Consider the following 45,325-nt stretch of genomic DNA (forward strand, 5'->3'; position numbering starts at 1 on the left):
GTCCACGTCCGGGCAGGACAGGTCGCCCTCGTAGTGGATGGGCCTGGACGGGTCGCGCTCGCGGGTCCAGGCGGCCATGACGGCGAGGTTGCGGCCGGTGCCCGCCTCGTTGCCGAGCGACCACATGACGACACTGGGGTGGTTCTTGTCGCGTTCCACCGTGCGGCGCATGCGGTCGAGCAGGGCTTCTTCCCAGCGCGGGTCGTCGATGGGGTTGGCGCGCCAGCCGACCTGGCCGAAGCCGTGGGTCTCCAGGTCGCACTCGTCGATCACCCACAGCCCGAGCTCGTCGCACAGGTCGAGGAAGTCGGGGTGGGGCGGGTAGTGGCTGGTGCGGACGGCGTTGACGTTGTGCCGCTTCATCAGCAGCACGTCCTCGCGCATGGTCTCGTACGGGACGGCGCGGCCGTGGTCGGGGTGGAACTCGTGCCGGTTGACGCCCTTGAACAGCAGCGGCCGCCCGTTGGCCAGCAGCACGCCGTCGACGATGGAGATCGTCCGGAAGCCGATGCGCAGCCGCACGGTCTCGTCGTCGAGCCGCACCTCGGCGTCGTACAGGCGGGGCGTCTCGGCGGTCCACGGCTCGACGTCGAGCGTGACGGGGGTGCCGGGGGCCAGGCCGGTGACGCCGAGCTCGGCGACGGTGAGCAGGCCGGGCCCGTCGAAGCTGAGCGTGCCGCGCCCGTCGTCGTAGGAGGCGTGCACGAACACGTCGGCGGCCGAGCGGGTAAGCGTCACGTCGCGGAAGATGCCGGGCAGCCACCACATGTCCTGGTCCTCCAGGTAGCTGGCGGCCGACCACTGGTGGACCCGGACGGCGAGCACGTTGCGCCCGGGCCGCAGCCAGGGCCCGGCGTCGAACTCGGCGGGCAGGCGGCTGCCGGTGGTAAAGCCGAGCTCGTGCCCGTTGAGCCACACCTTGGCGTACGACTCGACGCCGTCGAACCGCAGCCGCCCGCCGGTCCAGCCCTCGGGCAGGTCGAAGACGCGGCGGTAGTCGCCGGTGGGGTTCTCCGACGGCACGTGCGGCGGATCGATCGGGAACGGATAGGACACGTTGGTGTAGGCGGGCGCGCCGTGGCCGTGCAGCGGCCAGTGCGACGGCACGGGCAGCTCGTCCCAGCCGGAGTCGTCGTAGCCGGGGGCGACGAAGTCGTCGGCGACGCGGGCGTGCGGCGAGAGCCGGAAGCGCCAGGGGCCGTTGAGGTCGAGGGAGGGTGCGTCGGAGCGGAGAGCCGCCCTGGGAGCCAGGCGGCCGGAACCGGGGGTGAATGTCTCGATGTCCATCGCCGCCGAGCCTAGAGGCTGGCGGTGCTTTCGTCAGCGGCGAGGTAGCCGGCCAGCATGCTCTCCGCGACGGCGCCCACGCTGGCGTCGTCCGGCAGGAACCCGGGCGTGTGCAGGCCGGTCTCGGTGTCGACGCCGACGAACATCATCAGCGACGGCACCAGCGCCCCGTACTGGGCGAAGTCGTCCGCGCCGCACGAGCGCAGCTCGGCGGTGACCGTACGGCCCTGCGCGCGCAGCAGCTCGCCGGTCCGCACGGCCAGGGAGGCGTCGTTGACCAGGACGGGCTCGCCGGGCAGGACCGTCACCTCGGCTTCGCAGCCGTGCGCCCTGGCCACGTCGGCGGCCATCTGGGCGAAGCGCTCGTGCAGGGTCTCGCGCCAGGGCTGCGACAGCGACCGGAGCGTGCCCCGGGCGACGGCCTCGCCGGGGATGGCGTTGGGCGCGGTGCCGGCGTGCACGGTGCCGAAGGTGACCACGGTCGGCGTCATCGGGTCGGCGGCCCGGCTGACGAGCTGCTGGGCGGCCACGATGACCTGCGCCATCGCCACGACGGGGTCGCGGGCCAGGTGCGGGTAGGCGGCGTGCCCCTCCTTGCCCCTGACCGTCACCCGGAACTCGTCGGAGGAGGCGTTGACCGCGCCGGGCGTGCAGGCGATGACGCCGTCGTCCAGCACCGGCTGCACGTGCGCGCCGATCATGGCGGTGATCCGGTGGCGGCCGAGCGCCCCGGAGCGGACGATGTCGGCGGCCCCGGACGGGTAGCTCTCCTCGCGCGGCTGGAGCACGACGACGAGCGGCGTGACGCCGCCGTCGCGGGGGCCGAGCACGTCCGTCACCCGGTCGACGGCGCGGGCGAGCGCGACCACGGCGGCCAGGTGCACGTCGTGGCCGCAGGCGTGCATGGCGCCGTTGACCGACGCCCACGGCACGCCGGTCCGCTCGACGATCGGCAGCCCGTCCAGCTCGCCGCGCACGCCGACGGCCGGTCCGGCGCCGCCCACGCGCAGCAGCGCGCCGGTGCCCGCGACGTGCTCCACCTGGCCGCCGGGCAGCGCGTCGAGCACCCGTTTGAGCGTCGGGCCCTCCTTGCCGGACAGCCGGGGCTCGGCATGCAGCTCGCGCCGCAGCTCCACGGCCGTGTGCAGCTCGCGCCGGAGCACCTCGCGCAGCAGGACGTCGCGGCGGCTGGTCACGGCGCCCCCAGGCCGTAGACGCGGCGGGCGTTGTCCGCGCCCACCATCGCCGCCACCCGCGCCGCCTGCGCCGCCGACCACTCCCCCTCGGCGACGAAGCCGCCCAGCACCCGGGCCATCGCCCGGCGCCACAGCTCGGCGCCGAGGAAGTGCAGCTCGGCCGGCCCCCACGCGTCGGAGGAGAACAGCAGCTTGGCGAACGGCGCCACCTCCAGGCTCTCGGCCACCAGCGCGGCGCAGGCGGCGCCGCTGTAGTGCAGGCCCAGGCCGACGTCGAAGTAGACGTTCGGGTACGCGTGCGCGAGGTAGCCGGCCTGGCGGTGGTACGGGTAGCAGTGCAGGAGCAGCAGCGGCACCCCGGACGGCTCGGCCCGCTCGATCAGCCCGCGCAGCAGCAGCGGGTCGGAACGCCGCAGGTCCAGATCGGGGTCGCCGAGCCCGGTGTGGATCTGCAACGGCAGGCCGCGCTCGATCCCGGCCCAGACGGCGTGGCGCAGCAGCACCGGGTCGTCCAGCCGGGCGCCGCCCCCGGCCAGCCAGCGGCCGGCCGCCTCGGTCACCTCGGCGGCCGCCGGCGGCTCGGGGTCGGCGTCGAGGCCGTGCCGGTAGGCCAGGACGGTCTTGACCGCCCGGGCGGTGCGGGTGCGCTCGGCCAGCGTCTCGGCGAAGCGCCCTGCGTAACCGGCGGCGTCGACGCCGGTGGCCGCGACCTGTTCGGCGACGGCCTCCAGCCGGACCACCTCGTCCACCGGGGCGCCGGTGGCCTCGGCCATGCCGGACGGGCCGAGGATCTCGCCGGGCCGGTAGCCGGTCTCCACCAGGTAGTGGCCGACGCCGGAGGCGCCGAGCAGGCGGCGGTTGACCTCGTCCGCGCCGAGCCGGGCGCGCCTGGCCAGGTACGCCTCGGGCGCGGTGTGCGGATCCAGCCCGAGCAGCGGCGCGCAGTGGCGCAGGATCGCGTGACCGAGCTGGGAGTCGAACTGCGTCATCCAGGAGGGCACGGGCCGGTCGGACTCGGTGATGAGCTCCTCGAACGCGGTGCGCGACAGGTCGTGCCCGGTGGCGCCGTGCACGTGGTGGTCGACCAGCGGCAGGTCGCGCAGCGCGGTGATCAGGTCGGTCACTGGGAGGGTCCTACCCGGTTGTCGGACTTCGGCATCCTCCCCCCGTTCCCGCGAGATCGCCTCCCGAACGCCCCGCCCGGGAAGGGGCGGGGCGTTCGGGGGCGATCAGGCCGCGGCCTTGGCGGTCAGGGCCGCGGCCTTGGCGGTCAGAGCCGCGGCCTTGGCGGTCAGGCGGCGGCCTTGGCGGTCAGGGCGACGCCTGCCTGCCGGGTGACGCCGTTGACCGTCACGGCGACCGTGACGTTCCCGGGCCGCAGCGCGGTGAGCGTGCCCGCCTCGGGGTCGAGGACGGCCACGTGCCACGGCTTGGCCGTCTGCCGGGGCCCGACGTGCAGGTTCGGCGAGCCCGACCAGCGCGCCGACACCGGGTAGGCGGCCGGGACCGCGCGCTCGTCCTGCTTGACCGTCGCCGACACCGGGGCCGGCGCGCCGACCGCGACGGTGGCCGGAGCGCTCAGCGTGAGCTCGTCGACGTGCGGCCTGACCTGGGCGCCGATCCACGTGGGCGCGTCGGCGAACCAGTTGCGCCTGACGTGCTCGGCCTCCTTGCCCGTCACCGGGTCGACGCCCCACAGGGACCAGCCGGTGAAGCCGCCGTCGCCGGGCGCGGTGGCCGGGTTCTTGCCGGAGTTGCCGTTGATGAAGTACGGCACCGCGTCCACGCGGGAGGCGTGGAAGGTCCCGACGTGCGCACCGATGAACGCGGCGCCCTTGCCGGTGTCACGCTGGAAGCCGGCCAGCCAGCCTTCGACCAGCGCGGCCTCCTTGCGGTCGCCGAGCTGGCTGCCCTTGCCGGGCGTCGGGTCGCGCGGCGGCACGTGGAACAGCACCGCCACCGAGCCGACCGAGGAGTCGCGGGCGGCCTCGTCGAGCTCCGAGCGCAGCAGCGCGACCTGCTCGAAGCCACCGCCGCGCAGGTTGAGGCGGGAGGTGTCGAGCGTGATGAACCGGGTGCCCTTGTGGTCGAAGGTCCGGTACGTGTCGCCGAAGACGGCCCGGAAGTTGTCGATCTTGCCGCCCATCACCTCATGGTTGCCCGGGATGTAGTGATATTTCAGCTCACCGCCGAGTTCCTCATCGAGGATGCGCTTGGCCAGCGCGAAGTCCTCCGGCGACGCCTCGTCCACCAGGTCACCGTTGATCACCAGGAAGTCGGGCTTGGCCGCCTTGATCTCGCGCAGCGTGCGCCGGGCGTTGCGGACGATGTCGCTGTCCGGATCACGCGCGACGAACTGGGCGTCCGACATGACCGCGAACCGCCACGGCATGTCGCCGACCTCCGGCCGCACCACCGGATCGGCCACGGCCGGGACCTCGGGCGCCTCGACCGACGGCGGCACCTTCGCCACCAGCCCGTCGATCAGGATCTCGTTGGTGTACGAGGCCGCGGCCTTGGTCTCGGCCACGTAGAAGCGCCGCAGCTTGAGCGGGTAGTTGACGCCCGGCGGCACCGCGAACTCGACGAACCTCCAGCCCGTCCACGTCAGGTACGGGCCGCGCAGGATCTGCGACTGCCCGGCCGCGTCGTAGAACTCCAGGCTGGGCCACTCGCCCTTGCCGGTGGAGTGGATCCACAGGCCGAACGCCTGCGGCTGGCCGTTCACCACGATCTGCTCGGGCGGGCTGGCGTACGCGGCGCGGGTGGCGGTGGACTGGGTGAAGTCGTAGGCGAGCTTGAGCCCGCCGCCGCTCTGGCCGGGCGCGGCCGACAGCGAGCCGGTGGCGCGCGCGGTGGCGAACTTCCACGAGGCGGCGTTCTCGAAGTCGGCCACCGACTGGTCCTCGAAGCCGACCGTCACCGGCACCGCGGTGCTGATCTTGCCGACCTTGGCGGTGATGAGCCCCGACCCGGTGGGCCGCTTGGCCTTGACCGTGAAGTAGCCCTGCTCGGCCGCGGTGACCTCGAACAGGCCGCGGTCGTAGTCGAGCGTGAGGTCGGCCGGCTCGATGGGCGCGCTGTTGCCGTTGCGGTCGTAGCCGACGACGCCGAACGCGGCGGTGCCGTCCTGGCCGGGCAGGCCGACCCGGTCGGCGGTGGCGCCGAGCCGCCGCAGCGGCTGCAGCACGGTCAGCTCCAGGGTGCCCTTGGCCTTGCCGCGCGAGGCGGTGACCTTCGCCTGGCCGGGCACCAGGGCGTGGAACCTGCCGTCGCGTACGACGCCGTGCACGGCCGGGGTGGAGCGCCACAGGGGCGTGCCGGACGCGGGCCCGTACGTCTCGTCGTAGCCGGCGGCGGTCAGCCGCCGGGTGAGCCCGGGGAAGACGCGGTCGGGGCGGCCACCGGCGACGGGGGCCGCGCCGGGCGCCCTGGCCGGGTCGGTGGCGGTCTCCAGCCAGAAGCCCTTGAGCTTGCCGCTGCCCTCGGGCGCATAGAGGGCCAGGCCGTTGGGCACGTGGCGCTCGCCGCCGTCGGAGGGGCTGTTCTCCACCTGGACGTCGGCCTGGCCGGGCTCGCGGGCGAGCAGCGTGGAGGAGCCGCCGCCGTCGAGGTTGAGCGCGTCGGCGGCGCCGAGGTCGGCCATCATGGCGGCCAGCTCGTCCAGCGTGACGCCGCGGCTGTCGGCCTGGCGGCCGTCCACCGTGAGCAGGTACATCTTCCTGCCGTCGGCGGAGAAGCCGACCGCGGTGCGCGGGTGGGCCGACTGGTCGGACGAGTGCTGCACGGCGCCGTCCTTGACCAGGACGTAGTTGCCGCCGACCGCGGACTCGACGGCGCCGCCGTCGGAGGCCTTCGGCTGGTAGCGCACGTCGACCCGGTCGCCCGGCTTGAGCGCGGCCAGGGCGCTCGCGCCGGCGTCGCGGCCGAGCAGGATCGTGGTGCCGGCCGTGACGGGGCCGCTGCCGGCCTCCTGCCGCACCGCCGCGACCACGCCGTCCTTGAGCTCGACCTCGGTGACCGAGGCGGCGCCCTCGACGGCGCGGGCCCGGGTGTAGGAGCCCCACAGCGGGGTGAACAGGCCGACGCCGTTGTTCTGCACGATCTGGTTGAACTGGGTGAGCGTGACCGGCGCGCCGCCCTCGGGGGTGGCGGTGCCCTCGAAGTACATCTTGAGCACCCGGCCGACGCCGTCGGCGCTGACGGCGACCGCGTTCTCGTGGCCGGCGCGCGGCGACTGGACGAGCTCGCCGTTCTGGACGCCGATGCCCTGGGCGGCGCCGGAGTTGTTGATGTCGAAGAAGTCGCCGTTGACGGCGGCGACGGCGCGCGAGCGCTTGGCCGGTCCGGACAGCGGCTCGGTCTTGGACACCTCGCCGGAGTACACGTACCCGGCCTTCGCGCCGCCGCCGAGGTCGGCGGTGAGCGCGTCGGCGCGCAGCCAGCCGAGCGCGTCGTAGGTGTCGAAGGAGGTCAGGGTGATGCCGGGCGCGACGGGCCGGGTCTTCTTGTCCGTCTCCAGCCTGCCGCCCGGGGCGTCCGAGGTGGCGATCAGCGTGGAGGGCGGCGGATAGGACGACGCGGTGAGCGCGTCCTCTGCGGGGGGTGTGGGCTCGGCGTGAGCGGGGGACGCCGCGGTTAACACCAGAGCCGCGGCGGCCAGATAACGGAGGGTCTGCACGACCGAACTCAATCGCCCATGGATATAACTTTCAAGACTTGGGGGTGAACTAAAAGAAAATTTCAGATCTTGCCGGCGACGACCCGCTCATCGGGCGCCCCGTCACCGGCTCCGGCCTCCTGCGGGGCGGACCTGATGCCCGCGTAGAGCACCAGCGGCACCGCCGTGGCCACCGCCATCGACAGCACGGCCGTGCCCGAGTCGTTGACCAGCATGCCGACGACCCCGCTGACCAGGGCGCCGATGAGCCCCGCCCGCAGCATCGGGGTGCGCGCGAACGCCCTCGGCACGATGCCCGCGCTGATCTTCTCCGGCCGCAGGATCGCGAAGACCAGGAACGCCAGCCCGGCGATGACGATCGGCATGAGGTTGGGCGAGAGCATGGTGTTGAGCATGGCGCCGAGCTTGCGCATGATCATCGGCCAGAACGTGCCGTCGATCACCTGTCCGACGAACCTGCCCAGGTGCGTCTGCGCGGCCGGGGGCCGCAGGTGGTCGAGCACCGCGATGATCGACACGGCCACGCCGCCCAGCACGCAGAACGCGCCGAGCTTCACCACCGACACCTTCCGGCCCGCCACGAGCAGCGCGGTCACCGCGATGCCCGGCACGAACGCGATCACGCCGCCGAAGTCGCTGCCCACGCCCGGCCAGCCCGCCAGCAGCATCGCGACCACGCCGAGCCCGGCCACCACCCACACCGCGGCCCGCCTGTGCCCGCGCCGCACCAGCCGGTCGGCGGCCATCGCCGTGGTCATCAGCACACCCGTCGCCAGCAGCGCGAACGGGATGTTGGCCAGCCCGTAGTAGCGCCCGCCGACCACGGCGGTGTAGCCCATGAGGCTGTTGAACTGCAGGTAGGTGCCGGTCAGCAGGTCGGCGACGAGCACCAGGCCGGTGAACGTCGCCACCACCGCCGGCGGCCCCAGCGGGTCGCGCCGCCACGGCCCGCCCACCGCCAGCCCCACGATCGCCAGGTCGATCGCCACGACCGCGCAGACCAGCGGGACGATCGGGTACGTGCCCTGCACCCAGGGCACCAGGTTGACCAGGTACGTCGAGACGGGGACCGCCGCCAGGCCGAGCGCCACCGGGCCGATCGCCCCCGGCCGCCTGCGCCGCGACAGCACGAAGTAGGCGATCGCATAGAAGAACACCGTGATCGTGGCGAAGACGGTGAAGAACACGCCGGTCGCGCTCCGTACGGTGGTGGCCTTGAGATCGGCCTCCCGCAGCCGCTCCACGCCCGCGTCCCGCCCGGCGACGTCGCCGGGGGTCCAGGCGATGCCGATGACCGTGGGCGGCACCGGGATGCCGGCGGCGGTCAGCACCGTCGTCGTGATGTCGGTGAGGATCACGATGTCCTCGCGCCGGGTGGAGCTGGTGCCGAGGATCGCCCCGCGCGCCTGGTCGTGCTTCCACATGGCCACGCGCAGGTGCGGCACCGAGCCGTGGTCGCCGTTGCCGGCCAGCACCACCTGGGTCCCGGCGGGCAGCTTGGCCAGCGCCGCGCCGACCTCCGCGTCCGCCGCCCGCACCGCCGCGCGCCGCGCCTCCGGCGTGATCGCCTCCGGCTCCCTCGACAGCTTGCCGTCGGCGCCGAGATAGGGCCTGATCAGCTCGTCCACGTCCACGGCGACGACCTTGCAGCGCGACCAGTCGGCCAGCGAGGCCGGGTCGGGCGCGTACACGTCGACGCGGCCCTCACGGTCGCCCAGCGCCAGCGCCGCGCCCCGGCCGACCGCCGTCGTGCACTCCCCCGCCGCCTGCACGGCCGCGCCGAGCGTGCCCACGTAGCCGCCGTCACGCTTGGCCAGGATGCCGGCGAACCCCGGCACCACCGCGCCCTCACCCCGCCGCTCCGGCTCCGGCGGCAGGCCGCAGCGCTGCCCGAACGCCGACCGCACGCCCGCCGAGACGGTCAGCCAGCCGTCGTACGGGCACGCCACGGTGCCCAGGGTCTTGACCGACACCGAGCCGAGATCGCTCTGCCCGGCCAGCCGCCACAGGTTCGGGGCCGACTCGGGGGTGACGTCGTCCCAGTGCAGGCCCGGCACCCCGATGAAGGCCACCCGGCCGGGAGCGGCGTCGTCGGTCGCCGCCACGGCGGGCGCCGCCCACCACAACGTCGAAGCGACCAGCAGGAAAAGCGCCCACCTCACCGTTGGCCCCCATGCGGAGAAGGAAGGGAGTGCGGCGGGGCCGCCCCGCGCCACTCATGTCATGGAACGCAGGCAACCTAGCACGGGAGCAGCCGCGGAGGTGATCCTTTTCACGCCCCGGGACTGGGTGCGGCACAGGCTCCCGGGGCGCGGCTCACAGGAAGGCGGCCACGACGATCCCGGCGACGATCAGGGCCGCCGCGGTGAGCACGGCGGCCCGGGCGATCGTCACGGCGAGGCGTCCGGGGTGAGGCCCGCCCGCTCCTCCAGGCGCTCCAGCCGCCGGATCACGGGCTGCAACTGGTCCCGCATCACGGCGGCCAGCATCTGCGCCGGGTCCTGCGTTCCGCTGGCGGGCGCACCCGCCACGGGGGCGCCTGCCGCAGGCCCGCCTGCCGTGGGGGCCTGCTGGGCCTGGGCGCGCAGGTGGACGTAGCCCGCCAGCGCGGCGACCACCGCCCGGCGGGTCAGCCTCGGCTCCGCGCCCAGGCCGCGCAGCACCTGCCCGGCCGTCCCGTCGGGCTCGTTCACCAGGCCGAGCAGGAGGTGCTCGCAGCCGATGTAGTTGTGCCCGAGCGAGGCGGCCTCGTTCACGGCGAACTCCAGCGCGTTGGCCGCCGCCCCACTGAACCGCCCCCCACCCTGCTCCCCAGAGGAAGCCACCCCGGAGGCAGCGCCTTCCGGGGCGGCGCCTTCCGGGGCGGCGCCTTCGGGAGACGGCGCATCGGCGGACCGGGAGGCCGCACCCCCGGCGGCCGGCCCCTCGGAGGCCCGGGGACCGGCCCCCTCGGCGGCCGACCCGCCGGAGGCGAGCGCGCCGGCGCCCTCGGGGTCCGTCCCGCCGGGCCGTCGGTCGGCGCCCTCCGAGGCCGAAGCCGTAGGGAGTCCGTGGGCGCCCCCCGTGGTCGGGGCGGCGGCCCTGGCGGCGCCCTCCGGGGGCGGAACCCCCGGGAGGCGGGAGGCGCCTTCCGTGGTTGGGGCGGCCGGGAGGTGGGGGCGGGCGTGGGCGGGGTCGATGTCCATGGCGCGCAGGACGTGCAGGGCGAGGTTGGTGCCCTCGTCGAGCATGGCGGCGAGCAGGTGCTCGGTGCCCACGGCGGGGGCGCGGCCGGCGGCGGCGAGGTCGGCGGCGCGTTTGAGGACCGTGCGGGTGCGGGCCGTGAGGTGGCTGAGCGCCCCGGACGGCCGGTCCGGGTCGAGGTCCGCGGGGACGCTGGCGCGGATCGCCGTCACCCGGCGCACCGCCTGCTCCAGCGCCCGCTGGCAGATGGCCGACACGGGCACCCCCGCCTCCTTGACGGCCTCCGCGAGCTCGTCGGGCAGATAAACGTTGATCTTCGGCACGCGGCCTCCTCCTTCGACTATGCCCCCACTATAACCCCACACGGGTTATATGCTCCCCGAGCTCGAGAAGACTGGCTTTGCCGCGGCCGGGAGCGCAGACTGAAAGGACGGCGATCCCGCGAAACAGTGGAGCACCCGTGGACAACCACCTTGATCACATGCCGGTTCTGTCCCGAGGCAGGCATCGCAACCCCAAGCGGGGCGCCTGCTTCATGGAGCTGGCCTCCTACCTGGCCGGAGAGCGGTGGAGCGACCATCCCGCCTGCACCCATCCGCTGCTGGCGGCCCTCGCCCGGCTGGTCAACGACAACATCGGCGACGCGCAACGCGGCCAGCTCGTGGAGCTCGTCCCGTCGATCATCGGCCTGACCTCCGACGACCTGCGGGTGGACGCCCACATCGCGCTGCGCTGCGCCACGACGGCGCTGCCCGTAGCGGCGGCCGAGCGGCAGCTCGCGCTGGCGGTGTCGGTGCTGGCGGCCGAGGAGATGCTGGCCAGGCTCGACGGCCGGCCGCCGGGGCGGCTGAGCGAGCGGAGCCGGGCGGCGATGGAGCAGGTGCCGCAGGCCGCCGCGCAGGCGCGCAGGTTCAGCCGGGCGGCGCGGATCACCGAGAAGGGCTTCCGCCGCTACGCCGCGCCCAACGCGGTCCAGCTCGCCGTGGTGGGCATCGTCCAGGCGTGCGTCCCGGACCCGGACCCGCTGCTGCGTGACCTGCTGGCGGGGGCGATCGCCGACTGCGCCGCCCTCATCCAGGAAAAGGAAGCCCGGCAGGCCGTCACGAACCCTCTCCCGGTCCCCCTGTCCTGAGCGGACCGGGCCGTACCCTTGACCCTCTGGATGGGGGTGGGGATGGACGACGAGGACGTGCGGGTGGCCGTCTACGCCGGGTTCGCCCGTACGGGGCGGGCCCCCGGAGTCGAGGAGCTGGCCGCGACCACCGGCGCCGGGCCCGGCGAGGTGCGGCGGGCGTTGCGGCGGCTGCACGGGGCCCGGGCACTGGTACTGGGCGACAACGGCGACAGCGACGAGGGCGAAGGCCAGGGCCAGGGCGGCGCGATCGTCATGGCGCACCCGTTCTCGTCGGTGCCGCTGGGGTTCTCGGTCATGGGCCGGGAGACGCTGTGGTGGGGCGGCTGCGCGTGGGACGCGTTCGCCGTGCCGCACCTGCTCAAGGACGAGCCCGAGGTGCTGGTCGCCACCCGGTGCCCCGGATGCGGGACGCCGCACGCCTGGTCGGTGGGGCGCGCCGCGCCTCCCCCGGGTGAGCAGGTGGCGCACTTCCTGGTCCCGGTGGCCCGCATGTGGGACGACGTCGTGCGGACGTGCTCGAACCAGCGGCTGTTCTGCTCGGCGGGCTGCGTGGACGGATGGCTGGCGCGTACGGGGCTGCCGCGCGGTTACGTGATGGACGTGCCGGCGCTGTGGCGGCTGGCCCGGGGCTGGTACGACGGCCGCCTGGAGCGCGGCTACACCCGCCGGGAGCCGTCCGAGGCCGCCGCGCACTTCGCCGCCGCCGGGCTGGACGGCCCGTTCTGGGGCCTCTGAGACCCCTGCCCCGACGTGCGCCTTTTCTCGTCAACACGTTCGGGAAGCGGTTCCGCCCAAGGGTGGAACCGCAGGTCAGGCAAGCCTCCCCTTCGTTGCGGATCATGCCGACATATGTCTAAATGTCGGACGAGTTGGTCTTATGGGAGGGAATGTCATGACTATTGAGCTGGAGCGGACGTACTCGCCCGAGAAGCACCACAGCCACCGTGACGTGACCGGCGGCTGGCTGCGGCCGGCGGTGTTCGGCGCCATGGACGGCCTGGTGTCCAACTTCGCGTTGATCGCCGGAGTGGTGGGCGCCGCCGGGGCCGGGCGGGGGGCCGTGCTGGCGGGGTTCGCCGGGCTGGTGGCCGGGGCGTGCTCGATGGCGGCGGGCGAGTACACGTCGGTGAAGTCGCAGACCGAGCTGATGCGCGCCGAGATCGCCGTGGAGCGCCAGGAGCTGGCCAGGAACCCGGAGGGCGAGCGGGCCGAGCTGGCCGCGCTCTACCGTTCGCGGGGCCTGGACGCCGAGCTGGCCGACCGGGTGGCGGCGGGCCTGTCGGCCGACCCGGAGCAGGCGCTGCGCGTGCACGTGCGGGAGGAGCTGGGCGTGGACCCGGACGACCTGCCGTCGCCGCGCCTGGCCGCCGCCGCGTCGTTCGGCGCGTTCGCGCTGGGCGCGCTGGTGCCGCTGGCGCCGTTCCTGTTCGGGGCGTCGGGGCTGACGCTGGCCGTGGTGCTGAGCGTGCTGGGGCTGTTCGGGTTCGGGGCGGTGGTGGCGGTGATGACGGCCCGCCCGTGGTGGCTGGGCGGCCTGCGCCAGCTCGCGCTCGGCGTGGGCGCGGCCACGGTCACGTTCGGGCTGGGCCACCTGCTGGGCGTGACCATCGCCTGACCGGCCCACGCCCGAGCCGGTACGCGCCCCGCCCCCGTTCCCGGTACGCGCCCCGTACCGGGAAGGGGGTCAGGGGCGGGCGGCGGTGGCGAGGTTGACGCCGAGGGCGACGAGCGCGGCGCCCGTGAGGCCGTCGAGCGTGCGGCGGACGGCGGGCTGGGCGAACGCGCGGCGCAGCGCGCTGACGACGTTGGCCACGGTGAGGAACCACAGCACGGTCCCGGCGAGCGCGATCAGCGACAGCAGCAGCGTGTCGGCGAGCGAGGCCCCCGCGGAGAGGAACTGCGGCACCAACGCGACGAAGAACAGCGCCGCCTTGGGGTTGAGCACGTTGGTGAGCAGCCCTTCGGCGAAGGCCGCCCACGGCCCCCTGCCGCCCGTGGCGGGCGTGTCGAGGGCGAGCCCGCCGCCGCCCTTGACCGCCGCGCGCAGCGCCTTGGCGCCCAGGTAGAGCAGGTAGGCGGCGCCGACGACCTTGACCACGGTGAACGCCACCGCCGAGGCGGCCAGCAGCGCGGCGACGCCGGTCGCGGCGGCGACGACCCACACGAACACGCCGAGGGAGATGCCCGCGGCGGCGGCCATGCCGTGGCCGCGCCCCGACAGCGCCGAGCGGCGCACCACGACCGCGAAGTCCGGGCCGGGCGACATCGCGCCGAGCATCACCACGCCGCCGAAGGCCACGATCTGCGTCAGAGAGGTCATGGCCCCCAGCGTAGAGGCGATCACCGCTTGCGGCGGCCCCGGCGTTTGAGGATCGCGCGCAGCGTCAGCAGCAGCACGACGGCGACGGCCTGGCCGCCGAGCACGATGCGGTTGACGTCGACGGCGGGCTGCCAGCGGACGTCGCCGTCCTTGACGACGAAGACGCCGGCCGGGGCGGCGGCGACGCCGTAGCCGGAGCCGCTGCCCTGCTCACCCTGCCCGCCGGTGCCCTGGCCGCCCCCGCCGCCGTGGGCGACCCGGGCGACCGGGATGATCGTCACGCCGTCGCGCTCGACGGGTTCGCCGAACACGCGCCCGACCGTCGCGGCGTCCTTGGCCTGATCCACCAGTCGCATGATGTCCATGCGGCCATGCTCTCCCCGCGACGGCCCGGGCGCCAGCGCCCTCGGGGTCAGACGCGCCGTCCGCGCAGCTCGCGGTAGCGGCGCACGAGCAGCTCGGTCGACGGGTCGGGGAACTCGGCGGGCGGCTCGGCGGAGGTGAGCGCGGGCGCCAGGTCGAGCGCCATCTTCTTGCCCAGCTCGACGCCCCACTGATCGAAGGAGTCGACGCCCCAGATCGTGCCCTCGACGAACACGACGTGCTCGTAGAGGGCGACGAGCTGGCCGAGCGTGGAGGGCGTCAGCTTGGGCGCCAGGATGGTGGAGGTGGGCCGGTTGCCCGGCATCACCTTGTGCGGCACGACCTCGGGCGCGGTGCCCTCGGCGGCGATCTCCTCGGCGGTCTTGCCGAACGCCAGCGCCGAGGTCTGCGCCAGCAGGTTGGCGGTGAGCAGGTCGTGCATGCCCTCGTGGTCCTCGTACGGCTCGGCGAAGCCGATGAAGTCGGCCGGGACGAGCCGGGTGCCCTGGTGCAGGAGCTGGTAGAAGGCGTGCTGGCCGTTGGTGCCGGGCTCGCCCCAGAAGATCTCGCCGGTGTCGACGGTGACGGGGGTGCCGTCGGCGCGCACCGACTTGCCGTTGGACTCCATCGTGAGCTGCTGCAGGTAGGCGGGGAAGCGGTGCAGCCGCTGGCTGTAGGGCAGCACGGCGCGCGTCTGGGCGCCGAAGAAGTCGGTGTACCACACCCCGAGGAGGCCGAGCAGCACCGGCATGTTGGCCTCGAACGGGGCGGTGCGGAAGTGGCGGTCGATGGCGTGGAAGCCGGCCAGCATCTCGCGGAACCGGTCGGCCCCGATCGCGATCATGAGGGACAGGCCGATGGCGCCGTCGTAGGAGTAGCGTCCGCCGACCCAGTCCCAGAAGCCGAACATGTTGCCGGTGTCGATGCCGAACTCGGCGACCTTGGCGGCGTTGGTGGAGACGGCGACGAAGTGGCGGGAGACGGCGTCCTCGCCGAGCGCGCCCACCAGCCAGTCGCGGGCCACCTTGGCGTTGGTGAGCGTCTCCAGGGTGGTGAAGGTCTTGGAGCTGACCACGAACAGCGTCGTGGCCGGGTCGAGGCCGCGCAGGTTGCCCGAGATGTCGGCCGGGTCGACGTTGGAGACGAACCGGGCCTCGATGCCGGCGTCGGCGTAGTCGCGCAGCGCCTCGTAGGCCATCGCCGGGCCCAGGTCGGAGCCGCCGATGCCGATGTTGACCACGGTGGTGATGGGCCGCCCGGTGGCGCCGCGCCACTCCTGGGACCGGACCCGGCCGGCGAACTCGCTCATCCGGTCGAGCACCGCGTGCACGTCGCCCGTCACGTCCTGGCCGTCCACGACCAGCTTGTCCCCGGCGGGGGCGCGCAGCGCGGTGTGCAGCACGGCGCGGTCCTCGCTGACGTTGATGTGCTCACCGGTGAACATCGCCTCGACGCGCTCACGCAGCCCGGCCCGCTCGGCCAGGCGCACCAGCAGGCCGATGGTCTCCTCGGTGGCACGGTGCTTGGCGTAGTCGAGGTAGAGGTCGCCGGCGGTCACCGTCATGCGGGCGGCCCGGCCGGGATCGTCCGCGAACAGCTCGCGCAGATGCCTGCCCGCCAGCTCCTCATGATGCTTCTCCAGGGCCGCCCACTCCTGGCTCCGGGTGATGTCGCCGCTCACGTTTCCTCCTGGCACCGTCAATCCGATCTCATCCGGCCGATCACCGCCGGCCGGTCACATCGTCCCGCAACCCCGTACCCCCCGGTCCTCATTCCGCGCATGGCGGAGCGGACTCTTTGCCGGCCGGTTTGCCGGTCAGTGGGAATCGCGGCCCACGGCGTCGCCGCTCGACCCGCGCAGGAAGTCCAGGTCGGCGCCCTGGTGGGCCTGGTTCACGTGGTCGATGTAGAGGCGTTCCCAGCCGCGGGCGGGCCTGGCGTGGCCGTCGGCGACGGGCGGCCTGGAGTTCAGCTCGGCGTCGGGGATGTCGACGTCGAGCCGCCGGGCGGCCACGTCGAGCACGATCGGGTCGCCGGTGCGGACCCTGGCCAGCGGCCCGCCGGCGGCGGCCTCGGGCGAGGCGTGCAGCACGACGGTGCCGTAGGCGGTGCCGCTCATCCGGGCGTCGCTGACGCGGACCATGTCGCGCACGCCCTTGGCCAGCAGCTTGGCGGGCAGCGGCAGGTTGCCGACCTCGGGCATGCCGGGGTAACCCTTGGGGCCGCAGCCGCGCAGCACCAGCACGGAGGTCTCGTCCACGTCCAGGTCGGGCGAGTCGAGCCGGGCGTGGACGTCCTCGACGCTGTCGAAGACGACGGCGCGGCCGCGGTGGCGCAGCAGCTCGGGCGAGGCGGCGGCGGGCTTGATGACGGCGCCCGACGGCGCCAGGTTGCCGCGCAGCACGGCGATGCCGGCGTCGGGCAGGAGCGGGTCGGCGCGCCGCCTGATGACGGTCTCGTCCCAGATGCGGGCGTCGTCCAGGCAGGCGGACAGCGGCGCGCCGGTGACGGTGGGCTCGTCGTGGAGCAGGTCGGCGACCTCCTTGAGCAGGGCGCGCAGCCCGCCCGCCCGGTGAAGGTCGTCCATGAGGTGGCGTCCGGCGGGCTGCAGGTCCGCCAGCAGCGGCACGCCCGACCCGGTGCGGTCGAAGTCGTCGAGGTCGAGCTCGACGCCGAGGCGGCCGGCGATGGCCAGCAGGTGGATGACGGCGTTGGTGGAGCCGCCGATGGCGGCGAGCGTGACGATCGCGTTGAGGAACGCGCCGCGCGTCATGACGTCGCTCGGCCGGCGTCCCTCGCGGACCAGGCCGACGGCCAGGCGGCCGGTCTCGTGGGAGCGTTCGAGCAGGCGGCTGTCGGCGGCGGGGATGCCGGCGGTGCCGGGGATCGTCATGCCGAGCGCCTCGGCCATGCAGGCCATGGTGGAGGCGGTGCCCATCGTGTTGCAGTGGCCCCGGCTGCGGATCATGGAGGATTCGGAGTCGAGGAACGCCTCGCGCGACAGCGTGCCGGCGCGCACCTCCTCGCTGAGCCGCCACACGTCGGTGCCGCAGCCGAGCGGGACGCCGCGGAAGTGGCCGGTGAGCATCGGCCCGCCGGGCATGACGACGGCCGGCAGGTCGACCGAGGAGGCGGCCATGAGCAGCGACGGGATCGTCTTGTCGCAGCCGCCGAGGAGCACGACGCCGTCGATCGGGTTGGCGCGCAGCATCTCCTCGACGGACATGGCGGCCAGGTTGCGCCAGAGCATGGCGGTGGGGCGGACGTTCGTCTCGCCGAGCGACATCACGGGCAGGTTGAGCGGGACGCCGCCGGCGGCCCAGACGCCGTCGGAGACGCTGCGGGCCACCTCGCCGAGGTGGGAGTTGCAGGGGGTCAGGTCGGAGGCGGTGTTGGCGATGGCGATGTGCGGCCGCTCGCCGTCGAAGGCCTCGCGCGGTAAGCCTCTGCGCATCCAGGCCCGGTGGATGTAGGAGTTCCTGTCGTCGCCCGAATACCACCGTGAGCTTCTCAGCGCCATGCCGGCACTGTAGCCGAGCGTCCGGCTCCGGTCCCGTACCCGCTCACGGCCCGCCGCTTACGCCCCGGCCCGCCGGGGCAGGGGGCACGGCATGGACCATGTCGACGCATACTGGCGCGCGGCCAACTACCTGTCGGTCGGCCAGATCTACCTGCTGGACAACCCGCTGCTGAGCGAGCCGCTGCGGCCCGAGCACATCAAGCCGCGCCTGCTCGGCCACTGGGGCACCACACCGGGCCTGAACTTCTGCTTCGCCCACCTGAACCGGGTGATCCGGGAGCGGGACCAGGACATGATCTACATCGCCGGCCCCGGCCACGGCGGCCCGGCGGCGGTGGCGCACGCGTGGCTGGAGGGCTCCTACACCGAGCGCTACCCGGACGTCACGAGGGACGCGGAGGGGATGCGGCGGCTGTTCCGGCAGTTCTCCTTCCCCGGCGGGGTGCCCAGCCACGTGGCGCCGGAGACGCCGGGGTCCATCCACGAGGGCGGCGAGCTCGGCTACGCGCTGGCGCACGCCTACGGGGCCGCGTTCGACAACCCGGACCTGGTGGTGGCGTGCGTCATCGGCGACGGCGAGGCCGAGACGGGCCCCCTCGCCGCGAGCTGGCACTCCAACAAGCTGCTGGACCACGAGCGTGACGGCGTCGTGCTGCCGATCCTCCACCTGAACGGCTACAAGATCGCCAACCCGACGCTGCTGGCCCGCATCCCGGAGGCCGACCTGCTCAAACTCCTGGAGGGGTACGGGTACCGCCCGCACGTCGTGGGCCCGGACCACGGCGAAATGGCGGCCACCCTGGACGAGGCGTTCGAGGAGATCGCCGCCTACCGGGAGGGCGCGGACCGCAGGCTCCCGATGATCGTGCTGCGCACGCCGAAGGGCTGGACGGGCCCGCGCGAGGTCGACGGGCTGCCGGTGGAGGGCACCTGGCGCGCCCACCAGGTGCCGCTGGCGGAGGTGCGCGACAACGCCGAGCACCTGGCGATGCTGGAGGAGTGGATGCGCTCCTACCGGCCGGAGGAGCTGTTCGACACCGGCGGCCGGCCGGTCGCGGGCGTCCTCGGCACGGTCCCCGAGGGCGGGCGCCGGATGAGCGCCAACCCGCACGCCAACGGCGGCGAGCTGCTGTCTCCGCTGCGGCTGCCCGACTTCCGCGGGTTCGCCGTCGAGGTCAAGTCACCGGCGACGCAGGCGAGCGAGCCGACCAAGGTCCTCGGCACGCTGCTGCGCGAGGTCATCAGGGACAATCCGCGCACGTTCCGGCTGATGGGCCCGGACGAGACCGCCTCCAACCGGCTCAGCGCCGTCTTCGACGCCACCGACCGGGCCTGGAACGCCGAGCGGCTGCCCACCGACGAGCACCTGGCGCCCGGCGGCCGGGTGATGGAGGTGCTGAGCGAGCACCTGTGCCAGGGCTGGCTGGAGGGCTACCTGCTGACCGGCAGGCACGGGCTGTTCAACTGCTACGAGGCGTTCATCCACATCGTGGACTCGATGTTCAACCAGCACGCCAAGTGGCTGGAGTCGTCGCAGAAGATCCCCTGGCGGCGGCCGGTGGCGTCGCTGACGTACCTGCTGTCGTCGCACGTGTGGCGGCAGGACCACAACGGCTTCAGCCACCAGGACCCGGGCTTCCTGGACGTGGTCGTCAACAAGAAGGCGTCGGTGGTGCGCGTCTACCTGCCGCCGGACGCCAACACGCTGCTGTCGGTGGCCGACCACTGCCTGCGCTCGCGCGACTACGTGAACGTGATCGTGGCGGGCAAGCAGCCGGTGCTCGACCTGTTCACCATGGACGAGGCGATCGCCCACTGCACGCGCGGCCTGGGCATCCTGCCGTGGGCCTCCAGCGACGCGGGCGCCGAGCCCGACGTGGTGCTCGCCTGCGCCGGCGACGTGCCCACGCTGGAGACGCTGGCGGCGGCCGCGATCCTGCGCGAGGAGCTGCCGGACCTGAAGGTGCGGGTCGTCAACGTGGTGGACCTGATGCGGCTGCAGCCGTCGTCGGAGCACCCGCACGGCATGTCCGACGCCGAGTTCGACACGCTGTTCACCACGGACAGGCCGATCATCTTCGACTTCCACGGCTACCCGACGCTGATCCACCAGCTCACCTACCGCCGCCACGGCCACGCCAACCTGCACGTGCGCGGCTACAAGGAGGAGGGCACCACGACCACGCCGTTCGACATGGCGATGCTCAACGACATCGACCGCTTCCACCTGGTCATGGACGTCGTCGACCGGGTCCCCGGCCTCGGCGCCCGGGCCGCCCACCTGCGCCAGCGGATGGCCGACGCCCGTCTCCAGGCCCGCGCCCACACCCGGCTGCACGGCGAGGACGCCCCCGCGATCAGCTCGTGGACCTGGCCGGACACGTCCATGTCCTGAGCGCCGGGCGGGTTCAGCCGGTGGCGGCCCGGCGCACCGCCGCCACGATGGCCGTGTTGGGCAGGCCCTTGAGCAGGTACGTGGTCACGCCCGCCTGGCGCATCTCGTCCACCGAGGCGGAGTCACCGTAGGCGGAGAACGCCACGACGCGGGTGGCGGGCGAGCGGCGGCGGATCTCGCGGGCCGCCCACGCGCCGCCGCCGGGCATCCGCACGTCCAGGACCGCCACCGCCGGCCGGTGCAGCTCCGCCAGCTCGGCCGCCTCGCCCGCGTCGGCCGCCACCGCCACCACGGTCAGCCCCGGCTCGGCCTCCAGCACCTCGGCCAGCACCTCCCTGATCAGCGGCTCGTCATCGGCGACCAGCACCGTGACCGGGTCGCTCACGGCTCGCCCCGGGAGACGGCGGGCACCCAGAACTCGACCGTCGCCCCCTCTCCCGGGTTGCCGCGCACGGCGCACCAGCCGCCCGCGATCTCGGCGCGCTCCCGCATCTCGATCAGCCCGAAATGGCCGGGTTCGGGGTCGTTCTCCCCGGCGTGCTCGAAGCCGTGGCCGTCGTCGTTCACCCAGACGTGCACGCCCTGCTCGGCCGAGGCCAGCCGGACCGTCACCGCGCGGGCGCGGGCGTGCTTGCGGACGTTCGTCAGCGCCTCCTGGCAGATGCGGAAGATCGTGATCGACGTCTCCGGCGGCGGCTCGGCCGCCAGGTCGTGGGTCAGCTCGTAGGTGAGCCCGTCGCCCGACACCACCTGGTCCAGGTAGCGGGTCAGCCCCTCGACCAGGCCGGTGCTGTCGATGCCCGGCGGGTGCAGCCGGAAGGTGAGGTTGCGCAGCCGGCCCACGGCGGCGTCGACCGTGTCGTTGAGCCGCGTCACCGCCGCCTGGTGCTCGCCCGTCAGCCGCGTGGCCAGCAGTTGCAGCCGCATGCCGACCGCCACCATGGACTGGATCGTGTCGTCGTGCACGTCCCAGGCGATGCGCCGGCGCTCCATCTCCTGCGCGTGGACCAGGTGCGCCAGCAGCCTGCCGCGCTCGTCCAGCGCCCGCTCGACCGCGCGCCGCTCGGTCAGGTCGCGCGTCACCTTGCCGAACCCGCGCAGCCGCCCCTGGTCGTCGCGCAGCGCGGTGATGATCACGTTCGCCCAGAACCGGGTGCCGTCCTTGCGGACGCGCCAGCCCTCGTCCTCCAGCCGGCCCTCCGCGACGGCCACCTCCAGCTCGCGCGCCGGTTTGCCCGCCGCCACGTCGGCGGGCGGGTAGAGCGCCGAGAAGTGGCGGCCGACGATCTCGCCGGCGGTCCACCCCTTGATGCGCTCGGCGCCGGCGTTCCAGCTCACGATGTGTCCGCGCGGGTCCAGCATGAAGATCGCGTAGTCGACGACGTTCTGGACCAGCAGCTCCAGGTCGCTCTGCTCGGGCATACCGCAGCTTCGCACAGCCGCGCGCTCGTCACACCGCCCGCTCCCCGGCTGTCAGCTCGCACCAGACCACCTTCCCGCCCGTGTGCGGCGTGACGCCCCAGCGGGTGCACAGCTCGCCGATGACGTGCAGGCCCCAGCCGTCGGCCGGTCCGGGCATGCGCGCCTCCGGCAGCCGCTCCGCGTCGTCGCCGACCTCGACGCGGACGTGCCACGAGCCGCCGGTGATGCGCAGCACCGGCTCGCCCGAGCCGTGCCGCAGCGCGTTGGTGACCAGCTCCGACACCACCAGCAGCACGTCGTCGCGGGAGCCGTGGTAGTCCCAGGCGTCCATGGCGTCGCGGGCGATCCGCCGGGCCGTCGTGATGCTGCCCATCTCCTCGGCCAGGCGGTGCTCCAGCCTGAACGGCCCGACCTCCGTGCCCATGCCTTTACTGTCGGGCAGCGCGCCCGTCGATCACGAGACGCATCCGCCCCGGTCCGCCTGGTGCAAACGCATCAGTCGAGCAGGCCCTCCCGGCGGGCGATCGCCACCGCCTCCAGCTTCGAGCGGGCCCCCAGCTTCTCCAGGACGTGCTGCACGTGGTTGCGCACCGTGTTGCGCGCCACCCCGAGCCGCCTGCTCATCTGCTCGGTGCTCACCCCGTCGGCGAGCAGGAGCAGCGTCTCCCGTTCGCGCCCGGTGAGCGTCCCGCCCGGGCCGCGGTCCCGGCCCGCCAGCCGGTCGAGCACCCCGGGCAGCAGCGCCGGCCCGAACACCACGCCGCCCGCCGCCACCTCGCGGACCGCCGACTCCAGCTCCCGCAGCGGCGACGTCTTCACCACCAGGCCCGCTCCCCCGGCCTCCACCACCCGCGCGGCCACGTCCGCCGACGCCTCGGCCGTCAGCACCAGCACGCGCGCGCCCGGCGCCGCCTCCCGGATGCGGCCGATCGCCGCGACGCCGTCGCCGTCGGGCAGCCGCCGGTCCAGCACCACCACGTCGGGACGCCACCTCCCGGCGCCGGCCACGGCCGCCGCCACGGTCGCGGCCGTGGCCACCAGGTCGATGCCCGCCGCCTCGCCCAGCGCCGCGCCCAGCGCCTCGGCCACCATGTCGTGGTCCTCCACCAGCATCAGCCGGATCGGGCCGGTCGCCGGGGGGCGCGGTAACTGCGTCATGCGGGCTCCGTTCGCTGAGGGCCGGTCACCGGGCCCGTCCATTGTCCGCGATCCCGCCGGAGGCCCGCGAGACCCCTGCCTGCGTCCGGGGGCGACCGAACCGGGCTCGGTCTGTGGCCGTGAGGGGAGCCTGTTGTGCCCTGAAGAGGTCTTCTGTATGGACAAACCCGGCGGAGAGCATTGGTAGGGTATTCGGGATATTTCCGGACTTGATGGGTGGGATAGACCGGTGGAGGTCGAGCAGACGGCACTGCCCGGGATCGGGCTGCGCCATGATTTCACCACCCAGTCCGGCAAACGCGTCGGTGTCGTCTCGCACCGCACCGGCCGCCGCGACCTGGTGATCTACGACCGCGAGGACCCCGACCGCGCCTGCGAGGTCGTCAAGCTGAACGACGAGGAGGCCGACGCCCTGGTCGAGCTCCTCGGCGCCCCCCGCATCGTGCAGCGGCTCAACCAGGCGCATCAGGAGGTCGAGGGGCTGGTCAGCCTCCAGCTCGTGATCCCGCCGGGCTCCCCGTACGCCGACCGCCCGATGGGCGACGCCCGCGTCCGGACCCGCACCAACGCCTCCATCGTGGCGGTGGTGCGCAACGGGAACGTGGTCGCCAGCCCGGGCCCCGGTTTCGTGTTCGCTGCCGGCGACATCGTCGTCGTGGTGGGCACCGCCGACAGCACGTCCGAAGTCGCCGACATCCTGGCCGAAGGTTAAGGGCCGCGGGTGCACCACACCGCCATCCTGTTTCTCGAATTCGGTGCCGTACTTCTTGGTCTGGGTGTGCTGGGCGCGCTGGCGTTGCGCGCCGGCATCTCGCCCATCCCCCTCTATCTGATCGCCGGCCTGGCCTTCGGGACGGGCGGCGTGCTGCCGCTGGCCACCAGCGAGGAGTTCATCTCCGTCGGCGCGGAGCTGGGCGTCGTCCTGCTGCTGCTGACGCTGGGGCTCGAGTACAACGCCGACGAGCTCGTCACGAGCCTGAAGAGCAACGCCCGCGCGGGCATCGTCGACCTGGTGCTCAACGCCGCGCCCGGGGCGATCTGCGCCCTGCTGCTCGGCTGGGGCCCGGTCGCGGCCGTGGCGATGGCGGGCGTCACGTACGCCACCTCGTCCGGGATCACCGCGAAGGTCCTGTCCGACCTGGGGTGGATCGGTAACCGCGAGACGCCCACGGTGCTGTCGCTGCTGGTGTTCGAAGACCTCACGATGGCGATCTACCTGCCGGTGCTGACGGCTATGCTCGCCGGGCTCAGCCTGGTCAGCGGCGCCGTGACGGTGGCGATCGCGCTGGGCACCGTGAGCGTGGTGCTGCTGGTCGCGCTCAGGTTCGGCAAGTGGATCGAGGCGTTCGTCTCCAGCCCGAACTCCGAGGTGCTGCTGCTGAAGGTCGTCGGCCTGGCGCTGCTGGTGGCCGGGCTGGCGCAGCAGCTCCAGGTGTCGGCGGCGGTCGGCGCGTTCCTCGTCGGGATCGCGCTGTCGGGCCAGCTCGCGCACGACGCGCAGGCGCTGCTCGCGCCGCTGCGCGACCTGTTCGCGGCGGTCTTCTTCGTCTTCTTCGGCCTGCAGACCGACCCGGCGAAGATCCTCCCGGTGGCCGGGCTGGCCGCCGCCCTCGCGCTGGTCAGCATGATCACCAAGCTGCTGACCGGCATGTACGCGGCCCGCCGGGCGGGGATCTCGAAGGCCGGTCAGGCGCGGGCCGGCATCGCGCTGGTGCCGCGCGGCGAGTTCAACATCGTCATCGCCGGTCTGGCGGTGGCGGCCGGGGCGCATCCCGACCTCGGGCCCCTGGCGGCGGCGTACGTGCTGATCCTGGCGGCGTTCGGCCCGCTGGCGGCCAAGCTGGTGCAGCCGCTGTTCGAGGCCATCGCCAAGCGCGCCTGACCCCGGGCGCGTTTTCTGTCGGTGGGCGATGGCAGGCTGGTCGTCCGAGGTGAGGGCAGGGCGCGGAAGGGGGTGACGGGCTGGATGGCCGACCGCAAGCACGGGGTCCCGGCGCCGCCGACGGAGTCGGCGATCAGGTCCGCCGACTGGGACGGCCGTGAGCTGATCCGCGAGACCTATCACCGGGTGCTGTTCGTCGACGTCGACATGACCGAGCTGGTCGACCGGGGCTCGGCGTTCGAGGAGTGCACGTTCAGCAACGTGCGCTTCAACGTCTCCGAGCACGAGGACGCCAGCTTCATCAACTGCACGTTCTCGCGTTCCTCCTTCTTCGACGCGACGTTCCGCGGTTGCAAGCTGACCGGCAGCATGTTCGACGGCTGCACGTTCGGCCTGTTCAAGGTCGAGGGCGGCGACTGGTCGTTCGCCGGCCTGCCGGGCGCCGACCTGCGCGGCAGCTCCTTCCACGGCGTCCGGCTGCGCGAGGCCGACCTGACCGGGGCGCGGCTGGAGGGCTCGGAGGTCAGGCGGTGCGACCTGTCGGGCGCGTGGCTGCACAGCGCCGACCTCACCGGCTGCGACCTGCGCGGCAGCGAGCTGGGCAGCCTCGACCCGCACGTCACGGCGGTCGATCGGGCGATCATCGACCCCTTCCAGGCCACGGTCGTCGCGAGCGCCCTGGGCTTCACGGTGACCGGCTGAGCCTCGCCCCTCATTCGTGGGGTTGACCGGGTGGTTCACGCGGCGGACAGTCGCGTTGTCAGGCTGGCCACGCACGACGGTGAGAGCCGCGCGACGCGTTCTCCTTCGCCGGCCGGTCCGTCTCACCGGCCCGTCCCACCCGCGCGTGCTGCCGTCCAGCCCTCGCTCGCCCGCCGTCCAGCACCCTGAGGAGAAGCATGCAACCGCCCGCCCCCGCAGAACGCCGTCCCACGCGCCGGGTCCGCCGCGCCTTATCGGCGATCGTCGGACTCGTCGCGCTGGTCTTCCTCGTCACTCCGCCCGTCAGCGCCGTCGCGCTGCCCACCCCGCTGCAACTGGTGTCGAACCTCGACCTGGAGTGCTTCAAGACCAGCCCCTACCAGCCGCCCGCCGTCGGGCTGACGCTGCGCCACCTCAACCCGGTGCTCAGCGGCCTGCGCAGCGAGCAGGTCACGCTCGGCCAGCGCGACCAGCTGTGCGTCCCCGTGGCCAAGAACGGCGTGATCCCGCCGGACGGGGTGCTCGACTTCATCCGGTTCGTGGACCTGTCGTGCTACCGGGTCACCGGGCCGGCGGCGAACAAGCCGCTCGTGCTCAGCCAGCTCAACCCCGTCCTGCGTGACGTGCCGCGCAAGCAGATCACGCTGAACCGGCCGGAGCAGCTGTGCGTCCCGGTCGCCAAGAACGGCGTGCTGCCCCCGGCTGAGGTGCTGCGGGTCGTCAGTCACGTCGACCTGCTCTGCTACGGCGCCACCCCGAACGTGCCGATGAACAGGGCGCTGACGCTCCAGCAGCTCAACCCGGTGCTCGTCGGCAAGATCCCGACGGCGGACGTGCGGGTGAGCTACTCGCGCCAGCTCTGCGTGCCCGTGTACAAGGGCGGCGACGACATCCCGGCCGACGTGCTGGAGATCGTCCGGTGGATCGACCTGGAGAAGTACGACATCACGGCGCGCGCGATCACGCCCGTCGACCTGGCGCTGCGGCATCTCAACCCGGTGCTCGCCCGCCTGCCCGAGGAGCGGGCGACGCTCACCGCGGCGGTCCAGTTCGGCGTCCCGGTCGCCAAGGACGGCCGGATCCCGCCCGGCTGACCGGCGGTTCCGACAGCGGGCCTCGCCGCCGGTGGCGGCGGGGCCCGCCCTGCCGTGCTCAGCCGGTGAGCGCGCGGGGACGCCGGTCCGCGAGCGCGTCGAGCGCCGCGGCCGTGGCGGCGTCGCCCGGCAGGTGGACGACCAGGCGCTGGTCCGCGTCGGGGATCTCCAGGGTCTCCGGCGTCAGCCGCAGCTCGCCGGCCTCGGGATGGACGACCCGGTACGCGCCGGGCTCCGCCGCCGTGAGCGCCGGGCGGCCGGTGAACGCCGCCCCGGCGGTGACGGCGAGCTCGTCCACCAGGGCGCGGGCCTGGACGTCGGCGAGCGCGGCGGCGCGGTGCAGCTCGACGGCCTGCGCGGCGGCGAGGCGTTCCCAGTCCGGGTAGGCGGCCCTGGCCCGCGGATCGGTGAACAGGTGACGGGCCAGGTTGGGCGCCTCGCCGTCGAGCACGCCGAGCGGCCCGGCGAGCCTGGCGTAACCGGTGGTGTGCGCGAGCACGTCGTACACCCGGTTGACCAGCACGGCCGGGGCGGGCTCCAGCCGGTCGAGCACGGCCCGGACGGTGGCGCGCACGGCCCGCGCGGGCGGCTGGTCCATGCCCGGGCACAGGGCGCTCTCACCGGTGTTGACCTTGACGAGATGGTGCAGGTGGAGCCGCTCGCCCGGAGGCAGGCGCAGCGCGTCGGCGAGCGCGCCCAGCACCTGCGGCGACGGCTTGCGGTCGCGGCCCTGTTCGAGCCGGGTGAGGTACTCGACGCTGACGCCCGCCAGCGTGGCCAGCTCGGCGCGGCGCAGGCCGGGGGTGCGCCGCCGGGGGCCCGCGGGCAGCCCCACGTCGGCGGGGCGGACGGCTTCACGGAGGGCGCGCAGGTAGGAGCCGAGCTCGTTGTCACTCACGGGGACGAAGTGTACGGATCGGACGGGCTCAGGGTGGCCCCCGCAGGGCCGGTATCGGGCCGGTCTCCCTCCGGCGCGACCGGCACGGCATCGTGGGCGGGGACCGCTCATGACGAAAGGGTACGAACAACATGCGTTATCGCCTGCTCGGCCGGACCGGGCTGAGGGTCTCCGAGCTGTTCCTGGGGGCCATGACGTTCCGCGAGGCGTCCCCCGAGGTGCGCGAGATGGTCGACCTGTACGCGGAGGCCGGGGGCAACGTCATCGACACCGCCTCGGCGTACGGGGAGAGCGAGGAGGTCGTCGGCGAGCTGCTGGCCGGGCGGCGCGACCGGTTCGTGCTCGCCACCAAGTACACGCTCAGCCGCGACCCCTCCGACCTGAACGCCTCCGGCAACCACCGCAAGAACCTCGTCCTGTCACTCGAACGCAGCCTGCGCCGGTTGCGCACCGACTACGTCGACGTGTTCTGGGTGCACATGTGGGACCGGCACACGCCGATCGAGGAGACCATGCGCGCCCTCGATGACGCGGTCCGCGCCGGGAAAGTCCTGTACGTGGGCATGTCGGACGCTCCCGCGTGGGTGGTCAGCCGGGCCGACACGCTGGCCGAATGGCGCGGCTGGACCCGCTTCGCCGGGCTGCAGGTGCCGTACAACCTGCTGTGGCGCGACATCGAGCGCGAGCTGCTGCCGATGGCCGACGAGCTCGGGATGAGCGTCGCCGCCTGGGGGCCGCTGGCGGGCGGCGTCCTGTCGGGCAAGTTCACCGGCGGCGCGCCGGTCGCGCCCGGCACCCGCGTCGCGCCCGGCTCCCTCGGCGAGCGCGAGCACGCGGCGGCGCGCGCGGTGCTGGAGGTCGCGGCCGAGCTCGGCGCCACGGCCTCGCAGGTCGCCATCGCCTGGACGATGGCCCGCTCGCGCGCCGTCCACCCCATCATCGGCGCCAGCGGCCCCGGCCAGCTCCGCGACAACCTCGGCGCCGCCGCCGTCACCCTGCCCGACGACGCCCTGCGCCGCCTGGAGTCCGCGGTCCCCTTCTCCCTGGGCTTCCCGCTCGACTTCATCGGCGACGCCGCCTCCGCCGCCCTCGGCCCCGAATACCGCCTCCTCGACGGCCGCTGACCCCACCCCGGATGCAGCGCGAGCGCGGGGCGGTCCGGCGCGGGACGGGGTGCCCACGGCAGCGGGGTCAGGGGGGAGCCAGAGTGTGGGCGATCCGGGTGAGGGTGGGGAGGGCGGCGAGGACGCGGGTGGCGCGGTCGCGGCGGGTGTGCGGGGTGTCGGCGCCGAGGTCGGCGAGGAGGGCGTGGAAGTCGTCCAGCAGGGCCGCCGGGGGCCGCCGGCCCGCTGAGGCGAGTTTGGCGAGGCAGCGGGCGTACGTGGCGACGAGCCAGAAGGCGGCTTCGCGGTGGAGGCCGCGGTCGAGGAGGTCGCGGCTGCCGTCGACGGCGACGGGCCGGCCCGGGCGGCTGATGTCGGAGGAGAAGCGGTAGGCGGGCGCGTGGACCGGGGCGGCGTGGTCGAAGGCGCGTTCGACGGCGGCCAGGTGGCGGCGGGCCCTGGCGGGGGTGAGGGCGGCGCTGCCCAGCAGGTCGAGCAGGTGTTCGTGGCATTCGGGCAGCCCGCGCGCGGCGAGCAGTTCGCCGGCGGCCTCGTAGCGGCGGCGGATGGTCGGGTTGCGCAGCCCGGCGACGAGGAGGACGTGCGCGGTGACGCCGGTGCCGAAGAGCCAGGCGGTGACGTGCGCCTCCTCCGTCATACCCGGGCGGCCGGGGGTGACGACGTCGGCCAGGAAGGCGCGTACCCGGTCCAGCGCGTGGCCGGTCCGGGCGAGGACCCAGCGGCGTTCGGCGAAGCGGCGGGAGACCTCGCGCTGGAGCGCGGTGAGCCGCCCGGCGGGGTCGGCGAGCACGCCGGGCCGGTGGAAGGCGCCCGCGAGGTGGTAGTCGGCGAGGACCGTCTCCGCGTCGGCGACGGCGTCGGCGGGCAGGTAGGAGACCTCCAGCAGCACCCCCTGGTGCCGGAACTTGCCGCCCCCGGCGAGGGGGACGGCGTCGGGGACGGGGTCGAGGGCGACCATCACGTCCACGTCGGAGCCGGTGGGGAGGTCGTCGCCGGGCTCGGCCCACAGGGCGGACCCGGTGAGGAACGCCCCGGCGAACCCGGGCAGCCGCGCCCCCTCGTCGCGCGCCCACTCCCCCGCGACGCGCCGGGCCTCAGCGATCAGCATCCCGCCGAGCCTAGCGCGGCCAGGTTCGCCGCGCCCGTCCTCGGGCAGCCGTAGGGGATGCGCGCTGTGAGCCCGGACCTGGAGCGGCTGGTCCGCCGGGAGCTGATCGACGCCGGGTTCACGATCGAGCGGGCGGCGGCCCCGGCGGACGGCGGGCTGAGCGTGTGGCGGGAGCCGGGCCGCGGGGTGGTGGTCCGGTGGGACGTGCCCGCCCGCGGCGACGGCGCGCGGGGGGCGACGATCCGGGTGGCGGTCCGGCTGGCGTTACGGACGGTCCTGGCGGAGGCGGGGTTCGAGGTGTCGGAGGACGGCGACGGCGCGGAGCTGGTGGTGCTGTCGTCACCGTAGCGGGCGGCCGACCTCGTGCAGGTGGCGCAGCGCCTGCCCCCAGGAGGCGAACAGCCCGGCCTCGGTGTACGGGACGTCCAGGGAGCGGCAGTAGTCGCGCACGATGGGCCGGGCGCGGCGCAGGTTGGGCGCGGGCATGCTGGGGAACAGGTGGTGCTCGATCTGGTAGTTGAGCCCGCCGAGCGCCACGTTGACGAGATGGCCGCCGCGGACGTTGCGTGAGGTGAGCACCTGCTTGCGCAGGAAGTCGAGCTCGTCGTCGGCGGTCAGGACCGGCATGCCCTTGTGGTTGGGGGCGAACGTGCAGCCGAGGTAGACGCCGAAGCACGCCTGGTGGACGAGGAGGAAGACGAGCGCCTTGCCCACGGGCAGGACGGCGAAGACGGCGGCCAGGTAGGCGACGTCGTGGGCGATGAGCAGGGCGGCCTCGGTGCCGCGGTTCTTGAGCGTGGGGCGGCGCAGCGATCGCAGGCTGGAGACGTGCAGGTTGAGTCCTTCGAGCGTCAGCAGCGGGAAGAACAGGAACGCCTGCCACCGGCCGACGAAGCGGGCCACGCCGCTGCTGTTCTCGGCCTGCTTGACGGACCAGACGAGCACGTCGGGCGAGACGTCGGGGTCGTGGTCCTCGTGGTTGGGGTTGGCGTGGTGGCGGGTGTGCTTGTCGGTCCACCAGCCGTAGCCGAGGCCGATGCCGAGGTTGCCGGCGATGAGGCCGGCGACGCGGCTGCGGCGGCGGGAGCGGAACACCTGGCCGTGCGCCAGGTCGTGGGCGAGCAGCGCGACCTGGGCGAACATCACGGCGAGGAAGACGGCGACGAGGATCTGCCACCAGGAGTCCCCGACGAGGGCGAAGGCGGTCCAGCCGCCGGCGAACAGGGCGGCCACCAGGGTCATGCGGACGGCGTAGTAGACGGGCCTGCGCTCCAGGAGCCCTGCCTGGGCGATGCGGCGGGACAGGCCGGCGAAGTCGCTGCCCTGCCGGGCCGGGCGTGCCGGGGCTTGGTCGATCGTCATATCGCTCAAGCATCGCGGTCGCGCCCGGCCGGCGGACTGCCGCTGCCACCCGTCTTCGCGGTAGGGCTGGCCCTACCGCGGCGGGGTTCAGAGGCGGGTGACGAACTGCTCGTCCATCGGCGGCGTGTCGCCGAACACGTGCAGGTCCTGGCGGAACGTCCGCAGGTAGGCGTCCCTGTCGTGGTAGGTCCCGGCCAGGGCGTCGCCGTAGTCGATGAGCTCGCCGTGCGCGCGCCTGCGCGGCTCGTACGCGTCCTCCAGCGCCTTCTCCAGCCGGGCGGGGTCGCCTCCGGCGCCGATGACGGCCTCGGCGAGGATCTCGGCGTCGTGCAGCGTGTAGCTCATGCCCATGCCGGTCATCGGGTGGCAGGCGAACGCGGCGGAGCCGAGGAGCGCGGCGTTGCCCCGGTGGTAGGCGGGCACCCGCATGGCGGAGATGGGGATCGTCTGCCAGGCGGCGTTGCCGAGCACGTCGAAGGCGTCGGCGTTGTCGGTGACGAACGAGCGGAGGCCGTCGAGCAGTTCGGGCGTGCTGGGCTCGGCCTCGCCGGGCAGGCCGACGAACACCCTGGCCTGGTCCTGGTCGACCGGGTACAGGTAGCTGAACCAGCCTCTGGAGTCGAAGTAGAGCCGGTTGAGCTGGGCGATGCTGGCCGTCAGCGGCACGGTGGCCACGCGCAGCAGGTGCGGGTAGGCGGTGGTCTTCCTCTCGACGCCGAGCGCCTGGCGCACGGCCGAGCGGGTGCCGTCGGCGCCGATGACGACGCCGGCGCGCAGCTCGCGGCCGTCGGCGAGGACCAGGTGGCCGATGTTGTCGCCGTCGGTGGCCAGGTGGTCGATGCGGGCGTCGAACAGGAACTCGACGCCTTCCATCGCGCAGGAGGAGTAGATGACCTCGACGAGCTCGCGGTAGGGGCGGATGAGGAACCCGTCGGGGTAGCGGCACTCCTGGATCGGCTGCCCGTCGTGGTAGTAGCGGACGACGTCGCGCTTGAGCGCCTGCCGTTCGACGAGGCCGATGAGGCCGTGGCGGGCGAGCACCTGCATGCCGGGGCGCTTGACGAAGTCGGCGCCGGCGGTGGGGACGGACGGCCCCTGCTCCACGACGACGACGTGCTTGCCGCCGCGGCCCAGCAGCAGTGCCAGGAAGCAGCCGCCGAGCCCGGCGCCGACGATCGCGACGTCGCAGGATGTCATTGCCATGACGAGAGCCCTTCTGATGATCGGACGAGACGCGTGCCCCCATGGGCGCGGGTGGACGAGCCGGGGGTGGCCCTCATGGCATGGGCCTGGGCTCGCCGCGGAGCGGGTACGGGATGGGGGGCTCGGCCGGTCGCGGCTGCCGGGCGCTCTCCGGGTTGGGCGGGCAGCAGCGCGTCGGCCTCGGCGGCGACCGCGGCGAGCGTGCTGCGGAGCTCCAGGAGCATGCGGCGCGGCACCAGTACCATGACCTCGCCGGTGGCGTGCGGCATGCGGAGCATCTTGATCAGGGCCAGGCTGCCGATGAGCACCGAGACGGCCACGCACAGCGCGAGCGCGCTGGCGAGTCCGCCCATGGGCCCGGCCATGAACGGGTGGTCGATGACGACCGAGACGGTGGCGACGCCCACGGCCCCGCCGACCATGCGGGACATGACGGCGGCGCCGACCGCGGAGGCGTACTGGTGCGGGTGGGCGGCCAGGGTGGTGGCCATGGAGGTGCCGGGCGCGAGGGCGCCGACGCCGACGCCGACGGCGACGCTGGCGGCCAGGCCCCACAGGGTCGGCCCGGTCTGGGCGAGCGCCACGACGCAGGCGCCTCCGGAGACCGCGGCGCCGAGGTAGATGAGCCCGTACGGCCCGATCTTGCGGACGATCTTGCCGCCGAGCCAGGCGGTGATCACCATGGCGATCGAGGTCGGGGTCAGCCAGAGGGCGACCTCCATCATGGAGAAGCCCACGTGCATCAGGTAGAGCGGCTGGAGGGTGAGCAGCCCGTACGACAGGACGCCGAATCCCCACGTGGCCAGCCAGCCCCAGGCGAACCCGGGCCGGCGCCAGAGCGTCAGGTCGATGGCGGGCACCCGGTGGCGGCGGGCCTGCGCGAGCGCGGCGGCGAGCAGCACGAGGGCGCCGCAGGCGAGCCAGGCCGCGTCGGCTCCCCAGGCGGTGACCTTGGAGATGGCGAGCACGAGCGCGGCGATGGCGGCGGCCAGCAGCACGGCGCCGATCATGTCGGGCCTGCTCCTGGCCTGGGCGCGGGCGCTGCCCTCGGGCAGCCAGGCGCTGGCGACGAGGAGCAGCAGGCCGACGACGACGACGGGCGCGAACAGGGCGCGCCAGCCGAAGGCGCCCGCGAGCCAGCCGGCGCCGGCCTGCATCAGCAGGCAGCCGAGGCCGGAGGCGGAGCTCCACAGCGCGATGGCGCCGCGCCGCTGGTGCTCGGGCAGTTCGCCGAGCAGGACGGCGAGGCTGGCGGGGATCATCGCGGCGGCGCCCGCGCCCTGCACGGCCCGGGCGGCCAGCACGAGCGGCCAGGTGGGCATGGTGAGGGTGGCGATGCCGCCGATGACGAACACGAGCAGCCCGATGACGAGCACGCGCCGCCTGCCGAACAGGTCGGCCCAGCGACCGGCGGTCGCCAGCAGCGCCGCGATCGGGACGAAGGCCGCGCTGGTCAGCCAGACCAGGTCGTTCAGCGGCATGCCGTTGCCGGCGTCGGTGTGGCGCATCAGGCCGACGGCGATCGTGGTGGCCGTGATGTCGGCCATGACCGCCAGCATGACGCCCGCTCCTACGAGCCGGAGCAGGGTTCCGCGCCGGACGGCGGGGCCTCCTGCCTGGATGGCCGCTGGTGACGAGGGCACGTGGTCACCTCCATGAGAGCCTATGGTTGACCGCCGCCGGCGCGGGGTTCCGGCCCTGGCGCGCCGGCCGGCGGACGGGGGTCGGTCAAGCGCTGTAACGTCCGGGCGACACCAGCCCGTACGGGTCCATCGCGGTCTTGAGCCTGCGCAGCATGCCGAGGGTGTCGGGCGTGCTCTGCGCGTAGAGGTCGGCGGCGGAGTTGTCGATGTCGGAGCGGTAGATGGCGCATCCGTGGCCGCGCAGCAGGCCGCCCGCGTCCTGGCGGAGCCGGTGGGCGCGGCTGACGGCGTCGGCGTCGTCGCGGTCGAAGAAGATCTGGATGACGCCGTTGGCGAGGTTCCTGCTGATCAGGTTCCACTCCAGCATGGCGGCGGTGCCGTTGCACTCGACGGCGGCGCGCAGCACCTGGAGGATGTTGTCGGTGGAGCGCGACTCCATCGGGAGCTGCGGCAGCAGGGCGAGGAAGCCCATCTTGCCGGTGTCGATCTGGTCGCAGGACGTCACGCCGAGCGCCTTGTGCACGCCGCGGCAGGTGGGGATGCCCTGCGCCATGAGCGCCCGCGGGTAGAGCGGGTCGTCGGGCATGACGGCGGTGGCGTCCAGGACGCGCAGGCCCTCGGCGCCCTCGACCTCCAGCAGCGCCTTGCGCAGCAGTTCCTCGGCGAGCTGGACGGTCTCGCCGCTGCCGAGCAGCGGTCCGACGATGGTGAACAGCTCGGGGTCGACGCCGTCGGGGACGGTCCAGCCGCCCCGGCTGGGCACGAGCGCGATGTCGCGGACGCGCAGCAGTCCTTCGGCGGGGTTGCCGCGGCGCAGGAACGTTCCCAGCGCGCCCACGGCCCGGCCGACCTGGTCGCGGGGGATGCGCCCGTGCACGAGGCCGAAGCTGGCCGGCCTGGGCACCAGCGCGATCGCCATGGCGGTGACGATGCCGAGGTTGCTCTGCACGAACGCGCCGGTCAGGTCGGGGCCGGCGACGCGGCCGCGGTAGCGGCCCCAGGTGTCGAGCCCGCCGGTGTGGACGAGGCTGCCGTCGGGCATGACGGCCTCGATGCCGGCGACGTCCTGGATGCGGGAGCGCACGGAGCCGTCGCCGCGTTCGAGGGCGTTGCCGAGCACGGAGGTGTCGGCGCACGAGGCGGTGACGTTGAGCAGCCACGGCGTGTCGCGCAGCTCGGCGGCGAGCTGGGCCTGGGTGACGCCGGGCTCGACGACGGCGAAGCCGTTGTCGAGGTCGAGGCTGCGGATGCGGTCGAGGCCGCTGAGGTCGACGACCACGTTGTCGTCGGTGGAGGGGACGCCCGATCCCATCCCCCAGTTGCGGCCGGTACTGATCGGGTAGATCCGGTGTCCGTCGGCGGCGGCGCGGCGGACCACGGCGCGCACCTCGGTGACGCTCTGCGGGCGTGCGACACCCGCGATGACGCGTGGACGGTGAGCTCCGACGTCCCGTGCTGCCGACGCCAGTCGCGTTTGACCCTGCATGACACTCCTCTTTGCTGAGATGTCGTCCCGTGTGGTCCCGCCGGTGCGCTCCCGGCGGAATCCCCCCGCTGGTCCCGCGATCAGGCGGTGCGCTTGAGCAAGTCGTCGATGGATCCGATGGCCCGGTGGGAGATCTCCCGGATCTGCTGGAGTCGCTCGGCCACCTGGGTGTCGGGCTCTTCCGGGGGGAGTTCCGGCGGGGCTTCCAGCACGGCGAAGCGCGGCCGGCGCGGCGGGTCGGCGCTGTAGGGGTGGCGGTAGTTGTCGGTGTGGAGGGACATGACGTTGGGCTCCTACCGTGGGGGTGCGGTCAGCCGTGCCTCTGTAAACTTCCACTAATTCTGTGAGTCATGATCCTGCCAATAGCCCCCCTCCTGTCAACTGGCACTTAACGAAGGCGGCTGGTTTACCGTTCGGCAGGCTGGGCAAGCGCCTCGCCCGCCGCAGGGCGCCCCGAACGCCGCTCCAGCCGCGCCCGTGCGCCGTTTCGGCAGGACTCGTCAGGTAAATGCGGCTCATCGCGCCTTTCGTGATCTACAGTCCGGATATGGCGCTAAGGCAAGATGAACGTCCCCTGAGGCCGGGAAAAGGCGACCCCGCGGTTACAGCGGGGGACCCCGATACGCGGGCTCCGTCGCGGTCGTCGCGGCGGCCTGCCTCCTGCCGATGCTGCCCGCCACCCGGAGCGCGGCGGGGGTCGCGTACTGCCGGGTGCCCGACACGCGGCTGACCGAGCCGGGCTGGATCCACCCGGCCCCGCGCCCCCCGGCGGCCGAGCCCGACGCGCGGCAGCGGCTGGACTTCGCCGGCTTCCCGAACGCCGTGGCGATCGACACGGCGGAGGCCGACGGGTCGCCGTCGCAGCGGGTGCTCGTCACGTACTCCCGGAACGCCGACGCCGTGATGGAGTCGTACAAGAGCGCCGAGGCCGCGTCCACGGACGGCGGCCTGACGTTCGGCGCGCCCGCCGACACGCCGCTGCGCGAGGCGCCGATCCAGCTCCACGACGGCGGCCTGTTCGCCACCGCGTACTACCTGACCAGGCAGGACGAGCACACCAACCGGCTCGGCGTGTTCACCTCCCCGGGGCTCGGGCAGCCGTGGACGCGCACCGAGGCCACGTTCACCAGCCCCGGCGAGCTGATCGGCGGCGGGGTGGCGCACGGGCTGCCGATCCAGCTCGCCGACGGCACGATCCTGGTGAGCGTCTACACCCGCTACACCGACACCGGCAAGCACCAGGCCGAGGTGTACGCCAGCGCGGACGGCGGCAGGACGTTCACCCGGCGCGGCGTCATCGCAAGGCCGTCCGGCGTCCACGTGTACAACGAGGCGGCGATCGAGCAGACGGCCGACGGCAGCCTGCTGGCGGTGCTGCGCCGCGAGGGCGGCCAGTACGCCACGCTGGCCACCAGCCGCTCGGCCGACGGCGGCGTCACCTGGTCGCCGGTGCGCGAGCTGACCTTCGCCGGCCAGGACTGCGTGGTGCGCGGGGTGGCGCCGCGGCTGCTGCTGATGCCGGGCGGGACCCTGGTGCTGAGCGCGGGCCGCCCGGACGTGTGGCTGGCGCTCTCACCCGACGGGCTCGGCGAGACGTGGGAGGACCCCCGGGTCACCTACCACAACCGCGACGGCGTCTACGACGCGCACGGCACGTCCGGCTACACCGGCATCGCGGCGGTCGGGCCGCACCGGCTGCTGCAGGTGTTCGACAACTGCAAGCTCCCTGGGCTGCTGCCCGGCGGCGGCCTCAACGAGACCGCCTGCCCGGACAGCGGGCTGTTCGAGCACGGGAGCTGGTACGGGATCCGGCACCGGACGATCGACCTGCCGGAGCCGGCCCCGGGCAGGCTGGACCTGGCGGCGCTGCACCGGTCGGGCGCGCTCACCGTGGAGTCGACGATGACCTGGTCGAGCCCGTCACGCCCGCGCACGCGCGCGGAGGGGGCCTTCGACGGGAGCACCGCCTACTGGTCGGGCGCGGTGGCCGCCGGCGGGCCCGGCACGCTCACGCTCGGCTTCGGCAAGCGGCAGCGGTTCACCCGGCTCGGGCTCAGCCTGCGGCCGGGGCATCCGGCGAGCGCCCGTGTGTACGTCTCGGACGACGGGGTCTCCTGGGGCGAGCCGGTGGCGACGGTCACGGACCGCACCGATTACGCGCTGCGCCATGTGACGTTCGACCCGCCGGTCAGGGGCAGGCACGTCAGAATCGTCGCCGAGGAGAGCGCGGGATGCGATTCCGAGATCGGCGCGACCTGCGCGATGCTCAACGAGGTCGAGCTTTATGTCAAGCCTCGCAAAAAGCTTCTGACAGGCAACGTGACTGAACTTGACAATACAATATTCGATTGAATCTCTAACTTTATTGGGAAATGGCGGGAAACGCGGTGCGCTCCCGCCACATCCGGGCCGGCGGCCGCCCGCTCAGCGGTCGCCGCGCCTGTCGCGGTCGCGGCGGACGCCCTCCTCCAGGGGCCTGCCGTCCTGGTCCTGCTCCACGTCGAGGTGCTCCTTGCGGACCTTGCCGCGCACCTTCTCCTCGCGGCTGACCCGTTCCTTGTGCACGTGCACCCGCTCGACCGGCGTGGTCTCGGTCCCGACGACGGGCCGCTCCTCGTACAGGGTGATGACCTCCTCGTCCTCGCCGATCCTGGCGTCCGTGGTGCTGCCGTCCTTGATGGGCTCACGCTCGATCACGACCTCGTCGTGCGCGAGCGGCACGGTCTCCTCGACGTCCTCGCTCTCGACGTACTTGCGCAGCCGCACGTGGCCGGCCTCGCGGCGCTCCTTGCCGACGTGCATGTGCTCCTCGGAGCGGGTCATGTCGATGTCGCCCTCGCGATCGCGCTCGCGCCCGCGCATCGCCTGGCCGGCGCCCGCCGCTGTGCCCGCCGCCGTGCCCCTGCCCGTGGTCGTCCCGGTCGTGCCGGTCGTGCCGGTGCCCGTCTCGGGCTTGCGCTGGGTCGGGATGTTCGACGGCTGCAGGCCGTAGTAGCGGTAGAGCGCGGCCTCCTCCTCCAGGGTCAGGCGGTCGTCCACGTCGACGTTGGGCGCGCCCTTGATGGTCTCCTTGTCGTACGGGGCGCGGATCTCCCCGCCCGAGCGGCGCGAGCCGGCCAGCGGCACGAAGGTCTGCCGCATGCCGAACATGCCGGTGCGCACCGTCACCCACTCCGGCTCGCCGGTGCGGTCGCTGAGGAAGACCTGGCCCACCTTGCCGATGTGCTGGCCGTCCGAGCCGATGACATGGCAGTCGAGCAGACTGCGGATCTCTGTTTGCATAGCCACGACGATTCCCCCGAATTGTTCGTCCCGCGGCCTATGTCATGGCCGACAGGTGGCTCAAATCGGACAAATACCCCGCATTTCTATAAGCGCACGCCTGACGGGCAGGTTTTGCCGGATCCCGGGATTCAGTTCCCCGCCCCGGCCTCCTTGATCATGTCCAGATGGTGCTGCAGCTTGGGCAGCGCGTCCTCGGCCATCGCCTTCACCTCGGGCGAGGAGCCCTTCTTCAGCTCCACCTGCGTCTCGGCGACGGCCTTGCGGTGCTCGGCCCGCATCGCCGCGAGGAACTCCTCGTCGAAGTCCGCCTTGGCGGCCGACTCCAGCGCCTGGATGACCTTCTTCTGCGTGCTCGTCGCGCTCGACGGCAGCTTGACGCCCAGCTTCCCGGCGGCGGCCGTGAGCTGCTCGTCCAGCGCGGTGTGGTCCTTGACCAGCAGCTCGCCCACCTCCTTGACCTTGGCCCCGGTCGCCTTGTCCGCCGCGAGCTCACCGGCCTGGATCTCGGCCAGGTTGCCCTGGTGGATCTTCTTCATCCAGATCCGGTCCTGGTCGGACAGCGCCCCCGGGGAGGCCGTGCCCGTCGCCGTGGGCGAGGGGGCGGGCGACTGCAGCCCCGCCGAGGTCCTGGCGTCGGCGCAGCCGGACACGGCGGCAGCGGCGGCCCCCGCGGCCACCAGCAGGGCAAGAGATCGGATACGCATGAACGGTCCCCCGAATCACTGTCAGCGAGATGTCAACCACGAACAGTAATAAGGTGTTCGCGTTCTCCGCCGCGCCATGCCGCGCCGGGCGGCGCGCACCGAACGGTAAAGATTTCGGCCGCGGATGGTTGGGTCCGGCGGAAGGGGGAAGGGCAGGCAACTCATGTACGTCGAAAACGAGGAGGAGCCCTGGTGCTCACCCTGACAGCCAACGCAGCGCAGGCCATCCGCGACCTGACGGCGACGGCGCCCCAGCCGGCCCAGAGCGGCATCCGCATCTCGTCCCAGGGCGACAGCGCGAACTCGCTGACCCTGTCGCTGGCGACGGCTCCGGAGCCGGCCGACGAGGTGGTGGAGGCCGAGGGGGCCCGCGTCTACCTCGACCCGGTGGCCGCCACGGTGCTGGAGGACAAGTCACTCGACGCGGGCGCCGACGACCAGGGGGCGGTGTCGTTCCTGGTCACCGACCGCCCAGCCTGACCACACACGCTTCCGGTCCGGTACGCGCCCGTACCGGACCGGCGGCGTGTCAGGCGGACAGCAGCTTGTGCAGGTAGCGGAGCTGCTCCTCACGCTGGTAGCCGCTGCCGCCCTCGTGGTCGTTCCACGGCCAGACGGTGATCTCCTTGGCGCCCTGCCAGTGGTTGTAGCCCGCGAACACCGTCGAGGGCGGGCAGGTCTGGTCCATCAGCGCCACCGAGTACAGCGCAGGCACCCGGCCGCGGGCGGCGAAGTTCATCCCGTCGAAGTACGACAGCGTGCGGAACACCTGGTCGGCGACCTCGCGCCGGCTCGCCAGGAAGCGCACGACCTCCTGGTACGGGTCGCGGTCGGTGATCTCGACGGCCCGGCGGAAGTGCGTCAGGAACGGCACGTCGACGAGCGCCGCCAGGACCCCCGGGTGCAGCGCGGCCGTGGCCTGCGCGATGCCGCCGCCCTGGCTGCCGCCGGAGACGACGATCCGGCCGGGATCGACGGCGGGGTGCTCCGCCGCCGCGTCGACCGCCCGCACCGCGTCGGTGAACACGCGCCGGTAGTAGTAGTCGTCCGGGTCCATGATCCCGCGCGTCATCATGCCGGGGGCCTGCGCGTTGGCGCTGCCGTGCGGGTCGGCCGTGGTGCCCGGGCTGGCGAAGTTCGCGCCGCCGTGGCCGCGCGTCTCCATGACGAACACCGCGTACCCGGCCGCCGGCCACAGCAGGTGGTCGTGCGGGAAGCCGCGCCCGCCGCTGTAGCCGATGTAGTGCATGACGCAGGGCAGCGGACCGTCGGCGCCGCGCGGCGTCAGGAACCAGCCGTTGATCCGGTGCCCGCCCCAGCCGGAGAAGGAGACGTCGAACGCGTCCACGTGGGCGTAGGGAGCGTCGTAGGGGGTGTAGACGGCGTCCAGGGCGAACTCGCGCGCCTCGCTCAGCGTACGGGCCCAGAAGTCGTCGAAGTCGGCGGGCTCGTCGCGTTCCGGGCGGTAGTCACGGAGCTGGTCAAGCGGCAGATCGAACAGGGGCACTGCGAAACTCCAGCCTTTGTTGAGGGTCCGGAGATATTTCATCGCATGGACCCTGGTAACCGCTATCCCCCGTTTTCCTGGGTAGTGCGGGCGGATGGACCTCATCGAGACCTCCGACCCCCGGCTGGCCCCCGGCATGATCCTGGACGCGCCGGTCGAGTTCGACGACCTGCTGCTGCGCTTCGGCGACGACTCCGAGTCGCGCGCGAAGCTGGCCCTCGACGACACCGGCCGCCCGGTGCTGCGGGTGGGCGGCTACATGACCATGGACGGCACGGTGGTGGCCGAGCGCGTGTGGACGGTGAGCGAGGTCGTCGAGCGCGGCGGCCGCCGCCTCATCCGCCTGGGCCACCCCCTCGACTGAACCGCCGCCTACGCCCGGCAGCCCCCCGCGCGCGCGTCCACCTTCCACACGGCGCCGGGGAACGGCGACATGAAGTGGGTGAGCAGGTCGACCGCGTAGTCGGGCGTCTGGCCGCCGGGGTCCAGGAACGACACCATCTGCGGCCCGACCGCGCCGCGCAGCGTGATGGAGTCGCCCTTCCCCCGCGCCGCGAACCCCGGCTTGGCGCTGACCGCCAGGCAGGCGAGCCGGATCCCGGCCGCCGCGATCTGCGGACGGGTGGAGATGCGGCGCAGCCGCTGGTCGTAGCGGCGCGGCGCGAGCGACCTGGCCGCGCCCAGGCGCACCGACTCGCGGAAGACGTCCGCGCCGACCTCCCGGCTGAGCCGGACGCCCAGCGTGACGTCCGGCCGCAGGTCGACGCCGCGGGCACGCAGCGTGAGCCGGTCGTAGGCGCCCTCGAAGCCGGGCGTCAGGTAGCCGAGCGCCGCCGGCGCCTTCAGCCCGAACGGGACCCGCCCCGGCCGCACCGTGAGCCGTGACACCTTCCGCACGGCCAGCGACAGGTCGGCGACGGAGCTGCGGCCGAGCGCGAAGTCGCCGTTCACCTGGTAGGACAGGAAGCCGCCGGTGTAGGGGACGTCCTGGGCGGCGCGCACCCGCTGGCGGGCGACCGGGTCGACGGTGAGCCCGGCGCGCAGCGCGACCCGGCCGGTGGGCACCGGCCGCGACACCAGGTCCACCGACAGGTCGGGGCCGAGCCTGACGGTGGTGTCGGCGGCCAGGTCGGTGACGGAGAGCGACACGTGCCCGAGCCGCCCTGACCGGTCGGCCAGCCCGCCGTCCACGCGGAGCAGGCCGTCGAGCGTGGACAGGCCTCCTTCGGCCTTGTACGTGACGGCCGGGACGCGCAGCCCGGTGGCCGAGGCGTCGGCGTCCACGCCGAACCGGGCGGGCACGTCGGTGAACCGCAGCTCCCCGCTCCCGGCTCCCGGGACCGTCACCTGGGCGCTGAGCCGCTCGACCGGCGCGGAGTTGATCACCCTGACGCGGGTCCGCGCCCCGTACGTGCCGTGGACGGCCACGGCGGCGGGCACCGGCGCGACGGCGACCCGCCCGCGCGCGCCCCCGGCCTCGGCGTGCGCGGTGAGCGCGCCCAGCGTGGCCGCCGGCTCGACGCGGTAGGCGGCCTCGACGACGTTCCCCTGCGGGCCGGGCGTCACGCCGAACGGGCCCAGGGACATGCGGGTGATCCGCGACGGCAGCCCGGTGAGCCGGGCGGCGACCTTGACCGGCGCGGGCGGCAGGACCGTCCCGGCCAGGTAGAGCCCGAGGCCGCGGCCGCCCGGCCGGTAGCCGTCGAAGGTGAACGTCCTCCTGGCCGGGTCCACCGTCACCTTCTCCGGCAGCCCGGCCACGTCCAGGTGGGCCCGGACGGCGAAGCAGCCCCGTTCGGCGCAGAACGCACCCGGCGCGCACCCCCGCGTGCCCGGCCGGCAGCCGCCGTCGACGAGCGAGATGCCGTCGTCCAGCGCGGGCGCGTCCTTCAGGTCGCGCAGCGCCCCGGTCTTGCCGGCCCAGGCGCGGGCGCGCACGTCCATGCGGGTGCCCGAGTACGTGACCTGCCCGCCCGACACCGAGACCGCGAGCCGCCCGGGCGCGGGCCCGGCGGTGCCGAGCAGCCCGGCGCGCACGTCGCCGCGCGTGACGTCGGCCGACAGCGCGAGCGTCTGCCGGGCGGCCCGGACGTCGGCGGCGAACCCGCCGTCCGACGGCGTGAACGCGACCGAGCGCAGCCCCTTGACCCGCACGGCGGCGTCCAGGTCGCCGGACTCCTCGTCGTAGTGGGCGGCCAGGTGCGGCCCCGCCGGGACCTTGGCGCCGTCGTGGTTGGTGAACGCGAGCGCCGCCGAGCCGACCGGCCCGGACAGGCCGCGGAAGCGGTAGCCGCGCGGGTCCCAGGAAGCGTCGAAGCGGGCCGGCACGCCGGTCACCCGGGCGGCGGCCCGCACCTTCCGGCCGCCGGCGGTGGCGCGGGCGAGCGCGTCCACCGATCGGACGGGCGCGCCGGAGGTCCAGGTGAGCGTCCTGGCGGCGGTGTCGGCGACGAGCTCGGCGCGCCTGCCGGGGCCGGTCACCGTGGCGCTCAGGTCGTCGCCGCCGCGCCGGGCGCGCAGCCGGATCTCGCGCAGCGGCGCGGACCCCGAGACGGCCGCCCTCGACCGCTCCCCCAGCTCCCACGACGCGCCGGCGTCGCCGCGCACGCCCCGCGCGGTGACGTCGACGGCGAGGGCGGAACGGGTGTTGGCGTAGGCGGCGCGCACCTCGCCGATCGTGCCGGCGGACCGGTAGACGGCCTTGCCCGCCGGGTCGAGCGTGACCTCCACCTCGTGTGGCGTGTTCGACAGCTCCAGCCTGGCCCGGTGCGCCCCGTCGACGCTCGCCGCGCCGGTGAACGGCCGGCCGCCGCCCGACTCCAGCCGCGCCCGCGGCCGCGCCCCGTACGTGACGTCGAACGCCGACAGCTTGGTCAGCAGCGCCGAGACGCCGAACGCGGCGCCGTCCTTGATCATGGTGACGTGGCCGCCGCGCGGGGTGGCGAGCGCGCCGCCGCCGCGCTGGAGCACGGCCTCGAACCGGCCCACGGGCGAGCTCGCCGTCAGCCGCACCCGGTGCGCGGCCGGGTCGTTCACCAGGCGCAGCCGGGCGGGCAGGCCGGTGAGCCCGGCGCGCAGCACGGCGCGGCCCGCCGCGCGGTCGTAGTAGCGGACGCGCGCCGCCCCGGCCCGGCCGCGCCCGGTGCCGAACGTCAGCACCTGCCTGCCGCGCTCGGTCGCGTACCGGGCGGTCAGGACCGGCGGCACGTCGCGCAGCTCGACGCTCGCCAGCCGGGTGAGCCGGCCCTCGCTGTAGTGGTGGTCGTGCAGCTCGGCGCGGCCGATCCGGCTCGGCGCGGTGAAGCGCGCCCCGCCGCCCTCCAGCGTCACCCGGGCGCTCCTCGGCATCCGGTCGAGCACCGCCCGGGTCACGCGGCGGCCGGTGACCGCGAGCGCCTCCACCCGGGCCGGGGCCGACGCGGTCACGTCCAGGCGCGGCGAGCCCAGGCTCGCGTCCACCGTGAGACGGCCGGTGGCGGGCGTCTGACGCAGGCTCACCAGCGCCTTCCCGGTCAGCCCCGCCACCGTCGTGGCGGACGCCTCCGGGTCCGTACGGGTCACGCTCGCCTTCACATGGCCGCCCGACAGGTCGACGGTGAACGTGCCCCGGTCGGTGCCGGACAGCAGGCCGCCGAAGCCCACGGAGACGCGGCCGTCGTACTCGGCCCACACCCGGGCCCTGGCGGCCGGGCGGCCGGGCAGCCGCCTGACCGTGAAGCCGAGCCCGACGGCGGACTTCCCCGGCTCGGCCTCGGGCAGCAGGTACGCCGCCACGTCGGCCCTGTCGTCGCCGGTCACGTCCGCGGCCACCGGCTTGGCCAGCGGCTGCGGGCCCGAACAGGAGACGGGCACCCGCCCGCTCTCCACGCACAGCCGGTACGTCAGGCCGGGAACCTGCTTGGCCAGCTTGCCGAACAGCCCGGCGACGGGGGTCTGCAACGCCAGCGGGGCGGCCCCGTCGGCGGCGGGCAGCACGTCCCGCGGCGACACCGGCCCGCCGTTGCTCGGCCCGTCGTTCTCCCGCCCGTCGTCGCCCGGCCCGTCGTCCGCCTGGGGGTGCGTCTCCGGCGCCCGGGCGCTCTCGCGGGCCTCGGCCTCGACGGCGTCGGCGAGCGCCGGGCCCGCCGGGGTGGTCACCTCGGGGGCCTCCGGGCCGGTCTGCCCGTCGCCGGGGTCGGCCAGGGCGGGCGACGGCTCCAGCGCGACCCGCACCGGCGTGCCGGCCGGCGTGGGCACCGGCGGCACGGTCCCGGCGCGGGGAGTCTGGGCCTCCGTCCGGGCAGGCTGGGCCGCTGGGCGGGCCGGGTCGGCGTGTGCCGGGGCCGGGTGAGGGGTGGCCGCCAGAGCGGCGATCGCCATGGACGTGGAAGCGAGCACGCGGCCCACGGCGTGCCGGCATGGCATGGCGCGAAACCCCCCGAAGTCATCCCGTTACGAATAGAAGTGACGAGACGACCACATATCCTGACTTGTAGTCAAGCCGTGGAGCTCCAGGCTACGCACGGTGAGCACGGAGCCGGGCAGGCGGCGGCGCATCAGGCCGTCAACGCGCTGATGCCGCACCCGTGGCACGGGTGCGGCATCAGCGGTCAGGCCGGGCGGGGCCGCGGGCGGGCGCCCCCGGGAGAGGGGCGAGGGGTTTAGGGGGGTGTTGGGGCAGGACAGAC

At 73.9% G+C, this 45,325-nt stretch carries 38 protein-coding genes (1 of these 38 only partly in view); 13 read left to right on the plus strand and 25 right to left on the minus strand.

The window, feature by feature from the left end:
* From AB0G11_RS24450 to AB0G11_RS24475, 6 genes are all read right to left on the minus strand, one after another.
* Positions 1-1,287: the 5' portion of a glycoside hydrolase family 2 TIM barrel-domain containing protein gene (locus AB0G11_RS24450; RefSeq protein ID WP_357588410.1), read on the minus strand. 1,533 nt of this gene lie to the left of the window's left edge; the window shows 1,287 of its 2,820 coding nt (coding positions 1-1,287); the start codon lies at positions 1,285-1,287; the stop codon falls past the left edge of the window.
* Between the two features lie 11 nt (positions 1,288-1,298).
* Positions 1,299-2,483: a M20 family metallopeptidase gene (locus AB0G11_RS24455; protein ID WP_357588412.1), complete on the minus strand. Its 1,185-nt coding sequence runs from the start codon at positions 2,481-2,483 to the stop codon at positions 1,299-1,301.
* Positions 2,480-3,607 (minus strand): amidohydrolase family protein, encoded by a 1,128-nt coding sequence (locus AB0G11_RS24460; protein WP_357588414.1) that lies wholly within the window; start codon positions 3,605-3,607, stop codon positions 2,480-2,482. Before AB0G11_RS24460 ends, AB0G11_RS24455 begins: the two co-directional genes overlap by 4 nt.
* 167 nt (positions 3,608-3,774) lie before the next feature.
* Entirely contained in the window at positions 3,775-7,164 is a 3,390-nt protein-coding gene (locus AB0G11_RS24465; protein WP_357588416.1) for a phosphodiester glycosidase family protein, read from the minus strand.
* Between the two features lie 62 nt (positions 7,165-7,226).
* On the minus strand, positions 7,227-9,326 hold the full coding sequence (locus tag AB0G11_RS24470; protein ID WP_219518982.1) for a hypothetical protein: 2,100 nt from the start codon (positions 9,324-9,326) through the stop codon (positions 7,227-7,229).
* Positions 9,327-9,554: 228 nt separating this feature from the next.
* The gene (locus tag AB0G11_RS24475) at positions 9,555-10,670 is read right to left on the minus strand and encodes a Clp protease N-terminal domain-containing protein (protein WP_357588418.1); all 1,116 of its coding nucleotides are present in this window, start codon (positions 10,668-10,670) and stop codon (positions 9,555-9,557) included.
* Between the two features lie 158 nt (positions 10,671-10,828).
* Between AB0G11_RS24475 and AB0G11_RS24480 the strand changes: the two genes are divergently transcribed.
* The 3 genes from AB0G11_RS24480 to AB0G11_RS24490 all read left to right on the plus strand — a co-directional run bounded on the left by AB0G11_RS24480 (position 10,829) and on the right by AB0G11_RS24490 (position 13,097).
* Complete coding sequence (locus AB0G11_RS24480) at positions 10,829-11,479, plus strand: hypothetical protein (RefSeq protein WP_357588420.1); 651 nt, start codon at positions 10,829-10,831, stop codon at positions 11,477-11,479.
* 42 nt (positions 11,480-11,521) lie between these two features.
* A complete protein-coding gene (merB, locus tag AB0G11_RS24485) occupies positions 11,522-12,217 on the plus strand; it encodes an organomercurial lyase (RefSeq protein ID WP_357588422.1) in 696 nt (231 codons plus the stop codon).
* A 157-nt stretch (positions 12,218-12,374) separates the two neighbouring features.
* Positions 12,375-13,097 (plus strand): VIT1/CCC1 transporter family protein, encoded by a 723-nt coding sequence (locus AB0G11_RS24490; protein ID WP_219518870.1) that lies wholly within the window; start codon positions 12,375-12,377, stop codon positions 13,095-13,097.
* A 69-nt stretch (positions 13,098-13,166) separates the two neighbouring features.
* On the opposite strand, the gene AB0G11_RS24495 is transcribed toward AB0G11_RS24490, so the two are convergent.
* The 4 genes from AB0G11_RS24495 to AB0G11_RS24510 form a co-directional block, all read right to left on the minus strand.
* Positions 13,167-13,802: a LysE family translocator gene (locus tag AB0G11_RS24495; RefSeq protein ID WP_357588424.1), complete on the minus strand. Its 636-nt coding sequence runs from the start codon at positions 13,800-13,802 to the stop codon at positions 13,167-13,169.
* A gap of 20 nt (positions 13,803-13,822) precedes the next feature.
* Entirely contained in the window at positions 13,823-14,167 is a 345-nt protein-coding gene (locus AB0G11_RS24500) for a spore germination protein GerW family protein (RefSeq protein WP_219518865.1), read from the minus strand.
* Positions 14,168-14,214: 47 nt separating this feature from the next.
* Positions 14,215-15,846: a glucose-6-phosphate isomerase gene (pgi, locus tag AB0G11_RS24505; protein WP_219518864.1), complete on the minus strand. Its 1,632-nt coding sequence runs from the start codon at positions 15,844-15,846 to the stop codon at positions 14,215-14,217.
* Between the two features lie 135 nt (positions 15,847-15,981).
* Entirely contained in the window at positions 15,982-17,685 is a 1,704-nt protein-coding gene (locus AB0G11_RS24510) for an IlvD/Edd family dehydratase (protein WP_357588426.1), read from the minus strand.
* Between the two features lie 91 nt (positions 17,686-17,776).
* Here AB0G11_RS24510 and AB0G11_RS24515 point away from each other — a divergent pair, with 91 nt between their 5' ends.
* Positions 17,777-20,080 (plus strand): phosphoketolase family protein, encoded by a 2,304-nt coding sequence (locus AB0G11_RS24515; RefSeq protein WP_357588428.1) that lies wholly within the window; start codon positions 17,777-17,779, stop codon positions 20,078-20,080.
* Between the two features lie 13 nt (positions 20,081-20,093).
* On the opposite strand, the gene AB0G11_RS24520 is transcribed toward AB0G11_RS24515, so the two are convergent.
* The 4 genes from AB0G11_RS24520 to AB0G11_RS24535 all read right to left on the minus strand — a co-directional run bounded on the left by AB0G11_RS24520 (position 20,094) and on the right by AB0G11_RS24535 (position 22,660).
* Positions 20,094-20,465 (minus strand): response regulator transcription factor, encoded by a 372-nt coding sequence (locus tag AB0G11_RS24520; RefSeq protein ID WP_219518857.1) that lies wholly within the window; start codon positions 20,463-20,465, stop codon positions 20,094-20,096.
* Entirely contained in the window at positions 20,462-21,502 is a 1,041-nt protein-coding gene (locus AB0G11_RS24525; protein WP_219518854.1) for a PAS domain-containing sensor histidine kinase, read from the minus strand. Before AB0G11_RS24525 ends, AB0G11_RS24520 begins: the two co-directional genes overlap by 4 nt.
* Positions 21,503-21,530: 28 nt before the next feature.
* Positions 21,531-21,926: an ATP-binding protein gene (locus AB0G11_RS24530; RefSeq protein ID WP_219518851.1), complete on the minus strand. Its 396-nt coding sequence runs from the start codon at positions 21,924-21,926 to the stop codon at positions 21,531-21,533.
* Positions 21,927-21,997: 71 nt separating this feature from the next.
* Positions 21,998-22,660, minus strand: a complete 663-nt coding sequence (locus tag AB0G11_RS24535) for a response regulator transcription factor (protein ID WP_357588430.1) — start codon at positions 22,658-22,660, stop codon at positions 21,998-22,000.
* A 229-nt stretch (positions 22,661-22,889) separates the two neighbouring features.
* Here AB0G11_RS24535 and AB0G11_RS24540 point away from each other — a divergent pair, with 229 nt between their 5' ends.
* From AB0G11_RS24540 to AB0G11_RS24555, 4 genes are all read left to right on the plus strand, one after another.
* Positions 22,890-23,372: a cation:proton antiporter regulatory subunit gene (locus AB0G11_RS24540; RefSeq protein WP_219513852.1), complete on the plus strand. Its 483-nt coding sequence runs from the start codon at positions 22,890-22,892 to the stop codon at positions 23,370-23,372.
* Between the two features lie 9 nt (positions 23,373-23,381).
* Positions 23,382-24,542: a cation:proton antiporter gene (locus AB0G11_RS24545; RefSeq protein ID WP_219513861.1), complete on the plus strand. Its 1,161-nt coding sequence runs from the start codon at positions 23,382-23,384 to the stop codon at positions 24,540-24,542.
* 84 nt (positions 24,543-24,626) lie between these two features.
* On the plus strand, positions 24,627-25,244 hold the full coding sequence (locus AB0G11_RS24550) for a pentapeptide repeat-containing protein (RefSeq protein WP_357588432.1): 618 nt from the start codon (positions 24,627-24,629) through the stop codon (positions 25,242-25,244).
* 197 nt (positions 25,245-25,441) lie between these two features.
* Positions 25,442-26,338 carry a hypothetical protein gene (locus AB0G11_RS24555; protein ID WP_357588434.1) on the plus strand — a complete coding sequence of 299 codons (897 nt, stop codon included), beginning with the start codon at positions 25,442-25,444 and terminating at the stop codon, positions 26,336-26,338.
* A gap of 58 nt (positions 26,339-26,396) precedes the next feature.
* On the opposite strand, the gene AB0G11_RS24560 is transcribed toward AB0G11_RS24555, so the two are convergent.
* Entirely contained in the window at positions 26,397-27,236 is an 840-nt protein-coding gene (locus AB0G11_RS24560) for a helix-turn-helix transcriptional regulator (RefSeq protein WP_219513873.1), read from the minus strand.
* A gap of 131 nt (positions 27,237-27,367) precedes the next feature.
* Between AB0G11_RS24560 and AB0G11_RS24565 the strand changes: the two genes are divergently transcribed.
* Positions 27,368-28,360, plus strand: coding sequence for an aldo/keto reductase (locus AB0G11_RS24565; RefSeq protein ID WP_357588436.1), 993 nt, complete (start codon positions 27,368-27,370; stop codon positions 28,358-28,360).
* Positions 28,361-28,427: 67 nt separating this feature from the next.
* Here AB0G11_RS24565 and AB0G11_RS24570 read toward each other — a convergent pair whose 3' ends face one another.
* Positions 28,428-29,468, minus strand: a complete 1,041-nt coding sequence (locus AB0G11_RS24570) for a hypothetical protein (RefSeq protein WP_357588438.1) — start codon at positions 29,466-29,468, stop codon at positions 28,428-28,430.
* Positions 29,469-29,534: 66 nt separating this feature from the next.
* Between AB0G11_RS24570 and AB0G11_RS24575 the strand changes: the two genes are divergently transcribed.
* The gene (locus tag AB0G11_RS24575) at positions 29,535-29,816 is read left to right on the plus strand and encodes a hypothetical protein (RefSeq protein ID WP_219513885.1); all 282 of its coding nucleotides are present in this window, start codon (positions 29,535-29,537) and stop codon (positions 29,814-29,816) included.
* On the opposite strand, the gene AB0G11_RS24580 is transcribed toward AB0G11_RS24575, so the two are convergent.
* From AB0G11_RS24580 to AB0G11_RS24600, 5 genes are all read right to left on the minus strand, one after another.
* Positions 29,808-30,830, minus strand: coding sequence for an acyl-CoA desaturase (locus AB0G11_RS24580; protein ID WP_219513887.1), 1,023 nt, complete (start codon positions 30,828-30,830; stop codon positions 29,808-29,810). The genes AB0G11_RS24575 and AB0G11_RS24580 overlap by 9 nt on opposite strands.
* An 87-nt stretch (positions 30,831-30,917) precedes the next feature.
* The gene (locus tag AB0G11_RS24585) at positions 30,918-32,033 is read right to left on the minus strand and encodes an FAD-dependent monooxygenase (RefSeq protein WP_357588440.1); all 1,116 of its coding nucleotides are present in this window, start codon (positions 32,031-32,033) and stop codon (positions 30,918-30,920) included.
* The gene (locus tag AB0G11_RS24590) at positions 32,024-33,676 is read right to left on the minus strand and encodes an MFS transporter (RefSeq protein ID WP_357588442.1); all 1,653 of its coding nucleotides are present in this window, start codon (positions 33,674-33,676) and stop codon (positions 32,024-32,026) included. Before AB0G11_RS24590 ends, AB0G11_RS24585 begins: the two co-directional genes overlap by 10 nt.
* Positions 33,677-33,761: 85 nt before the next feature.
* Complete coding sequence (locus AB0G11_RS24595; protein ID WP_357588444.1) at positions 33,762-35,162, minus strand: FAD-binding oxidoreductase; 1,401 nt, start codon at positions 35,160-35,162, stop codon at positions 33,762-33,764.
* 80 nt (positions 35,163-35,242) lie between these two features.
* Positions 35,243-35,443 carry a hypothetical protein gene (locus AB0G11_RS24600; protein WP_219513901.1) on the minus strand — a complete coding sequence of 67 codons (201 nt, stop codon included), beginning with the start codon at positions 35,441-35,443 and terminating at the stop codon, positions 35,243-35,245.
* Between the two features lie 385 nt (positions 35,444-35,828).
* Here AB0G11_RS24600 and AB0G11_RS24605 point away from each other — a divergent pair, with 385 nt between their 5' ends.
* Positions 35,829-37,514 (plus strand): exo-alpha-sialidase, encoded by a 1,686-nt coding sequence (locus tag AB0G11_RS24605; protein ID WP_357588446.1) that lies wholly within the window; start codon positions 35,829-35,831, stop codon positions 37,512-37,514.
* Positions 37,515-37,586: 72 nt separating this feature from the next.
* Here the strand turns inward: AB0G11_RS24605 and AB0G11_RS24610 are convergent, their stop codons facing one another.
* On the minus strand, positions 37,587-38,444 hold the full coding sequence (locus AB0G11_RS24610; RefSeq protein ID WP_219513911.1) for a PRC and DUF2382 domain-containing protein: 858 nt from the start codon (positions 38,442-38,444) through the stop codon (positions 37,587-37,589).
* 131 nt (positions 38,445-38,575) lie between these two features.
* Positions 38,576-39,151 (minus strand): DUF4142 domain-containing protein, encoded by a 576-nt coding sequence (locus AB0G11_RS24615; RefSeq protein WP_219513913.1) that lies wholly within the window; start codon positions 39,149-39,151, stop codon positions 38,576-38,578.
* A gap of 192 nt (positions 39,152-39,343) precedes the next feature.
* Here AB0G11_RS24615 and AB0G11_RS24620 point away from each other — a divergent pair, with 192 nt between their 5' ends.
* The gene (locus AB0G11_RS24620) at positions 39,344-39,631 is read left to right on the plus strand and encodes a Fe-S cluster assembly protein HesB (RefSeq protein ID WP_219513915.1); all 288 of its coding nucleotides are present in this window, start codon (positions 39,344-39,346) and stop codon (positions 39,629-39,631) included.
* Positions 39,632-39,680: 49 nt separating this feature from the next.
* Here the strand turns inward: AB0G11_RS24620 and AB0G11_RS24625 are convergent, their stop codons facing one another.
* On the minus strand, positions 39,681-40,658 hold the full coding sequence (locus tag AB0G11_RS24625; protein WP_219513917.1) for an acetylxylan esterase: 978 nt from the start codon (positions 40,656-40,658) through the stop codon (positions 39,681-39,683).
* Positions 40,659-40,752: 94 nt separating this feature from the next.
* Between AB0G11_RS24625 and AB0G11_RS24630 the strand changes: the two genes are divergently transcribed.
* Positions 40,753-41,022 carry a hypothetical protein gene (locus tag AB0G11_RS24630; RefSeq protein WP_357588447.1) on the plus strand — a complete coding sequence of 90 codons (270 nt, stop codon included), beginning with the start codon at positions 40,753-40,755 and terminating at the stop codon, positions 41,020-41,022.
* Positions 41,023-41,030: 8 nt separating this feature from the next.
* On the opposite strand, the gene AB0G11_RS24635 is transcribed toward AB0G11_RS24630, so the two are convergent.
* Positions 41,031-45,035: a hypothetical protein gene (locus tag AB0G11_RS24635; protein ID WP_357588449.1), complete on the minus strand. Its 4,005-nt coding sequence runs from the start codon at positions 45,033-45,035 to the stop codon at positions 41,031-41,033.
* Between the last annotated feature and the right edge of the window lie 290 nt (positions 45,036-45,325).

This window comes from Nonomuraea sp. NPDC023979, from assembly GCF_040639085.1.
Lineage (GTDB): Bacteria > Actinomycetota > Actinomycetes > Streptosporangiales > Streptosporangiaceae > Nonomuraea > Nonomuraea ceibae.

Bases quoted from the DNA above. Each gene is read 5' to 3' on its own strand.
- AB0G11_RS24630 (WP_357588447.1), top strand. From the start codon at position 40,753: ATGGACCTCATCGAGACCTCCGACCCCCGGCTGGCCCCCGGCATGATC.
- AB0G11_RS24600 (WP_219513901.1), bottom strand. From the start codon at position 35,443: ATGTCCCTCCACACCGACAACTACCGCCACCCCTACAGCGCCGACCCG.
- AB0G11_RS24500 (WP_219518865.1), bottom strand. From the start codon at position 14,167: ATGGACATCATGCGACTGGTGGATCAGGCCAAGGACGCCGCGACGGTC.
- AB0G11_RS24510 (WP_357588426.1), bottom strand. From the start codon at position 17,685: ATGGCGCTGAGAAGCTCACGGTGGTATTCGGGCGACGACAGGAACTCC.
- AB0G11_RS24490 (WP_219518870.1), top strand. From the start codon at position 12,375: ATGACTATTGAGCTGGAGCGGACGTACTCGCCCGAGAAGCACCACAGC.
- AB0G11_RS24495 (WP_357588424.1), bottom strand. From the start codon at position 13,802: ATGACCTCTCTGACGCAGATCGTGGCCTTCGGCGGCGTGGTGATGCTC.
- AB0G11_RS24580 (WP_219513887.1), bottom strand. From the start codon at position 30,830: ATGACGATCGACCAAGCCCCGGCACGCCCGGCCCGGCAGGGCAGCGAC.
- AB0G11_RS24480 (WP_357588420.1), top strand. From the start codon at position 10,829: ATGCCGGTTCTGTCCCGAGGCAGGCATCGCAACCCCAAGCGGGGCGCC.
- AB0G11_RS24525 (WP_219518854.1), bottom strand. From the start codon at position 21,502: ATGCCCGAGCAGAGCGACCTGGAGCTGCTGGTCCAGAACGTCGTCGAC.
- AB0G11_RS24555 (WP_357588434.1), top strand. From the start codon at position 25,442: ATGCAACCGCCCGCCCCCGCAGAACGCCGTCCCACGCGCCGGGTCCGC.
- AB0G11_RS24565 (WP_357588436.1), top strand. From the start codon at position 27,368: ATGCGTTATCGCCTGCTCGGCCGGACCGGGCTGAGGGTCTCCGAGCTG.
- AB0G11_RS24530 (WP_219518851.1), bottom strand. From the start codon at position 21,926: ATGGGCACGGAGGTCGGGCCGTTCAGGCTGGAGCACCGCCTGGCCGAG.
- AB0G11_RS24570 (WP_357588438.1), bottom strand. From the start codon at position 29,468: ATGCTGATCGCTGAGGCCCGGCGCGTCGCGGGGGAGTGGGCGCGCGAC.
- AB0G11_RS24595 (WP_357588444.1), bottom strand. From the start codon at position 35,162: ATGCAGGGTCAAACGCGACTGGCGTCGGCAGCACGGGACGTCGGAGCT.
- AB0G11_RS24610 (WP_219513911.1), bottom strand. From the start codon at position 38,444: ATGCAAACAGAGATCCGCAGTCTGCTCGACTGCCATGTCATCGGCTCG.
- AB0G11_RS24550 (WP_357588432.1), top strand. From the start codon at position 24,627: ATGGCCGACCGCAAGCACGGGGTCCCGGCGCCGCCGACGGAGTCGGCG.
- AB0G11_RS24585 (WP_357588440.1), bottom strand. From the start codon at position 32,033: ATGGCAATGACATCCTGCGACGTCGCGATCGTCGGCGCCGGGCTCGGC.
- AB0G11_RS24605 (WP_357588446.1), top strand. From the start codon at position 35,829: ATGCTGCCCGCCACCCGGAGCGCGGCGGGGGTCGCGTACTGCCGGGTG.
- AB0G11_RS24615 (WP_219513913.1), bottom strand. From the start codon at position 39,151: ATGCGTATCCGATCTCTTGCCCTGCTGGTGGCCGCGGGGGCCGCCGCT.
- AB0G11_RS24535 (WP_357588430.1), bottom strand. From the start codon at position 22,660: ATGACGCAGTTACCGCGCCCCCCGGCGACCGGCCCGATCCGGCTGATG.
- merB (WP_357588422.1), top strand. From the start codon at position 11,522: ATGGACGACGAGGACGTGCGGGTGGCCGTCTACGCCGGGTTCGCCCGT.
- AB0G11_RS24515 (WP_357588428.1), top strand. From the start codon at position 17,777: ATGGACCATGTCGACGCATACTGGCGCGCGGCCAACTACCTGTCGGTC.